Annotated in this window: 54 protein-coding genes and 2 pseudogenes (1 of these 56 only partly in view); 32 read left to right on the forward strand and 24 right to left on the reverse strand. The window is 70.3% G+C overall.

Annotated elements, in window-relative coordinates:
* On the forward strand, positions 1–305 hold the 3' portion of the coding sequence (locus tag DN069_RS06460; RefSeq protein WP_111499861.1) for a YbaK/EbsC family protein. Its footprint begins 259 nt before the window's first position; only the last 305 of its 564 coding nucleotides appear in the window; its start codon lies off the left edge, out of view; the stop codon is at positions 303–305.
* Between the two features lie 26 nt (positions 306–331).
* Here the strand turns inward: DN069_RS06460 and DN069_RS06465 are convergent, their stop codons facing one another.
* Positions 332–2,482 carry an alpha-galactosidase gene (locus DN069_RS06465; protein WP_243638956.1) on the reverse strand — a complete coding sequence of 717 codons (2,151 nt, stop codon included), beginning with the start codon at positions 2,480–2,482 and terminating at the stop codon, positions 332–334.
* A gap of 104 nt (positions 2,483–2,586) precedes the next feature.
* On the opposite strand from DN069_RS06465, the gene DN069_RS06470 reads away from it, so the two are divergent.
* The 5 genes from DN069_RS06470 (at position 2,587) to DN069_RS06490 (ending at position 9,501) form a co-directional block, all read left to right on the forward strand.
* Entirely contained in the window at positions 2,587–3,666 is a 1,080-nt protein-coding gene (locus DN069_RS06470; protein ID WP_111499863.1) for a LacI family DNA-binding transcriptional regulator, read from the forward strand.
* Between the two features lie 32 nt (positions 3,667–3,698).
* Positions 3,699–5,009: an ABC transporter substrate-binding protein gene (locus DN069_RS06475; protein ID WP_111499864.1), complete on the forward strand. Its 1,311-nt coding sequence runs from the start codon at positions 3,699–3,701 to the stop codon at positions 5,007–5,009.
* A 2-nt stretch (positions 5,010–5,011) separates the two neighbouring features.
* A complete protein-coding gene (locus tag DN069_RS06480; RefSeq protein WP_111499865.1) occupies positions 5,012–5,983 on the forward strand; it encodes a carbohydrate ABC transporter permease in 972 nt (323 codons plus the stop codon).
* Positions 5,980–6,810: a carbohydrate ABC transporter permease gene (locus tag DN069_RS06485; protein ID WP_111499866.1), complete on the forward strand. Its 831-nt coding sequence runs from the start codon at positions 5,980–5,982 to the stop codon at positions 6,808–6,810. Before DN069_RS06480 ends, DN069_RS06485 begins: the two co-directional genes overlap by 4 nt.
* A gap of 69 nt (positions 6,811–6,879) precedes the next feature.
* Positions 6,880–9,501: a carbohydrate-binding protein gene (locus DN069_RS06490; protein WP_111499867.1), complete on the forward strand. Its 2,622-nt coding sequence runs from the start codon at positions 6,880–6,882 to the stop codon at positions 9,499–9,501.
* Positions 9,502–9,621: 120 nt separating this feature from the next.
* Here DN069_RS06490 and DN069_RS06495 read toward each other — a convergent pair whose 3' ends face one another.
* A complete protein-coding gene (locus DN069_RS06495; protein ID WP_111499868.1) occupies positions 9,622–10,311 on the reverse strand; it encodes an HAD family hydrolase in 690 nt (229 codons plus the stop codon).
* Positions 10,312–10,639: 328 nt separating this feature from the next.
* On the opposite strand from DN069_RS06495, the gene DN069_RS06500 reads away from it, so the two are divergent.
* The 5 genes from DN069_RS06500 to DN069_RS06520 all read left to right on the forward strand — a co-directional run bounded on the left by DN069_RS06500 (position 10,640) and on the right by DN069_RS06520 (position 13,203).
* Complete coding sequence (locus DN069_RS06500) at positions 10,640–10,993, forward strand: hypothetical protein (RefSeq protein ID WP_111499869.1); 354 nt, start codon at positions 10,640–10,642, stop codon at positions 10,991–10,993.
* 403 nt (positions 10,994–11,396) lie between these two features.
* A complete protein-coding gene (locus tag DN069_RS39865) occupies positions 11,397–11,585 on the forward strand; it encodes a DUF6879 family protein (RefSeq protein WP_341538449.1) in 189 nt (62 codons plus the stop codon).
* A gap of 6 nt (positions 11,586–11,591) precedes the next feature.
* Positions 11,592–12,446: a helix-turn-helix domain-containing protein gene (locus tag DN069_RS06510; RefSeq protein ID WP_111499870.1), complete on the forward strand. Its 855-nt coding sequence runs from the start codon at positions 11,592–11,594 to the stop codon at positions 12,444–12,446.
* Positions 12,447–12,694: 248 nt separating this feature from the next.
* Positions 12,695–12,892, forward strand: a complete 198-nt coding sequence (locus DN069_RS06515; protein ID WP_133259835.1) for a hypothetical protein — start codon at positions 12,695–12,697, stop codon at positions 12,890–12,892.
* Complete coding sequence (locus DN069_RS06520) at positions 12,889–13,203, forward strand: hypothetical protein (protein WP_111499872.1); 315 nt, start codon at positions 12,889–12,891, stop codon at positions 13,201–13,203. The genes DN069_RS06515 and DN069_RS06520 overlap by 4 nt, the downstream gene beginning before the upstream one ends.
* 132 nt (positions 13,204–13,335) lie before the next feature.
* Here the strand turns inward: DN069_RS06520 and DN069_RS06525 are convergent, their stop codons facing one another.
* Positions 13,336–13,620, reverse strand: coding sequence for a hypothetical protein (locus DN069_RS06525; RefSeq protein ID WP_111499873.1), 285 nt, complete (start codon positions 13,618–13,620; stop codon positions 13,336–13,338).
* A gap of 845 nt (positions 13,621–14,465) precedes the next feature.
* Here DN069_RS06525 and DN069_RS06530 point away from each other — a divergent pair.
* Positions 14,466–14,696, forward strand: coding sequence for a hypothetical protein (locus tag DN069_RS06530; protein WP_111499874.1), 231 nt, complete (start codon positions 14,466–14,468; stop codon positions 14,694–14,696).
* Positions 14,697–14,812: 116 nt separating this feature from the next.
* Here DN069_RS06530 and DN069_RS39330 read toward each other — a convergent pair whose 3' ends face one another.
* Together DN069_RS39330 and DN069_RS42795 are read right to left on the reverse strand one after the other, a co-directional pair.
* The gene (locus tag DN069_RS39330; RefSeq protein WP_133259836.1) at positions 14,813–15,115 is read right to left on the reverse strand and encodes a hypothetical protein; all 303 of its coding nucleotides are present in this window, start codon (positions 15,113–15,115) and stop codon (positions 14,813–14,815) included.
* Positions 15,115–15,630, reverse strand: a complete 516-nt coding sequence (locus DN069_RS42795; protein ID WP_111499875.1) for an ATP-binding protein — start codon at positions 15,628–15,630, stop codon at positions 15,115–15,117. The genes DN069_RS39330 and DN069_RS42795 overlap by 1 nt, the downstream gene beginning before the upstream one ends.
* A gap of 420 nt (positions 15,631–16,050) precedes the next feature.
* Here DN069_RS42795 and DN069_RS06540 point away from each other — a divergent pair, with 420 nt between their 5' ends.
* Positions 16,051–17,679 (forward strand): ATP-binding protein, encoded by a 1,629-nt coding sequence (locus DN069_RS06540; protein WP_243638957.1) that lies wholly within the window; start codon positions 16,051–16,053, stop codon positions 17,677–17,679.
* Positions 17,676–18,362, forward strand: a complete 687-nt coding sequence (locus DN069_RS06545) for a response regulator (RefSeq protein ID WP_111499877.1) — start codon at positions 17,676–17,678, stop codon at positions 18,360–18,362. Before DN069_RS06540 ends, DN069_RS06545 begins: the two co-directional genes overlap by 4 nt.
* Before the next feature lie 93 nt (positions 18,363–18,455).
* Here the strand turns inward: DN069_RS06545 and DN069_RS06550 are convergent, their stop codons facing one another.
* From DN069_RS06550 to DN069_RS06575, 6 genes are all read right to left on the reverse strand, one after another.
* The gene (locus tag DN069_RS06550; RefSeq protein ID WP_111499878.1) at positions 18,456–18,887 is read right to left on the reverse strand and encodes an SRPBCC family protein; all 432 of its coding nucleotides are present in this window, start codon (positions 18,885–18,887) and stop codon (positions 18,456–18,458) included.
* Between the two features lie 97 nt (positions 18,888–18,984).
* A complete protein-coding gene (locus DN069_RS06555; protein WP_111499879.1) occupies positions 18,985–20,742 on the reverse strand; it encodes an RICIN domain-containing protein in 1,758 nt (585 codons plus the stop codon).
* Positions 20,743–20,818: 76 nt separating this feature from the next.
* Positions 20,819–21,580: a carbohydrate ABC transporter permease gene (locus DN069_RS06560; protein ID WP_111499916.1), complete on the reverse strand. Its 762-nt coding sequence runs from the start codon at positions 21,578–21,580 to the stop codon at positions 20,819–20,821.
* A gap of 59 nt (positions 21,581–21,639) precedes the next feature.
* Complete coding sequence (locus tag DN069_RS06565) at positions 21,640–22,614, reverse strand: carbohydrate ABC transporter permease (RefSeq protein WP_111499880.1); 975 nt, start codon at positions 22,612–22,614, stop codon at positions 21,640–21,642.
* A gap of 57 nt (positions 22,615–22,671) precedes the next feature.
* Entirely contained in the window at positions 22,672–23,928 is a 1,257-nt protein-coding gene (locus tag DN069_RS06570; protein ID WP_111499881.1) for a sugar ABC transporter substrate-binding protein, read from the reverse strand.
* Positions 23,929–24,022: 94 nt separating this feature from the next.
* Positions 24,023–25,987, reverse strand: coding sequence for a glycoside hydrolase family 127 protein (locus tag DN069_RS06575; RefSeq protein WP_111499882.1), 1,965 nt, complete (start codon positions 25,985–25,987; stop codon positions 24,023–24,025).
* 219 nt (positions 25,988–26,206) lie between these two features.
* On the opposite strand from DN069_RS06575, the gene DN069_RS06580 reads away from it, so the two are divergent.
* From DN069_RS06580 to DN069_RS39870, 5 genes and pseudogenes are all read left to right on the forward strand, one after another.
* Entirely contained in the window at positions 26,207–27,235 is a 1,029-nt protein-coding gene (locus DN069_RS06580; protein WP_243638958.1) for a LacI family DNA-binding transcriptional regulator, read from the forward strand.
* A gap of 121 nt (positions 27,236–27,356) precedes the next feature.
* Positions 27,357–27,626 carry a hypothetical protein gene (locus DN069_RS06585; protein ID WP_111499884.1) on the forward strand — a complete coding sequence of 90 codons (270 nt, stop codon included), beginning with the start codon at positions 27,357–27,359 and terminating at the stop codon, positions 27,624–27,626.
* Positions 27,627–27,702: 76 nt separating this feature from the next.
* Positions 27,703–27,912, forward strand: a pseudogene (locus tag DN069_RS42800) (hemerythrin domain-containing protein); the annotation flags it as partial.
* Positions 27,913–28,060: 148 nt separating this feature from the next.
* Positions 28,061–29,224: a baeRF2 domain-containing protein gene (locus tag DN069_RS06595; RefSeq protein WP_111499885.1), complete on the forward strand. Its 1,164-nt coding sequence runs from the start codon at positions 28,061–28,063 to the stop codon at positions 29,222–29,224.
* Positions 29,225–29,535: 311 nt separating this feature from the next.
* Positions 29,536–30,096 carry a TIGR03086 family metal-binding protein gene (locus DN069_RS39870; protein WP_165845386.1) on the forward strand — a complete coding sequence of 187 codons (561 nt, stop codon included), beginning with the start codon at positions 29,536–29,538 and terminating at the stop codon, positions 30,094–30,096.
* 21 nt (positions 30,097–30,117) lie between these two features.
* On the opposite strand, the gene DN069_RS06605 is transcribed toward DN069_RS39870, so the two are convergent.
* Positions 30,118–30,465: a helix-turn-helix transcriptional regulator gene (locus tag DN069_RS06605; protein ID WP_111499886.1), complete on the reverse strand. Its 348-nt coding sequence runs from the start codon at positions 30,463–30,465 to the stop codon at positions 30,118–30,120.
* 117 nt (positions 30,466–30,582) lie between these two features.
* Positions 30,583–31,173: a hemerythrin domain-containing protein gene (locus DN069_RS06610; RefSeq protein ID WP_111499887.1), complete on the reverse strand. Its 591-nt coding sequence runs from the start codon at positions 31,171–31,173 to the stop codon at positions 30,583–30,585.
* Between the two features lie 432 nt (positions 31,174–31,605).
* Between DN069_RS06610 and DN069_RS06615 the strand changes: the two genes are divergently transcribed.
* Positions 31,606–32,049 carry an ATP-binding protein gene (locus DN069_RS06615; protein ID WP_111499888.1) on the forward strand — a complete coding sequence of 148 codons (444 nt, stop codon included), beginning with the start codon at positions 31,606–31,608 and terminating at the stop codon, positions 32,047–32,049.
* A gap of 154 nt (positions 32,050–32,203) precedes the next feature.
* Here the strand turns inward: DN069_RS06615 and DN069_RS06620 are convergent, their stop codons facing one another.
* From DN069_RS06620 to DN069_RS06640, 5 genes are all read right to left on the reverse strand, one after another.
* Positions 32,204–32,494 carry a hypothetical protein gene (locus DN069_RS06620; RefSeq protein ID WP_111499889.1) on the reverse strand — a complete coding sequence of 97 codons (291 nt, stop codon included), beginning with the start codon at positions 32,492–32,494 and terminating at the stop codon, positions 32,204–32,206.
* Between the two features lie 312 nt (positions 32,495–32,806).
* Positions 32,807–33,334, reverse strand: a complete 528-nt coding sequence (locus DN069_RS06625) for a zinc ribbon domain-containing protein (protein ID WP_111499890.1) — start codon at positions 33,332–33,334, stop codon at positions 32,807–32,809.
* A gap of 136 nt (positions 33,335–33,470) precedes the next feature.
* Positions 33,471–34,316: an SDR family oxidoreductase gene (locus DN069_RS06630; protein WP_111499891.1), complete on the reverse strand. Its 846-nt coding sequence runs from the start codon at positions 34,314–34,316 to the stop codon at positions 33,471–33,473.
* Between the two features lie 93 nt (positions 34,317–34,409).
* Positions 34,410–35,174, reverse strand: a complete 765-nt coding sequence (locus tag DN069_RS06635; protein WP_111499892.1) for an SDR family NAD(P)-dependent oxidoreductase — start codon at positions 35,172–35,174, stop codon at positions 34,410–34,412.
* 441 nt (positions 35,175–35,615) lie between these two features.
* Positions 35,616–36,728: an NADH:flavin oxidoreductase/NADH oxidase gene (locus DN069_RS06640; protein WP_111499893.1), complete on the reverse strand. Its 1,113-nt coding sequence runs from the start codon at positions 36,726–36,728 to the stop codon at positions 35,616–35,618.
* 250 nt (positions 36,729–36,978) lie between these two features.
* Here DN069_RS06640 and DN069_RS06645 point away from each other — a divergent pair, with 250 nt between their 5' ends.
* The 4 genes from DN069_RS06645 (at position 36,979) to DN069_RS06655 (ending at position 39,805) form a co-directional block, all read left to right on the forward strand.
* Complete coding sequence (locus DN069_RS06645) at positions 36,979–37,863, forward strand: helix-turn-helix transcriptional regulator (protein WP_111499894.1); 885 nt, start codon at positions 36,979–36,981, stop codon at positions 37,861–37,863.
* A gap of 182 nt (positions 37,864–38,045) precedes the next feature.
* Positions 38,046–38,402 carry a PRC-barrel domain-containing protein gene (locus DN069_RS06650; protein ID WP_111499895.1) on the forward strand — a complete coding sequence of 119 codons (357 nt, stop codon included), beginning with the start codon at positions 38,046–38,048 and terminating at the stop codon, positions 38,400–38,402.
* Between the two features lie 27 nt (positions 38,403–38,429).
* Positions 38,430–38,597, forward strand: coding sequence for a hypothetical protein (locus DN069_RS39875; RefSeq protein ID WP_165845388.1), 168 nt, complete (start codon positions 38,430–38,432; stop codon positions 38,595–38,597).
* A 209-nt stretch (positions 38,598–38,806) separates the two neighbouring features.
* The gene (locus DN069_RS06655; RefSeq protein ID WP_111499896.1) at positions 38,807–39,805 is read left to right on the forward strand and encodes a hypothetical protein; all 999 of its coding nucleotides are present in this window, start codon (positions 38,807–38,809) and stop codon (positions 39,803–39,805) included.
* A 69-nt stretch (positions 39,806–39,874) separates the two neighbouring features.
* On the opposite strand, the pseudogene DN069_RS06660 reads toward DN069_RS06655, so the two are convergent.
* The 3 genes and pseudogenes from DN069_RS06660 to DN069_RS06670 all read right to left on the reverse strand — a co-directional run.
* A pseudogene (locus DN069_RS06660) lies at positions 39,875–40,524 on the reverse strand (phosphotransferase family protein); the annotation flags it as partial.
* Positions 40,525–40,637: 113 nt separating this feature from the next.
* A complete protein-coding gene (locus DN069_RS06665; protein ID WP_165845389.1) occupies positions 40,638–41,714 on the reverse strand; it encodes a phosphodiester glycosidase family protein in 1,077 nt (358 codons plus the stop codon).
* 361 nt (positions 41,715–42,075) lie between these two features.
* Complete coding sequence (locus DN069_RS06670; RefSeq protein WP_165845390.1) at positions 42,076–42,939, reverse strand: SDR family oxidoreductase; 864 nt, start codon at positions 42,937–42,939, stop codon at positions 42,076–42,078.
* Between the two features lie 152 nt (positions 42,940–43,091).
* On the opposite strand from DN069_RS06670, the gene DN069_RS06675 reads away from it, so the two are divergent.
* The 4 genes from DN069_RS06675 to DN069_RS06685 all read left to right on the forward strand — a co-directional run bounded on the left by DN069_RS06675 (position 43,092) and on the right by DN069_RS06685 (position 47,118).
* Positions 43,092–43,520, forward strand: coding sequence for a winged helix-turn-helix transcriptional regulator (locus DN069_RS06675; RefSeq protein ID WP_111499899.1), 429 nt, complete (start codon positions 43,092–43,094; stop codon positions 43,518–43,520).
* A gap of 241 nt (positions 43,521–43,761) precedes the next feature.
* Positions 43,762–44,043: a hypothetical protein gene (locus tag DN069_RS39880; protein WP_165845391.1), complete on the forward strand. Its 282-nt coding sequence runs from the start codon at positions 43,762–43,764 to the stop codon at positions 44,041–44,043.
* A 269-nt stretch (positions 44,044–44,312) separates the two neighbouring features.
* Positions 44,313–46,118: an esterase/lipase family protein gene (locus DN069_RS06680; protein WP_165845392.1), complete on the forward strand. Its 1,806-nt coding sequence runs from the start codon at positions 44,313–44,315 to the stop codon at positions 46,116–46,118.
* Between the two features lie 169 nt (positions 46,119–46,287).
* Positions 46,288–47,118, forward strand: a complete 831-nt coding sequence (locus DN069_RS06685) for a SigB/SigF/SigG family RNA polymerase sigma factor (RefSeq protein WP_111499901.1) — start codon at positions 46,288–46,290, stop codon at positions 47,116–47,118.
* 55 nt (positions 47,119–47,173) lie between these two features.
* Here DN069_RS06685 and DN069_RS06690 read toward each other — a convergent pair whose 3' ends face one another.
* Complete coding sequence (locus DN069_RS06690; RefSeq protein WP_111499902.1) at positions 47,174–47,410, reverse strand: hypothetical protein; 237 nt, start codon at positions 47,408–47,410, stop codon at positions 47,174–47,176.
* A 155-nt stretch (positions 47,411–47,565) separates the two neighbouring features.
* Between DN069_RS06690 and DN069_RS42330 the strand changes: the two genes are divergently transcribed.
* Complete coding sequence (locus tag DN069_RS42330; RefSeq protein WP_279387875.1) at positions 47,566–47,694, forward strand: hypothetical protein; 129 nt, start codon at positions 47,566–47,568, stop codon at positions 47,692–47,694.
* A 141-nt stretch (positions 47,695–47,835) separates the two neighbouring features.
* Here DN069_RS42330 and DN069_RS06695 read toward each other — a convergent pair whose 3' ends face one another.
* Complete coding sequence (locus DN069_RS06695) at positions 47,836–48,126, reverse strand: hypothetical protein (protein WP_111499903.1); 291 nt, start codon at positions 48,124–48,126, stop codon at positions 47,836–47,838.
* A 204-nt stretch (positions 48,127–48,330) separates the two neighbouring features.
* Between DN069_RS06695 and DN069_RS06700 the strand changes: the two genes are divergently transcribed.
* Positions 48,331–48,549 (forward strand): hypothetical protein, encoded by a 219-nt coding sequence (locus DN069_RS06700; RefSeq protein ID WP_111499904.1) that lies wholly within the window; start codon positions 48,331–48,333, stop codon positions 48,547–48,549.
* Positions 48,550–48,555: 6 nt separating this feature from the next.
* Here DN069_RS06700 and DN069_RS06705 read toward each other — a convergent pair whose 3' ends face one another.
* Entirely contained in the window at positions 48,556–49,482 is a 927-nt protein-coding gene (locus tag DN069_RS06705; protein WP_165845393.1) for a helix-turn-helix transcriptional regulator, read from the reverse strand.
* Positions 49,483–49,522: 40 nt separating this feature from the next.
* Here DN069_RS06705 and DN069_RS06710 point away from each other — a divergent pair, with 40 nt between their 5' ends.
* The gene (locus DN069_RS06710; RefSeq protein ID WP_111499906.1) at positions 49,523–50,395 is read left to right on the forward strand and encodes a sterol desaturase family protein; all 873 of its coding nucleotides are present in this window, start codon (positions 49,523–49,525) and stop codon (positions 50,393–50,395) included.
* Positions 50,396–50,498: 103 nt separating this feature from the next.
* Positions 50,499–52,306 (forward strand): SpoIIE family protein phosphatase (locus DN069_RS06715; RefSeq protein ID WP_116513674.1); only part of this gene is annotated, 1,808 nt, incomplete at its 3' end.

A 52,306-nucleotide genomic window follows, 5' to 3' on the forward strand; every position in this document is an offset into this window, starting at 1 on the left:
TCGCCGCCTGCCTCGCCCTCGCCCACACCCGCGTGGACGTGAACACCACCGTCCGCAAGCACCTGGGCGCCCGCCGGGCCTCCTTCGCCCCGATGGACACCGCCGTCGCCGAGACGGGCATGGAGTACGGCGGCATCACGCCTGTCGGCCTTCCGGCCTCCTGGCCGCTGTTGATCGACGAGGCCGTGGCGTCGGTCCCCTCCGTGCTGGTCGGCAGCGGACGCCGTCGCGGCAAGCTGATCGTCCCGGGCCGGGCCTTCGCCCGGCTTCCCGGCGCCGAGATCATTCCCGGCCTGGCCGGCTGATCCGCCCCGCCCCCCTGACGCGAAGCTCAGCTGTCACGCTCGAACACCAGCAGGCAGGCGCCGGGGGTCTCTTCCGCGAGCGACAGCCGAAGGCTGCCCTGGTCGGCGTTCCAGCCGAGACCGGTGGGCCGGTGCGTCGGGTACAGCACACGCGGGGAGGTCCGCGAACCGGCCAGATGTGGCACCGGCAGTACCTGCTCGCCGGCCCCGCCGCGCCGCCAGACCAGCAGATAGGTCCGGTCCGCGCCGCGCAGGCCGAGGCAGAGCCAGTGGTCCTCCCAGCCCGGCAGGCCCAGCGGCCAGAGCGGCGTGGATGCCGGGATGTCCGCGCGAAGGCGCTTGTAGACCGCGATGCCCTCGGCGACGAGGGCGTGCTGGTGCGGCGTCATCCGGTCCAGGTGACCGGACAGGTGCACGCGCCCGAGCAGCGCCCCGGCCACCGTGAAGGCGATCTCCTCGTCCGTGGACCCGGGCTGCGGGTAGGCCCAGACGGCCGCCTGTTCGGGGGCGATCGCGGCGGGCGCGGAGGCCGCGATCGGCGGGTAGCGCAGCGGGTCCTGCTGGTCGCTGGTCGACTGCAACTGCGCCTGAGCCAGCAGGGCGTAGTCGGCCCGCATGCCTCCCGAAGCGCAGTTCTCGATCGTCAGCCCCGGGTGGCGGTCGAGAACGTCCGACAGCCAGTCGGTGTAGGCGCGCTGGTGGCCCAGCAGACCCGCGCCTGGGCTGCGGGACGTGCCGGTGTCCGTTCCCGGGCCGGGGTTGATGTTGTAGTCGAGCTTGAAGTAACCCACTGCGTAGTCGGCGACCAGTCGGTCGACGACGGCGTCGAGGTGGGCGCGGGCGGCGGGGTGGCGCAGGTCCAGGTGGTAGCGGCCGTGCTCGACGACACGCTCGCCGTCGCGCTGGAAGAAGGCGTCCGAAGGGAGCTGTTCGGCGACGCGGCTGCGGACTCCGACGACCTCGGGTTCGAGCCAGAGTCCCGGCGTCATCCCGGCGGCGAGGATCGCCTGGCACACCTCGCCGAGACCGCCGGGGAAGCGTGCGGCGGACTCGCGCCACTCGCCGACGCTGTCCCACCAGCCCTCCGCGTCGTCGTCGTACCAGCCCGCGTCAATGACGAAGTACTCGGCGCCCGCACGGGAAGCGGCGTCGACCAGGGGCAGGAGTCGCTCGGTGGTCGGGTCGCCCATCAGGGTGTTCATGTAGTCGTTGAAGATCACGGGCAGGACGGTGTGGTCGCGGTGTGGGCGGCGCACGGCCCGCCGGTAGCGGGTCAGCGCGGCGAGCGCGGCGGTGAGGGCGTCATCGCCGTGGGCCGTGACGCCGACAGCGACGGCGGCGCGGACCGTGGTGAACTCCTCCCCCGGGCGCAGGACCTGCCGCCACTGGTGCTCGCGGTCGTGCGGACCGAGCAGCGCGAGATACACGTCGGCGTCGTGCTCGCCCACCTCCCAGCGCCAACCGCCGCTGCTCTCGATCTGCCAGGCCCACGCGTGGCCACCGCCGTGGACGAGGGCTCCTGTCGGCAGGTACCGGCCGCTGGACCAACTGCCCTGGCTGGAGCGGGCGAAGCAGCCTCGCGGGCCGTGCTCGTGAGCGAAGCGGCTGAGATCGGGCAGCAGTTCGCGCAACGGGCGGGACTGCCAGCGCCCCTCGGCGAGCCAGTCGCTGGCCGCCCAGTGCACGTCGATCCGCGCGAGGCGTTCGCGCCCGGTCGACCGGCCGAAGCCGGGCAGGACGAGCGAGGTGACGGCCTCGACCGTCAGGTCCGCGGCTCCCTCGTTGCGCAGTGTGGTCCAGGCCCGGACGACGGGGACGCCCGGCACCGCGCGGTAGTGGGCCTCGACGACGAGGCCGGTGACCGGGTCGGCCAGGTCGATCCGCAGGCTCGGCCGGGTGCCGTCGCCGTCGGCCTCATGGCCGCGGTAGAGCAGTCTGGCCCCGGCGGAGGTCTCGACACTGCGCTCGCCCGACCACTTGCGCCCGGAACCGGACAGCTGTATCTCGACCAGCGGCAGGCCTGGGCCCTCGGTGTGCGAAGCGGCCCCGACGGGACCGGCGCGGACGATCCGGACCGCGCCCTCACCGTCGATCCGAAACCGCAGAGGAAGGGCCTCAAGGCCCCAGTCGATCTCGCTGACCTGCGGGTTCGCTGTTAGGGCCGTTGCCTGGGGCACGATGACAGCTCCTCGTTGACCGATAGCTCGACTTGGCAACGGACCTGTGAAGGGCAGGTTTCCAAGCCTTGACATCCAGAAAAGTGACCGGTCACAATCCTGCCATGTCTGTGACCGGTCACACAAGCGCCGATACCCCCGCTGACCAGGCCGCCAAAGGCGGCAAGTCGGTGAGCATCCGGGACGTCGCGGCCGCCGCCGGCGTCTCCTACCAGACCGTCTCGCGTGTCATCAACGGAAACGCCAGCGTCAAGGAGGCGACCCGCGAGCGCGTCCAGGAAGCCATCCGGGCCCTCGGGTTCCGCCCCAACGCGGCCGCCCGGGCGCTGGCCAACCGGGACACCAGATCACTCACCGTCGTCACCTCCAACACCACCCTGTACGGATACGCGGCAACGCTGCAGGGCGTGGAAGAGGCGGCGCGAGCTGCGGGTTTCACCGTCGGCATCAGCGTCCTGGAGTCCGAGGCGGACGAACACGTCCGTGCCACGGTCAACCGAGCCGCCGACTCCAGCAGCGGCCTCGTCGTCATCGCCTACGACAGCGCGGGCGTGCGCGCCCTCGACTGCGTCCCGGACGGACACCCCGTCTCGGCCGCGGTCGAGGCTCCCGCGGGACCGCTGAGCAACTCCCTGCCCAGGGCCTGGATCGACGATGCCGAAGCCGCCGCCGAGGCCACCCGCTATCTGCTGGAGCTCGGCCACCCGACCGTCCACTACGTCGCCCTCCCGTCCACCACGCATGCCTCGCGTCGCACCGCGGGCTGGCGGGCCGCGCTGGAGGCGGCCGGAGCGCCGGTCCCGGAGCCGGTCGGGGCGGGCTGGGACGCGGTGGCCGGCTACGACGCCGGCCGGCGTCTCGCGCAGGACCCGGGCGTGACCGCCGTCCTGTGCGGCAACGACGACCTGGCCCTCGGCGTGCTGCGCGCCATGTACGAGGCCGGCCGGCCCGTCCCCGGTCAGGTCAGCGTCGTCGGCTTCGACAACGCGCCGCAATCCGCCTTCTACACCCCGGCCCTGACGACGGTGGAGATGGACTTCACCGACCTGGGTCGAGCCTGCTTCGCCCTGCTGCACGACGTGCTGGCAGGCACCTCCACCGCGGCCGCGCTCCCGCCGGTCCCGCGCCCCCGACTCGTCGTGCGCGAGAGCGCAGACGTGCACCACCCGGCACCCACCCCCTGAACCCACCCCACTCAGCGAGAGCAGTCCTCCTTATGAAGAAGACCCTCAGAGTCGCCGTCGGCCTCGCCATCGCTTTCTCGGTCGCCGCGTGTTCGAACCCGTCCGCCGCCCCGGTCACCACCTCGGGTGCCGCGCCCAGCAACCCGACCGCCTCGCTCAAGGGCGTCACACTGACCTTCCTGACCGCCCAGAACAGCGTCGGCGAGCCGAAGCAGGTCATCGCCGCGTTCGAGAAGGCGACCGGGGCCACCATCAACACCGTCGTCGTCCCGGACCCCTACGAGTCCAACGTCCCGACCAAGCTGGCCTCGGGCGAGAAGCCGGACCTGGCGTTCTGGCAGCCCACCCAGTCCACCCTGCCGATGGTCAACCCCGCGCAGAACCTGCTGCCGCTGGACAACGAACCGTGGGTGAAGCTGCTCGGCCCGACCGAGCAGAGCCTGGGCCAGGTCGACGGCCACCGCTACGCCGCCGTCGTGACCTCGCCCGCCGTATTGGGCGTCTACTACAACAAGGCGGACTTCGCGAAGGCCGGCATCACCACCATGCCGTCCAGTTACGACCAACTGATCGCCGACGCGAAGCAGATCAGGGCGAAGGACTCCGGGGTCGCACCCTTCTTCGAGGTGGGCGGGGACAAGTGGCCGCTGCAGTGGCAGGTCCAGGTGCAGATGACGGATCTGCCCGATTCCTTCTGGCAAAATGTTAACGCTAACAAGGCCAGCTGGACCGACCCGCGGATCGTCGCGGCGATCACCAAGTACAAGACCGAGATCCTCGACGGCGGCCTGGCCCAGTCCACCTACAAGACGGGCACCTTTGTCGACCAGGGCCAGGCCCTGATGAAGGGCGACGCCGCGATGGCCCTCAACGTCACCTCGCTACAGAGCGAGATCCAGGCGTCCAACACCACCCAGCAGATGGACAACGCCCTGGGCTGGTTCCCGATCGCCAACTCCGCCGCCCAGGCCGAGTACTCCCCCGACCAGACCAACGGCGTGGTCGCCTTCAACACCGGCGACGCCACCCGCGAGGCCGCCGCCCGCCAGTTCATCGACTTCTGGCTCACCACCGACTACAAGGACTACATCGCCGCCCAGAAGCTCGTCTCCGTCGAGCCCTCCGTGCCCAACCCGGACGGCCTGCCCCAGACGGCCCTGGCCCAGGCAGCCGCGCTCTCCAAGGCCACCGGCGTCTTCCAGGTCAAGGCCCTGACCGCGCCCGACATGCACCTGGCCCTCGCGGACATGATCTACGGCAGCAAGACCCCGCAGCAGGTCGCCCAGGCGGCCGAGGACCAGTTCGTCCAGGTCCTCAAGGCCCGAGGCGTGAGCGGGTTCTGACAATGACCCCGAACCTCCTGCAAGCCGAGCAGCGCAAGGTGTCGCAGCGCTCGGCCGGGCCGACCAACGGGTCGGCCCGGCCCGGGCGACGCGGTCGCCTGCGCAAGCCGGCCATCCAGCACCCGTGGTGGTTCGCCCTGCCCGCGCTGGCCGTCTTCGCGGTCTTCTTCCTGCTACCGAACGTCCTCAACTTCTTCTACCCGTTCACCAATTGGTCCGCCTTCCACAACTCGATCTCCTTCGCCGGCCTGTCGAACTTCCAGTCGATCCTGCACGACGGCTCCCTGCAGACCGCGCTGCGGACCACCATCGAGTACGCGGTCGGGGTGGCGATCTTCCAGAACGGCTTCGGGCTGGCCCTGGCGCTGCTGCTGGAGAAGGACACCCGCTTCAACCGCTTCTTCCGCGCCGTGTTCTTCCTGCCCGTGCTGCTCTCCGCCCTGGCGGTCGGCTACGTCTTCCAGGCGCTGCTGGCGCAGGACGGCGCGGTCAACGCGATCCTGTCCGACCTGACCGGCAGTCAGGTGGACATCCCCTGGCTGGGCTCGACCTCCTGGACGCTGGTGCTGCTCACCGTCATCCACGGCTGGAAGTGGATGGGCCTGGCCATGCTGGTCTACCTCGCGGGCCTGAAGTCCATCCCCGCGGACGTGACCGAGGCGGCGGCGCTGGACGGCGCGAGCGGCTGGCGCACCTTCTGGTCGATCCGCTTCCCGATGCTCGCCCCCGCCGTCACCTTCAACGTGACGACGGCGCTGATCGGGTCGATGAACACCTTCGACATCGTCCAGGCCACCACCCAGGGCGGCCCGGCCGACTCCACCCAGGTGTTCAACATCTACATGTTCCGCGTCTTCGGCGAGGGCCTGTACGCGCAGGCGTCCGCGATGAGCCTGATCCTCTTCCTCATCGTCGTGGTCCTCGCGATCCCCGTCATCCTCCTGCTGCGCCGCCGAGAGCAGGTCCTCCTTTGAACCTCCCCGCTGTGCGCCACCTGCTGCGGCCTGCCACCGTGCTCGTTCTCGCCCTGGTCACCATCGGCATCCCGCTCTGGCTGGTCCTGGTGACCTCCGCCAAGCCGCAGGGTGAGGCGATCAAGCCCAACCTGACGCTGCCGCACCACTGGCAGCCGGGCACCAACTACCGCACGGCCCTTGCCGAGGGGCAGATGTGGCGTGGCTTCCTCAACTCCGTGCTGGTCGTCGTCCCCTCAGTCGTGCTGGTGCTGCTGCTCGGCGCAGGCGCGGCCTGGATCTTCGCGAGGCGCAAGGGACGCCTGGTCGCCGCCGCGTACGCGCTGTCCATCTCCGGGCTGCTGCTCCCGCCGGCCGTCATCACCATCGTCATGGATCTGCGGCAGCTGGGCATCGCCAACACCCAGCCCGGCATGATCGCCGTCTACACCGGGATGTACCTGTCCACCGCGATCTTCTTCATGACCGGCTTCATCCGCACCCTGCCCTACGAGCTGGAGGAAGCCGCCCGGATCGACGGAGCGAGCTCCTGGACCGTCTTCTGGCGGATCATCCTGCCGCTGCTGCGGCCCGTGATCGCCACCGCCACCATCATGGTGATGCTCTTCGCCTGGTCGGACGTCTTCTACGCCTTCTTCGTCCTGGGCGGCGGCCCCGACGCCACCTTGCCGCTCAACCTCTACCAGGTCGCCAGCGCCGCGCTGTACCTGAACAACTGGCACCTGATCTTCGCCTACGTCGCCCTGATGTCCCTGCCGATGGTCGCCGTCTTCGTCGTCGCGCAGCGCCGCATCATCTCCGGAATCACCAACGGCGCCGTCAAGTAGGACCGCCCCACAGACGATCACCCCTGCAAGACCTGCCCAACTCCCCACCCCCGCCTTGAAGGGACACCCATGTTCCGCAGACCGCTCAAGGCCCTGGTCGCCGCGGCTCTGGCCGTGCCGACCGCGCTGCTCGCAGGCACCACCACCCCCGCCCACGCCGCCACCCAGCAGATCACCGTCAACCTCGGCTCCGACACCGGCGCCGTCCACGACGGCGCCGCCGGCGCCCTGTACGGCCTCGCGCAGAACGGGATCGCCGGCCCGTCTCTGCTCGCGCCGCTCCACATGCGCACCCTCGCCCAGAAGCCTCCCGGCGGCGCCCAGCACCCCGGCGGTGACGCCGACAAGGTCGCGGGAGAGTTCGTGAACGCGGGCGGATCGCAGATCCTGGTCTACGTCCAGGACTACTACGCGACCTGGCCGTACCCGAACCCCGGCATCTCCTCCTACGCCTCGACCGTCGACACCGTCGCAGCCTCGCTCAAGGCGAGCCCGTACCACAGCCACTACGTCTACGTGCCGTTCAACGAGCCCGACGGCAACTGGTACGACCTCAACCCGTCCAGCTCCGGCTACGCCACCGGCCTGGCGACCTTCGAGGCCGACTGGACCACCATCTACAACCGCATCCAGGCAGACGACCCCGGCGCACAGATCGCCGGCCCCAACACCGCCACGTACAACGCGAAGTTCTTCACCGACTTCCTCACGTACGCCAAGGCCCACAACGAACTCCCCACCACGCTGACCTGGCACGAACTCTCGACGACCTCGATCAACGGCGGCTTCCCCGCCGACCTCGCGAGCGTCAGGTCCCTCGAGTCCTCGCTCGGCATCTCCTCCATCCCCGTCAACATCGACGAGTACGCCGACCGGCGCGACCAATCGGTGCCCGGCCAGATGGTCCAGTGGCTGTCCATGTTCGAGAACGCCAAGGTCGACGCCGACCAGGCGTTCTGGGACATCGCCGACAACCTCGACGACAACTCCGTGGAGACCGCCAAGCCCGACGGCTCCTGGTGGCTGTACGACTGGTACGGACAGCTGACCGGCGACACCGTCGCCGTCACCCCGCCCAGCCCCAACACCGTCGACACCCTCCAGGGCATCGCCGCGCTCGACACCGGCAAGAAGCAGGCCCGGATCATCCTCGGCGGCACCTCCGCCGCCTCCAACCTCGTCCTGAACAACATCCCGTCCTCCGTGTTCGGCGGCAGCGTCCACGTCTCGGTCCAGTCGACGACCTGGTCCGGCTACGACGGCTCCGCGTACACGCCGAAGGACATCGCCGAGGGCGACTACACCGTCTCCGGCGGCTCCGTCACCGTCCCCGTCGCCACCACCGACCCGATGGCCGCCTACGAGGTGATCGTCACCCCGGCGACCGCCGCCTCCGGCACGGCCGCGAGCGACACCGCCTGGACGGGACGGTACGAGGCAGAGAACGCGGCGATCACCGACGCCACCGTCTACAGCCAGGGCTCCCTGTCCAACCCCTACGGCTACGCCGCCTCCGGCGGCAAGGACGTCGGCGCGATCAGCAACGCCGACAGCCGCGTCGTGTTCACCGTCAACGTGCCGACCACCGGCCGCTACCTGCTCAGCACCTTCTACGGCAACCAGACCGCCGCCGCCGCTCAGCAGATCTTCCGCATCGACAGCGGCTCCTGGTCATACCTCAACTATCCAGCGACCTTGAGTTGGCTGTTCCGCTCCCACCTCGACCAGTACGTCAACCTCACCGCCGGCACCCACACGCTCACCTACGGCGTCTCCGACTCCTCTTTCGGCACCGCCACCGGGCAGGTCACCCTCGACCGGATCGACCTGACCGCCGCCCCCTCGGCAATCCCAGGCGTCACCGGCTCCGCCACCGGCTACGAGGCCGAGAACGCCCAACTCGGCGGCGGCGCGAGCATCGCCTCGGCACAGAGCGGCTACACCGGCACCGGCTACGTCACCACCCCGTCCAACGCGACCACGACGTTCACCGTCGAAGCCGACCAGGACGGCTACTACACACTCGGCCTGCGCTACCGGACCGGAGCCGCAGCCAACGCCAACGGCTTCCAACTCGCGGCGGACGGCGCCACGGTGAAGAACACCGCCACGACGCCGACCAGCGGCAGCGGTTGGAACCAGAGTGCCGACCGCGTCTGGCTGCACGCCGGTGTCAACAACCTCACCTACACCGCCACGGGCGCGGCCCCGGCGAACATCGACCGGCTCGACGTCACCCCCGACACTACCGACTCGGGATCCGCCGTCACCTACCAGGCGGAGTCCTCCGCCAACACCCTCGGCGGCACCGCCGCCATCGAGACCGACGCGAACGCGGCCGGCGGCAAGTACGTCGGCTGGATCGGCAACGGCTCCGCCAACACCCTCACCTTCAACGTCAGCGCCCCGTCCGCCGCGTCCTACGTGCTGGCCGTCACCTACGCCAACGACGACAGTGCCAGCTCCAGCAACTACAACGAGAACCTCATCGACCGCGCCGCCACCATCACCACCTCCGGCGGCACCAACCAGACCGTCTCCTTCCGCAACACCTACTCCTGGCACCAGTACTGGACCGTCGACACCACCGTCCGTCTGAACGCCGGCGCCAACACCGTCACCTTTGCCAACCCCACCGCCTACGCCCCCAACATCGACCAGATCACCCTCGCCCCGGTCAGCCTCGGCTGACACCCCGTCGGGGGCGGCGCCTGGGCCGCCCCCGACCGCACAACCCGCCACGGCGGCCCGCACCCGACCCACGTCTGGAGTAGGTACGGTCGTGGCCGCGAGAGCGCGAAGCCCGCGTCGTCAAATCTTGTGGATGGGCGGTACCTGACGGAGGGGCGGCTGTCGCTCGGCGATGAGGGACGGCAGCTCGCGCATCTCGTAGAAGACCACGGTGTCGGGGCCTTCGAGGCGTTCGGCCGGGGTGAGTCCGCCGGCGTAGCCGAAGGCTCGCATGCCGGCGGCGCGGGCAGCGTGGACGCCAGGCCGGCTGTCCTCGACGACCACGCAGGCTTCGGGATCGACGCCCATCTGCTGAGCGGCATGCAGGAAGAGGTCGGGGGCGGGCTTGCCGCGAGAGACTTCGGTCGAACTGAAGATGCGGCCCGCGAAGCGTTCATAGAGCCCGGTACGGCCCAGGGTGTGCCGCATCTTGTCGTGGGAGCCGCTGGAGGCGACGCAGGTCGGCAGAGTGAGCGCGTCGAGGGCTTCCGGCAAGCCGTCGACCGGGGCAAGCTCGGCGTCCACGGCCTCCCGGTGGAGCTGCTCGAACCTCGCCGACCAGATCGCGGCCGTGTCCGGGCCGAGTTGATCGGCGACCTGCTCGTGAATGGCGGCGTGCGAGCGCCCGATGAACCGGTCCACGACCTCGTCCTCGGTCAGCGGCCAACCCAGCTCGCCTCCGAGGGCGACCTGGACGCGGGCGGCGATCCGCTCACTGTCGACCAGCACGCCGTCGCAGTCGAATATGACGAGTTCAATGGGCTTGATCATCCCCGCAGCATAGGCCCCTGCTGTTCACGCTACGGCGGCCTCCACGCGCTCGACCAGGACGCCGTTCTCGAACCCGGATCCGGCCCGGCCCCAGGGGCGGTGGGCTTCCGCGTTGGACGGTCTCAGAGGGCGTCAAGTCCACTTCTGGATGATCTGCTGTCGCCCGTTCGTGGGAAGCAGCCGACTTCACAGCTGGCGTCGTGCCGACGTGGGCGTCACCGGTTGCTCCCCGGGGGTGAATTCCCAGCCCACCCCCTGATGGGGGCGCCGTTTCGGGAACGGATGACGCAGCTCATCGCTGTGTCCCTGAAGCCCGGAGGAAACACCCATGCGTGTCTTTCGCCCCGCCCTGCTCGCTGCCGGCCTCGGTGCCCTCCTCCTGCCGACCCCGGCCCACGCGAGCGCCCAGGCACTGGGCTTCTCCCATCTCGTCACCGCGCCCATCCACGTGGACAAAGGCAGCTACTCCGCTGCAGCGACCGCGCGTTGCCGGCAAGGCGAGCAGGTCACCGGAGGCGGCGTCGAGACGGCCCCCTTCACCACCTACGTCGGGACTTCCGCCCCGGCGTTCCCGAACCTCGACGGTTGGACGGGACGCGTGGGAACCACCAACGCTCACGGTTTCACCGCGACCAGCATCGTGGGCACGGTCTACGCGATCTGTGCGCCGCTTGGTATCTGAGAGGGCGTCAAGTCCGCTCCAGGTGATCTGGTGTGGCCTGTTCGTGGCCCGCCCGGCCGAGCTCACCAGCGACCCGCAAGGTCATCGACGGCCTCACCCCGCCCGAACACGAACCGGCGCCTGCGAAGACCGCCACCGCCTACCAGCGCATCGTGAACGCCTTCAACGAGCCTCCCGGGCAGGTCTTCCGGGTTCGCGACCTCCACGAACTCCTCGGGCTGCCCACCGACGAGCCCTCGGTCAACGTCACCCGATCCCGCCTGGGACGACTCGTTCGCCAGGGCTCGATGCGAGAACGGTCTCGGAGCAGCAGCACCGGTCGGGCGTCGCCTGGTCGTCGGGTGGCCGTGACGCCCGTCGCTGAACTCAGGAATCGAGGACGGCAGCGACGGCCTCGGTCGACCTGGCGCTGCCTGGTTCCGATTTCTGGGTGTTCGACGACACCTTGGTCCGCTTCGGCCAGTTCTCCGGCGACGGCGTCCCCCAGGAGGCGCAGTACCGGGATGAGCCCGAGGTCATCAAGCTTTGCCTCGACGCCTTCGAGGGCGTCTGGGGGCGGGGTGTCCCGCACGAGGAGTACGAGATCCGCTAGCTCGACATGGTCCGATCCCCGTCTTCGTCAGCTCAGCAGGCGCGCGAGCGAGTAGCCGCGCGCCTGCACGAGATTCGGTCAGGTGCTGATCTGACCGTCCGCGTCCTGGCCGAGCGGATGGGTGTCTCTCCGGCGAAGGTGTCCCGGATCGAGAACGCCATCACGCCGCCCTCGGCGGCCGATATCGCCGCGTGGTGCCAGGCCTGCGACCAGCAGGGCGAAGCGGCGGACCTGGTTGCGATGGCGCAGCAGGCCGATGAGCTCTACGTCGAGTGGCGCCGTCGCCACCGGCCTGGCCTGCTTCACGCGCAGGAGCTGCAGCTCGGCATCGACCAGCGCGCGAAGCTCCAGCGGTCCTACAGCTCGGTGGCGATTCCGGGCCCGTTCCAGACCTACGAGTACGCCCTTGCGATGCTGCGCGCGTTCGCTCGCTTCCACGGCAACGAGCCGGGCGACCTTGAGGCTGCGGCGACGAAGCGCGTCGAGCGGTCCGCCCTGCTGCACGCCAACGGGCACCGCTTCGTGGTCCTGGTCGACGAGCACCTGCTACGCCAGAGGTTCGGCAGCACGGCGCTGCTGCGCGGCCAGCTGGAGCATCTCCTCGACCTGCAGCGGCTGCCAGCCGTGGCGTTCGGTGTGGTGCCCTTCAGCGCGGAGCGGCCGGCGATGTGGTGCCCGGAGTCGTTCCGGATCTACGACCGGGAGCTTGTGCAGTTGGAGACGCTCACGGCGGTGATCTCGGTGACGGCGCCGGCGGATGTCGCCTTGTACGAGCGGGCCTTCGTCGAGCTCGGCCGGATGGCTCTCTATTACGGCGAGGCGGCATCCGCGCGGATCCGGGCGGCGTTGCAGGAGCTGTGATTGCTGTGCAACACCGTGCAACAAAATTGAGACGGTGTCAGTGCAGGCAGCACCGTGGATTGCGTGGCCGCATCCTCCCCTGCTGCGGGCGCTCCACCAGCCCGCCCCGCTGCTGATCCTGACGTCGCCGTCGATCGTGCCCTGTGGGTGCGTCTGCGCTGTGCCGCTGAGCGCGGGCACCTTCTGCCTGAGGGCTTTGCTCTCGTCGACCAGCTCCACGACGCACACCCGAAGTGGCGGCGGGAGTGGTGACCGTCGTCGAGCAGGCCACCGGGCGCTGCACCGGCTGCGGCGGCTTCCCCGTCCGCGGGGAGCTGCTGAACGAGGTCGAGACGAGCTCCGCCCCGTTCTGGACGAACGTCCGCTGCGCCGGCTGCACCAGGCCGTCGATGCGACCGTCGACCGCGCCCACCGGCTTCCATGCGCGGCGGGGGTGTGACCGGTGAGTCCCTACTTCAAGATCCACGCGCCGTATCCGCCGGTGCCACGCTTCGAGTGGCCCGAGCCGGGGCAGCGAACGTGGACGGCGCCGGCCGAATCCTTCTTCGGCAGCTGCAACGGCACGTCAAGCTGCACGAGCGGCCCGGCGTGTCCGGTCGGTGTCGTCGTCACCCTCGACTCGCCCCCGCACGGCTGCGACTGTCCGTGTCACGACGCGGCGCGCGAGCAGGCAGCCGAACTGCGCGCCGAACCGCGGCCGGCCGAGCCGTGGTGGAACGCGATCCGGAACAGCAGCGAGTGGCGCCGCTGCAGCTGACCGGAGCTGCCCGCCTCGGGGGTTCTTCGTGCCGCTGCGCGCCCGGGGTGGGACGTCCGCGGGTCCCTGCGGAGGGGAGCGCCTGCTGACGCACCGAGGCCCCCGACTCACGTCGGGGGCCTCGCTGTGTTGTTACCGCCGCTCGAAGTGGTGGTGTACCTCGGTCACCTCGGGCGGGGCTTTCGGGTCGGCGAAGCCGAGCTCTTTCGTGACCGGCATCATCCGCCCCATGAACGCGTCGAGCTTCTCGCGCGACTCCCACAGGTCGACCACGTGCAGGCCCGCGCCGGTCACGATGGCGCTGTGGAACAGCAGCCCATCCGGGGCCTGGGCGGCGCGCGTCCCCGCCCGCTTGTCCGCCTGGTCGTACTGCTCTGCGGTCACGCCGGGGAAGTCGATCTCCATCAGAATTGCCATGACGGGCCTTTCTCTCGATCGGGTGCGCGCTCAGCTCAGCAGCGCTGCCAGGAGGCGGCGCGTTGTCGCGTCCAATCGGGTGGGTCACCCGCTGTCGCCGCTGCCTTCGCCTCAGATGCCGCCTGCGGCAGGCTGGGCAGCTTGGAGGGATGGCCGAGCCGTCGCCCTCCGGCGCGCATCATCACGCGCACTTCGTTGTGCACCATGTTGTCGACTCCGACCCGCCATACCGGCGCGTGGACCTCCTCGGCGAGACCGTCGGGAAGGCGCAAGGCCTCGGGACGTCGCGGAGTTCTGCCGCAGGGCCGGTGGACGAGCTCGACCTTCACTCGGAGGCGATGGTCGAATGGATCGGCGGCAGGCCCGAGGTGTGGGAGCAGCCTGCGCACGCTCGCCCGTCCGATGGATCGCTCGTCGCGGCCGATGTCCGGATCGTTGAAAGGGATGTGACCACTCAGGATCCGGCGCCGACGCCCTCACCCGGCGCGGCAGGGTTGGACGGACGCCGCTGTTCAGTGAGCTCGGGGCGGCGTGAGCTGCGTCCGGTCAGACAGTGCCGGGGCGCCCGGATCCGGAGTGGGACCATCTCGTCTTGGAAGGTACCGGACGCCGGCGTGGGAAGGTTCCTGTTGCGCAGCAGGAAGCAGCCTAGAAGGTGGCGGCCCCGCTGACGGGGAACTTCAGGGGGGCCTCGATGCTCTGGTGATCGGCGCCAGCCCGCAAGCGGCTGGTTGTGGGACATGATGGGGCTTCACCATTTCCCTGAAGGGGACTGGTGCGGTCGGCCCAGCCCGCCTGCCTCCACTGCGGGCGGCACGGCCCCATGGCTGGACCGAGGGGGGCGAATGCTGGAAGGCCTGGTCCTGGGCGCGACCTCACTGATGCTGATCGCGATGGGCTATGCGATGTTCGTGGACTTTCGCGGCCTGTCGACCAAGACGATCGAGGCGCACAACCGCTTCTGGCGTGGCTGGTCGCGTCAGACCATGGCCGCATACCGTCGGGGCGGGATCGCGTTCATGGCCTTCGGTGTACTGCTGGCCGTTTTGACGGTGTGGAGCGTGGCGAAGGGCTGATTCACTTCGCGTGCAGCAGAGCCGCGGAACGGGCCGGGTGAACAGCCGCGTCGGTCCAACTCGACGAGGGCCCGCGCGTGATGACGGTGACCGAAGGCGCCCGGTCCGCCTTCGATTCACCCGCCACTTTCGATTCCACCACCGAGGACGACGGAGAATTCTCCGGACCCAGTCCGGCTTCCGCCGCCTGAGCCGGGCAGCGGGCGGATTTCAGGCTGGGCGGCCTGCGGGGGACGTGGTCGGCGGTCGCGCCACCACGGCGTCGGCTCGCGGTCGGCAGGTCCGGGGCGCACCGGGCGACCGGAGAGTTGGATGCGAAGTTGCGCATTGTCCTGGCGCAGCAGGGCGATCTCGTCCTCGGCTTGCCGCAGCAGCCCGTACAGGCGGCGGACCTCGGCCAGGGCGGCGGTATCCGTCATCACGCACCTCCTCCGTCGACCGTTACGCGGCCTGGGAAGGCCCACGTGCTGAGCCTGACCGCAGCCCGCACATGGCAGTCACTCTCACCCAGCACGAAACAGACCCACTCGGCGAGGGCCTCGACGATCGCGAGGCCTCGGCCGTGCTCGTCAGGATCGGTCGATCGTGGGTTGCCGGGGCATCCCAGGTCCTGGCACCCGTCCTGCCGAGCGCGGCGGGATCCGTAGTCGACGACCGAGATGCACAGCAGCCGGGGATAAAGATCAAGAGAGAGCCTCATCCTGGAGCGACCGTGCTGCACTGCGTTGGCGAGTAGTTCCCCCGTGATGAGAACGGCGGCGTCGTGTTCGTGCTCGGACAGATGCCAACCGCTCAGCCGAGCAGCGGTGAAGCGGCGCAGGCTGCTCGCCTCGGACGCCAGTGACCGGGCCGTGGCTACCGCCCGGCGCGGCGCGGGGATGCTGGTCGCAGTCGACCTGGTCGGCGTGGGGCAGAGGGGACGGTTGGTGGACATCAGTACGGCAGCGTCTTCCCGGACGGTGTCCGCAGGTCCGGCTCAGGCGTGGATGGTCGGCCCGACGAGGATCGCTTGATCTGGATCTGACGCATCTCCTTGACCTTTCTGGAGGGAGATACGCCGAGGGTAGATCGGCAAACCGCAGGAATGGAATTCTTGATGACATTTCTCCCTTTTCCTGCATTCCTGAGGTTTTGCTTTTTCTGCTCATGAGCCCCCGAAGCTGGGCAAACCGGTCCTCACCAGCGATAATCACAACGAGGCCGGCCATCTGCGGCAAGGCCTGGGCGGAGCGGCGACGTGCTGGGAGTGAGCAGGGAGCGAGGGAGGGTCCAGAGCGGTGCCGAGAGGGTCAGGCACCCGCGCAGACGCCGGCTCTCAGGGCGGATTCTCGCGGCCCAGCTCGCGATCCTGATCGTGACGGGGGCAATCGGCTTCACCTTGCTGGGCCTGGCCCAGCGCGCGGAACTCGACCGCGCCTTCGAAGAGCGCGCCGTCGGCATCGCGAGCACCGCTGCCGCCGAGCCGCAGATCCGGCAGGCGATGGAGCAGGGCGCTCCCGCCGTGCCGGGTGGCGTCGTACAGACCGTCGCAGAGCGGGTCAGGGCAGCCTCGGGAGCCTCCTACGTGGTGGTCATCGATCTGAACCGAGTACGCCACTCGCACCCCGACCCCACCCTCGTCGGCCAACAGGTCGCCGAGCCGCTGGCCGTCCTCGACGGGCGGACCCACGCGGGAATCGACACCGGGTCGACCGGCCGGTCGGCCAACGGCAAGGCGCCCTTGTACGGGCCCAGCGGGAGGCTGGTCGGCGAGGTTTCGGCGGGCATCCCGGAGACCCAGGTCACCAGCGAGGTCTGGCGCGAGCTGCCGACCCTCGGCCTCTACGCCGGCCTGGCCCTGGCCGCCGGCCTGGCCACCTCGGTGCTGCTGGCCCGCAGGCTCAAAAGGATCACCTTCGGTCTGGAACTGGAGGAGATAGCCGGCCTCCTGCAGGACCGAGAGGCCATGCTGCACGGCATCCGTGAAGGTGTGATCGCCTTCGACCCACGGGAGCGCATCTCGGTGATCAACAAAGAGGCGGAGCGACTGCTCGGACTGACTGATCAGGAGGTGCGCGGCGCGCGCCTCGCCGACGTGCTTCCTGACGGCCGGCTGCGCCGTGTCCTCACCGGGACGATCACTGGAAACGACCTCACCGTCCTGACCGACGAACACTGTCTCGTCGTCAACCGGATGCCCGTCGCGCTGCACGGGCGCGAACTCGGTTGGGTGGTCACCGTCCGCGACCGGACTGAACTGGTCGGCATGATGCGCGAACTCGACTCGATGCGCGGCCTGACCGACGCGCTCCGCGCCCAGCAGCACGAGTTCAGCAACCGCATGCACACGCTCGCCGGACTGCTGGAACTGGGCGAGTACGACTCGGCCTTCGACTACGCGCTGGATGCCGCCGGCGCGGAACCCGCGTTGGCGGAGTCGGTGCGGGCACGGATCGGCCACGCGCTCATGGCGGGGCTCATCGTGGCCAAGGCCACGGTCGCCGGCGAGCGCGGCGTCCGCCTTGTCCTCGCCGAGGAGTCGCGGCTCAGCGAACAGCCGCCCCATCTGCGTCGGCTGCTCACCATCGTGGGCAATCTGCTGGACAACGCGATCGACGCAGCCGCCTCCGCCGACCCGGCGCCCGCCGGCGGCGCCGAGGTACGTCTCCTCGTCACCGAAGAGACGGACCAGGTACGAGTGCAGGTCGGCGACACCGGCCCCGGCGTCCCGCCCGAGGCGGTCAAGCACATCTTCGAGGACGGCTGGTCCACCCGCCCCGACCGTGGCACCGCCCGCCGCGGGCTCGGTCTGGCCCTGGTCCACAGGCTGGTCCAGCGTCACGGCGGGACCATCGACTTCAGCACCGGACCGGGGGCGGTCTTCACCGTCACGCTCCCCCTACCGGACACAGACCCGGCCCCCTTGGGCACGGTCAGCTCCACTGCCCCGCCGTTCCCGCCGGTCAGCGATGCCGAGTCGATCCGGGGCGGTGAACGCTGGTGATAGGAACACTCGTCGTCGACGACGACTTCCGCGTGTGCGGCATCCATGCCGCCTATGTCTCACGGGTCGACGGATTCGAGGTGCTACGTCAGGCCTCCTCCACGGCACAGGCCTTGGCGGCGGTACATGAACTCCACCCCGATCTGATCCTGCTCGACCTCTACCTGCCCGATGGCAACGGCCTCGACGTCCTACGCCGACTGACCGAGGAGGCCGGGTGGGCCCGCCCCGACGCAATCGTGATCACCGCGGCCCGGGACGTCGCATCTGTCCGGGCCGCGATGAAGCTCGGCGCGGTCGGCTACCTGGTCAAGCCGTTCGGCTTCCGCGAACTCGCGGAGCGCCTGAACGCCTACAAGTCACTGAGGCGGCGTATCGCGGCCGCCGGCCCAGAAGCCGACACCGACCAGGCCGGCGTGGACGCCCTCTTCAGCGCCGTCCACCCAACCGGCCTCCCACTCGTCCTGCCCAAGGGCCTCTCCTCGCCGACCTTGGCTCTGGTTCGCGCGGCCCTCGGCAAAACCGACCACGACGCGTCCGCGGCGGACATCGCCGAAGCCACCGGCGTCTCCCGGGCCACCGCCCAGCGCTACCTCACCTACCTGGTGCAGCAGGGAGCCGCCCGCCTGGAGCTCCGCTACGGCTCCACGGGCCGCCCAGAACACCGATACCGGACAGCGTGACGTCGTCTTCGGTGTCTGCGGCTGTTCCCGGATCGGCGCTGCAGGCCGAGGGTGCTCTTCGGCCTGCAGCGCCGTGAAGTGCGCTCGGCAGCCCTAGCGTGGCCCCTCGACCAGCGCCTTGAGCTTCCCCAGGTCAGCACGGACCGTGTTCTCGATCCTGTGGACCTGAGCCATGCCCTTCGGGCCGCCGAAGGTGTGGTGGATGGCCTCCGGCTCGTACTCCATCCGCACCTGTACCTGGCTGTGGGCAGCATCCACGGGGCGTACCGACAGGGTGCCGTTCAGGTCGGGAGCGCCCTCGGTCTGCCAGTCGATCTCCTGGCCGCTGCTGCGGTCGGAGAGCAAGGTGTCCATACCCCTCTGGGCGCCGTGGATCGTGACGTCGAGGTGTGCACCCTCGCCGTCCCTGGGGAAGGAGCGCCGAACCCCGTCCATGAACAACGGGTAGTCCTCGACACGGTGCAACTGGTCCCATACCTCGCGTGCGGGGGCGTCGATGGTGATCTGCTCTTCGAGTCTGCTCATGCTGGACCTCGCCTCCCGGCCCGGTGGCCCGAGCCTGTCGGTACTTCCAGCCTGCGCTGCGCTTGTGCCACCCGGCAACCAAGGCCCATGAGTGGCCTCAGCGGGCGGTGAGGGTCCAGAGGTGGTCGGCGGTGCCGTTGTCGTCCCATTGGAGGACCTGGGCGCCGGAGCTGGTGCTCATGTTGGTGACGCCGAGGAGCAGGCCGCTGTTGTAGTTGGCGATCTTGTAGTGGCCGCTGCCGTCCGGGATGAGTTGCCACAGGTGGTCGCCGGTGCCGTTGTCGCCCCAGATCAGCGCGGTGCCTCCGTCGCTGGTGCTCATGCCGTTGATCCCGAGGAGCAGGCCGCTCGCCTGGTTGACGATCTTGTAGAGGCCGTTGCCCGCCGCGACCAGCGTCCAGTTCTGGGTCGTGCCGCTGCTCGACGTGGCCTGGACGACCGCGGTGCCCTGGGCGGTGCCCGCACCCTGGGTGTCGAGGGCCAGGCCGCTGTTGAGGTCGGTGATCTGGTAGCGCCCGGCCAGCGAGGTCGTCGATCCGCTCGGGGTGACCACGAGGTGGTAGCCGTAGGCCGGGTTCATGGCGACCGGGACGGTGATGGAGCCGTTGGACACGCCGTAGCTGGTCTGCGAGATCGTGATCGGCCCGGAGACCGCCGCCGTGCGCCCGAGGGAGGGGGTGTACTCCAGCTTCACGTTCACGGTGCCCCCGAAGGCCGCGAGCGTGTTCAGCCCGTTGACGGTCACGGCCGTGGCACCGCTGCCGCCGCCGAAGACGACGCTGACCTGGTTGCGCGCGCCGTTGACGGACGCGGCGCCGTCGATGCCGGTCTGGGCCGGGGGCGTGGTGGCGACCATGCTGCCGGTCATGTCGCCGTACCACTTGTAGAGCCAGTAGGCGCCGTTGGGTGCGGCGCCGGTGTCGGTGAGGGTGTCGCCGAGGGTGCCGTAGTGGTTCCAGAACGCCATCTCGGCGTCGTGCACACCCGCCCGCTCGAACTTGGCGATGTAGCCGACCATCGCGCCCGGCACGCCGACCTCGCTGGTCGTCCCGTACTCCTCGATCGCGATCGGGCGCGGGCTGATGCCCAGGCCCGACTCCAGCGCGCGGTAGGCGGCGACGTCGGCGGCGATGTTCTGCTCGCCCCCGAGTTCGTGCCAGCTGACGACGTCGGGCAAGGTGCCGCTGTTCTTGGCGTCGGTGAGGAAGGTGCTCATCCGGCTCTGGTTCCAGTTGGAGTAGCTGGGGCCCTGGATCGGCGTGGTGGCGTCCTTCGACCGCACCTCCTGGTAGGTGCGGGCCCAACCGGTGTCGAAGGCGCCCGCGTTGGTGGTGTCCCAGGTCCAGTCCGGCTCGTTCCACAGCTCGTAGGCGGCGATGTTCGTCGCGCCGGAGGACTTCACGGAGGCGATCTGGGTGTCGACGGCGGTGAGCCAGTTGCTCCAGCTGATCCACTTGTAGGGGAAGTTCGGGTACCAGTCAGGCATCCGGACGACGACCTTGGCGCCGGCCCTCGCCGCCTCGGGGGCGACGACGAGGGCGTCGCCGCCGGGCGCGCTCTCGCCGTTGGGCAGCTGCGAGCCGCCGGGCGCCATCTGGACGAAGGTGTTGGGCTTGAGCGCCTCGACGAGGCCGTCCGCGGGAACGGTCGCGGTGTCCAGCCCGTAGAGGCTGCCCGAGGCGACGTGGGTGACGGCGCGCAGGGTCTGGTTGGCGTTGACGACCAGGGTGGTCGAGGCAGTGGGCGCGGCCTGGGCCGGGGCGGCGGCGAGCGGCGGCGCCACGGCGGCCAGGGTGAAGGCGGCGAGCAGGGCGGCGGCTCGCCGCCCCGCCCGGTTGCCTGGGGTGGTGTTCACGTTGCTCTCCTGACAGGGGTGGGAGGTGGGTGGGACAGCAGAGCGGTGCGTGTGAGGGCGTACGGGGCGAGCGGGCTCAGTCCTTGACAGCGCCCGCGGTGACGCCGGCGGCGACGTAGCGCTGCGCGAGGACGAGCAGCAGCGCCGCCGGCAGGGAGGCCACCACGGCGGTGGCCATGATGGCGTTCCACTCCTGGTTGTTGTTGCCGATGTAGCGGTAGATGCCGAGCGTGATCGGACGCCAGTCGCCGCCGCTGTCGAGGGTGTTGGCGAAGACGAAGTCGGACCACGCCCACAGGAAGGCGAAGAGGGAGACGGTCACCACCGCGTTGCGGCTGACCGGCAGGACCACGGACCAGAAAGTGCGGAAGGCGCCCGCGCCGTCCATCTTGGCGGCAGCGGTGAGTTCGTCGGGAACGCCCGACATGAAGGCGACGAAGATCATCACGCCGAACGGGACGGCGATGGTGGAGTCGGCCACGATCAGGCCCCACCAGGTGTTCATCAGGCCCAGGTCCACGAAGATCCCGTAGAAGCCCATGGCCATGACGATGCCGGGGACCATCTGCGCGACGAGCAACGCGATCGAAACCGCTCCCCCACCGCGCGGGCGCAGCCTGGCGAGCGCGTAGCCGGCGGGGGCGGAGATCAGCAGAGTGAGGGCGACGGTGCCGAGGCCGATGAGCAGACTGGTGAGCAGGTACGGCAGTTGGTCGCGCAGGACGGCCTGGTAGCCGGAGAAGGTGGGGTGCAGTGGGAACAGGTCCGGCGGGCTCTTGCGCATGTCCTGCTGCGGGGTCAGCGACACGTTGAGCATCCAGTAGACGGGGAAGAGCATCAGCGCGGTCAGCACCAGGCCGATCGCCGTGGTTCCCCTGCTGCGGCGCACGGGCGTGATCACGCTTCCTGCCTCCTCTGGACGCGGATGTAGAGCAGCCCGAAGACCAGGGCGATCAGGATGAGGATGTTGCCGACGGCTGCCCCGGGGCCGAACTGCGGCAGCAGCGAGCCGAAGCCGAGGCGGTAGGACCAGGTGGCGAGTGTGGTCGAGGAGTCGCCGGGCCCGCCCTTGGTCATGATCCAGATCAGGTCGAAGACCTTGAGCGTGTAGACGAAGCCCAGCAGCAGCACGATCGCCGAGACCGGGCGCAGCAGCGGGAAGGTGATCCGGCGGAACTGCTGCCAGGCGTTCGCGCCGTCGAGCGAGGCCGCCTCGTAGAGGTCGGCGGGGATGTTCTGCAGGCCGGAGTGGAGGATCACCAGGTTGAACGGGATGCCGATCCAGATGTTGGCGAGGATGACGGAGTTCAGCGCCCAGGCCGGCGATGTCAGCCAGTCGACCGGGGCGACGCCGACCAGGTGCAGGCCGAAGTTCACCAGGCCCGACTCGCTGTTGAGCAGCCACGCCCAGGTCGACGAGGAGACGATCAGCGGCAGCAGCCACGGGATCAGGAACAGCGCCCGCAGCAGTCCGGAGAGCCGGAAACGGCGGTTGAAGAACACTGCGAGGGCCAATCCGGCGCCGTACTGCAGCGCGATCGAGACGAGGGTGAACACCATCGTGTTGCGCAGCGCCGGCCAGAACGTCGGGTCGCCCAGCACCTGCCGGAAGTTGTCGAGGCCGGAGAAGGGCGCGTCGCCGTCAACGAAGGAGCGCACCGTGTAGTGGTGCAGGCTCAGGTCGACGTTGCGGTAGAGCGGGTAGAGGTAGAAGGCCGCCAGGTAGAGGACGAGCGGCGCGACGAAGGCCCAGGTGGTGAGCCGGCCACGCAGGCGGCGCCTCCGGGCGTCGCGGGCGTCGGCGGTGGCGGTCGCGGTCGCCCTGGACGCGGCCGGTGACCGCTGCGGGCGGTCGGCGCGGGCGAGGGTCATACGGGCTCCTTGCTGCGGGTGGAGGCGTCCAGGGACGACGGGAGCGGGTTGCTGGGCTCAGCCCTGGTGGTTGGCGACGGCCTGCTGGGCGGCGTCGAGCGCCGCCTGCGGGTTCTGGCTGCCCGACAGGGCGGACTGGACGGCGGTCCACAACTGCTGGGAGATCACCGGGTACTTGGTGCCGAGTCCGTCGCTGGTGCGGCCGCGCGCGGCGGCGACGGCGTCCACCCAGGGCTTGAGCGCCGGGTTCGCCTGGACCTGCTGTGTCTGCACCTCGGCGGTCGGGGCGACGTAGGAGAGGGTGGTGTCGGTGGCCAGCAGGTTCTGGGCGCTGATCAGGCAGTCGACGATCTTCTTGTCCGTCGCGTAGCGGGAGTTGTCCTTCTGCACCGGGACGGTGACGAACTCGCCGCCGGTCGGCGCGGGCGCGGAGCCGCCGTTCTGGCCGGGGATGCTGATGACGCCGTAGGGGAAGCCGGCCTTGGCGGCGTTTCCGAGCTGCCAGGTGCCGTTCTCGCCGAAGGCGTAGCTCCCGGTGGCGAACTCCTGCCAGCTGGTGGTCTGGGTGTTCTGCAGCACGTCGTTGGGGGCCAGGCCCTGGGAGACCCAGCTCTTCCACAGACTCAGGGCGGCGACACCATGGGCGTTGTTCAGCTTGGTCAGGTCGCCGCTCGCGCCCCAGAACCAGGGCAGGAACTGGAAGCTGCCCTCCTCGGTGCCGATGGCGGAGAAGGTGATGCCCTTCTTACCGGCGGCCTTGACCTTCTGCAGGGCGGCGGTGAGCGAGGCCCAGTCCTTGACCGACGCCGGGTCGACGCCCGCGGCCTTGAGGACGTTCTTGTTGTAGTACAGGGCCAGGGTGTTGGCGCCGATCGGGACGCCGTAGGCGGCTCCGTCGACGGTGCCCGCGCCGATGATGTTCTTCTGGATCGCCGACGTGTCCAGGCCCAGGTCGGTGGTCTTGTTGAGGATCCCGGCCGAGACGAGGGTGGAGACGACGGGGTTGTCGACGAGCATGACGTCGGGGGCGTTGCCCTGCTGCGCGGCCAGCAGGGCCTTGTTGCCGAGGTCGGTGGTGTCCATGCCGGTGCGCTTGATCGTGACGCCGGCCGTGGTGCCGCAGGCGGCGACGGTCTTGCCCCAGTTCGAGGAGGCGTCGAACTGCGGGTAGGGGTCCCAGAAGGTGTAGGTGGAGCCGCCCGAGCCGGAGCCCGCGGTCGAGGCGGAACCGGATCCGGAGGAGCAGGCCGCGACGGCGGCGAGCGCGGCGCCGGCCAGGGCGGCGGCGAGCAGGGTACGGGGCAGGTGTCTCATGGTGGGTGGCCTCGATCTGACGGTTCGGGTGGGGTGGGACGCGGGGTCGCGCGGCGGTGGTGCTCAGCGGTGCTCGGTGGTGCTCGGCGCGGGGTCAGCCGGTGGGCAGCCAGACGCGCATGGAGCCGGTGCCGCGGTTGGCCCAGGCGTAGTACGGGACGGCGGTCAGTTCCATCGCCCTCCCCGGAGCCCGGGAATCGGCCGTGGCGGTGGTGTCGGTGGCGGGCGCGTAGGGCCACCATCCGGCGTCGGGGAGGGTGTGGCGCTGTCCGCCGGCGACCACGGTGACGACCCCGCCGAGCAGGTCGGGGCGCTCCTTGACGGCGAGCGGAACGGCAGGGTCGATGGTGACGGCGTCCAGGCCGCCGCCGGGCTGGTCCTGCTGTTCCAGACAGTGGACCAGCGGACCCCGTTCGATCGCGACGCAGCCGCGCACCGCGTCGACGCGCGGGTCGGCGACGACCAGACGCGGGCGCATCTCCAGCTCCAGCACCACCTGCTGCCCGGGCGCCCAGGCGCGTCCGACGCGCAGCCAGCCGTCGTCCAGGACCACGCCGTCGACGGGTTCGCCGCCGTCGGCGTGGACGAGGGTGTACTCGGTGCACCACTGCGGGATGCGCAGGGACAGCGTCCACGGCTGGACCGGGGTCTCCTCGACGGTGATCTCGATGCGGCCCTGCCAGGGATAATCCGTGTTAGCGCTAACAATTATGGGCAGCCCATGGGCCTCCCCCTCGAAGCGCCCGGAGGCGTACTGGTGCAGCTGGACCCCGCGCCCGTCGGTGGTGGCGAGGTAGTGCTCCAGACTCCCGAGCAGCCGCATCACGTTGGGCGGGCAGCAGGCGCAGCGGAACCAGCGGGTGCGCCGCGAGGAGTGGTCGCCCCCCGCGTCCACGTAGCCGTCGCGGACCTGGAGCGGGTTGACGTACAGCCAGCTCTCGCCGTCCAGCGACATACCGGCGAGGAACCCGTTGAACAGGGTGCGCTCGATCAGGTCGCTGTAGCGGGCGTGCCCGGTGAGCAGGGCCATCCGCCAGCTGAACTGGATGGACGCGACGGCGGCGCAGGTCTCGCAGTAGGCGCGCTCGTTGGGCAGTTCGTAGGGGTCGCCGAAGTCCTCCTTGTCGTGGTGGGCGCCGACACCGCCGGTCAGGTGGGTCTTGGTCGCGACCATGGCGTGCCACAGCCGGGCACAGGCCTCGGCCAGCGCGGGCTCGCCGGTCTCGGCCGCGAGGTCGGCGGCGGCGGCGAGCAGGTAGAGCTGGCGCACCGCGTGGCCCTCGACGGTGTCGGCCTCCCGTAGCGGCACCCGGTCCTGGCAGTAGGGCTCGTGCCCGTGGGCGCCGTGGCCGTGGCGGTCGACGAAGTAGGCGGCCAGCTCGAGGTAGCGCGGTTCTCCGGTCTCCCGGTGGAGCTCGACGAGCGCGGTCTCCACCTCGGGGTGGGCGTCGAAGGTGTCCAGCGGCTTGCCGCTGCCCTCGGGTCCGAAGGTCGCGTCAATCTGGTCGGCGAATCGCCGGGCCACCTCCAGCAGCTCCGCGCGCCCGGTGGCGCGGTGGTGGGCGACGGCGGCCTGGATCAGATGGCCCGCGCAGTACAGCTCGTGGCCCCACCGCAGGTCGGAGTAGCGCCCTTCGCCCTTGCCGGACTGGAACCAGGTGTTGAGGTAGCCGTCCTCCTGCTGGGCGGCGGCGACCAGCGCGGCGATGCGGTCCACCTCTGCCGCGAGCGCCGAGGTCCCCCGGCCTGCGGCGGCGTCCTGGGCCAACTGCCAGGAGGCGGCCTCCAGCCACTTGTAGACGTCGGTGTCCTGGAACGGGTAGTCCCCGACGAAGGAACCCTCCGCGTCCCCCGCGACCAGGCGCAGGTTGTGCAGATTGCCCGCGGCCTCGAGCAGGGCCGGACCCTGCGGGATGCCGACCTGGGCGTTGACGCGCCGGCGGTCGTGCCAGAAGCCCGAGGTCACCGCGGCCGCCACGCTGGGACGCAGGGCGGCGTGCGCCTGGGGCCCGAGACGGATCGGACCGGTCGATGAACGGGTCGGGGGCGTGCGGGACATGGGACTCCCCAGCTCGGGGCCGTGAGCGGCGCTGACGAAGGGCGTGCTGCGCAAGAGTGTGGGCAACTGCGCAAACCTTTTCCGAGCCCGAAACGTATGGCGCCTCCGAAAGAGCGTCAAGACGCTGGACAGGATGAGTTTTCGTTCGCTGTCGACTGTTCAAGCGGTGGGCGCGGTGGCACCATGGGGCGCGACAACTGGTTGAGAAAAGGATTGCGCGTGTCGAAGCCGAGCCACCCCGCCAACGCCCCGAAGGCCAGAGCCACCCTCACCGACGTCGCCGCTCACGCCGGCGTGAGCGTGGGCACCGCCTCGAAGGCGCTCAGCGGCACCGGCCGGATGCGCCCCGAGACCCGCCAACGGGTCCTCGACGCCGTGCGGGACCTCGACTTCCGCCCCAACCAGCAGGCGCAGAGCCTGCACACGGGCCGCAGCTGGACCGTCGGGTTGATGACCACCGACGGCATCGGCCGCTTCAGCACCCCGGTCCTGCTCGGCGCCGAGGACGCACTGGGCGCCGGAAAGATCTCCGTGCTGCTCTGCGACACCCGCGGCGACGCCATCCGCGAGCAGCACCACCTGCGCAACCTGATGGACCGCCGGGTGGACGGCATCATCGTCACCGGCCGTCGCACCGACCCCCGGCCACCGCTGTCGGGCATCCACGACGGGGTACCGGTCGTCTACGCTCTCTCCCCCTCCACGGACCCGGCCGACATCTCGGTCGTCTCCGACGAGGCCCAGGGCTGCCGCCTCGCCGTCGAGCACCTGCTGGCCGCCGGGCGCACCCGGATCGCCCACGTCACCGGCCCGGCCCACCACGCGGCCGCCGCGGACCGTGCCCGTTTCACCCGGCACCTGCTGGACGAGGCCTCACTCGAACTCTCCACCGGCCGCGTCCACTTCGGCGACTGGAGCGAGGCCTGGGGCCGCCGCGCGGCGGAGGCGGTGCTGCGCTCCGCGCCGGACACCGACGCGTTCTTCTGCGGCAACGACCAGATCGCCCGCGGGGTGACCGACACCCTGCGCGAGCGCGCCGTCCGGGTGCCGGAGGAGGTCGCCGTGGTCGGCTACGACAACTGGGACACCATGGCCCTCGCGGCCCGGCCCCCGCTGACGACCATCGACGTCGACCTCACGGAGATCGGACGGATCGCGGCGCTGCGCCTGCTGGAGGCCATCGACGACCGTCCGCAGCCGGGGGTGTACCGGGTGCCCTGCCGCCTGGCGGTACGCGAGTCGGCCTGACGTGACACTCACGTACACGGGCAAGGACTACCCGGACTTCAACCCTCTGGCTCCGCACAGCGGACCGTCCGACCGGCACGCGGGGTGGCGCTGGAGCCCGACAACGGGGAGTATCTGGTCCATGACACGCAGCGACGGTCCGCTGAGCAACGACGCCCACTACCTGCAGAGCACGGCCCACCTGTTCAGCTGGGAGGTGGAGTGGGAGCCCGACGGCAGCGTCCGGATGTCCCGCGGCGACCAGACGGTCCGTGCGTTCTTCGGCCACGACGGCGCGTTCTGGTTCGGACGGACCAACGGCCCCGACACCACCGACCGGGAACTCGCCCTGTCGGAGACCGTTGCCGCACTCGAGCTCCGCGGCGATCCCTCGATGCCCCCGGCCGCGTGATCACGTGACCAGGGTGTGCCCGTCACCGACGGGCGTGTCGGCGTGCAGAGCTCGCCGTTCGCGCTGAAGCACCACCATGTCGGTCCGCCTCCTCGAGGCCCATTGCGGCGACGTCATCAGGGAACTGACGGCGGATCACCGCAGGCTGGAGCAGCTGTTCGACCAGTTCACCCTGCTCCCTGCCGGCGATCCGCGCAGGCGGGAGATCGCTGACGCCTTCACGATCGAGCTGGCGCGACACTGGGCCGCCGAGGAGGCGCACCTCTTCCCGGTGGTACGGACGCGGGTCGAAAACGGTACGCGGCTTGCTGGCAAGAAGATCGCCGGATTCGCCTCCGCACACCAGATGCCCGCAGGTCGCTGCCGGGACAGCGCGTGGAGCCGCGCAAGCGGGGCAGGCGCCCGACCGGTGAACCACAGGAAGCGAGGCAGCCATGGAACTGACCTTCCTCCATCCCCTGCTCGACCGCCCGGGCCCCTGGGCGAGCGTGATCATCGACACCTCCCGCAGCACCGAGGACGCCGCCAAGCAGACCGAACTGCGCCGCCGCGCGGCCGCCCGGGAACTCACCAGGCTGGGTGCCGACCGGCGCTCCGTCGACGCGCTCGTCAGCACGCTGCAGCACGAGCCGACGTCCGGCTCCCCGGCCGGGCGAGCCCTCTACGCGACCGAGGGCCGGGTCGTCCTCGACCTGGAGCTGACGTACGCGCCGGCCGGTGTGACGACGGCCTGGTCCGCCCTGCCCCGGCTGGCGCCGCTGCTGTCCCTGCGGGCCGAGGAACCCGAGGTCCTGCTCGCGCTCATCGACCGGACCGGGGCCGACCTCCAGGTGGGCAACGGGCACGGCCGTCGCCCGCTCGCCGGCGCGCAGGGCCAGCAGTGGCGCGGTCGGGGCCACCGGTCCATCCCGGCGGACCGCTACGAGTGGCACTACCAGCACCGGGTCGAGGACTCCTGGGACAGGACCGCGCAGGTGATCGCGGACGAGGTCACGCGGCAGCAGGCCGGCTGCCCGGAGTGCGTCCTCGTGTTGGCAGGCGACGCGCGCGAGCGGCACGAGGTCGCCCGCCGCCTTCCCGCTCCGCTGCGATCCGCGGTCGTGCAGCTGCGGACCGGCGGGCGCGCGCCGGGCGGCGCCGACCACGCGCTGGACCATGAGTTGGAATGCCTGTGCGCGTACATCGTCGCCGAACATGTGGAGCGGGCCTTCGCCGACCTGGCCGCCGGGCGGTCACGGGATCCGGGCACGGGGCGCGAACGAGCGCCCGGTGCGGAGCGGCGGACCGCGGAGGGCGTGCCGCAGGCGATCCACGCGGCGCGCGACCGCAGCCTGGCGACGCTGCTGCTGGATCCGTCCGCCCCGGACGCGACCCGAACCGTCTGGACCGGCACCGAACCGCTGCTGCTGGCCGTCGAACGCGCCGAGGTCCAGCGACTCGGCGCGCGCTACCCCCACCCGGCGCGCACGGACGACGTCCTGCTGCGCGCGGCGGCCGCCCTGGACGCGCAGGCGCTGGCCATCCCCCCGGGCGGCCCCGGCCCCGTCGGCGGCGTCGGCGCCCTCCTGCGCTGGCCTCAGGCAGCCTCCGCCGCCTGAGGGCCAGAGGCCCGCGGCTGGGCCTATGCGGCTGGCCGTCGGCCAGCCGGACGAGGCAGGCGCTCAGGTGCGGCGAAGGGCTCCAGGGCGGTGGCGCTGAAGGGGGCGCATGCATCGTCGTCGACCTGGGCGGCGTCGACTTCTGCGACTCGACGGCGGGGCGTAGCGGACTCGCCCGAGTGCCGGCACACCCCGCCGCGCGGCGGCGGCTCGACGGTTTGGGCCAGCCTGCCTCGGGCAGGCGCGCAGCGACCGATGCGACGCGATCGGAGGGCCGCACGAACCTCCGGACTGACGAGGGGAGCAAGCACGTGAACCGGGACGCCGTCGAACGGCTCAGCAGGGTGCTGGCCCAGACCGCGGACCTCGTCGAACGGGTCCGCCCGGAGCAGGCACCGTTGCCAACGCCATGCCGGTCTTGGGACGTCGGGCGGCTGGTCAACCACCTGCTGCACGAGTTGGAACAGTCCCGGGTCCGAGCCGAGGGCGGGATCCCCGACCTTGCGGGGGACGGTCCGGAGGTCGCACCTGAACGGTGGAGCCCCTTGTTCGAACAAGGGGCGAAGGAGTTGCTCGCCGCCTGGAGAGAGTCCAGGGCGACCGACCAGGACCAGGCCCGGTTCACCCTGGCGCAGCAGACCGCGGAGTTCGCCGTCCACGGCTGGGACCTCGCGCGGGCCACCGGGCAGCCGACGAACGCGCTCGACGCCGACGCCGCCGAGGCGTCTCTCGCCTGGGCGCGCGAGGCCCTGCAGCCCCAGTACCGCGGCGCCGAGGAGGAGGGGCACGCCTTCGGGCCGGAGGTACGGGCTTCCGAGGCTCTCCATCTGCCCGACCGGTTGGCCGCCTTCTTCGGCCGCGATCCGGCGTGACGATGCGGCGTGACGCCGCCTTCAGCGCTTGAGGTCGGGATCCAAACCGGGGTGACCGTCGGAGTCACCGACCGCAGGGTGGCTGAGCAGCGCGAGAAGGTCGGCCACGGACGGCCCGGCGTCGGCGGGGTGCCGAAGCGGACTCCCGGCGGTGACCTGGTACCTGTTGGTGCGTCCGACCCGCGTGTGCGTCAGGTAGCCGCCCTGCTCGAGGTCGGTGATGATGCGTTGCACGGCACGTTCCGTCAGAAGACAGTGCGCGGCGATGTCGCGCACCCGGACCCCGGGGTCGCGCGAGATCTGCACCAGCACCCGTGCGTGATTGGTCAGGAAGGTCCATGTCACGCGTGCGCCCGGGGCTTGCTCCATCTCCCCATCGTACGACCGCTCTTTCACGCTTTGCGAAAGTCGACAAGCTTTTCGTGTCTCACCGCCTCTGCAGGCGCGACGCGGCCCCGGAGTTCTTCGGTCCCGAGGCCGACCGCCTCACCCCCTGACGCCGGGCGGCACACCCGCGCGACCGCGTCCGCGCCCGCTGATGGCGTCTCGGGCGCGGTCCACCAGGCCGATGACCGGCGCGATCCTGCGGTTCGCGGGAGGGTGGTGCGGCGCGGCCGGGTGCGGTCGGGTCGGTGCGTGATCCCTCGTGTCGCGGATCTCCTCCCCGAGGCGCGCCAGTTCCTCGGGCGTGCAGACGTCGGCCAGCGCGGGGAAGAGCAACCGCTCCTGAGTGGCGATGTGGGTGCGCACATCCCGGATCACCTGCGCCACCAGCCGGTTGAACTCCATGGTGGGGACGTCGAGCCGTTCCAGACGCTTCAGGGCACGTTCGATGTACGTGTGCTGCAGGACCTCCCCGTGGGCGGCGTCCTCACCACCCCGGACAGCCGCGCGCACCACCGGGTACAGGAACATCTCCTCCGCCACCTCGTGGCGCACCCAGGCGATGGTGATCCTGTCCGCGGCGTCCTTGCGCATCGGATCCCCCGGAGGCAGCGCCTGAATCCGGGCGAACAGCCGCTCGATGTCCCGGTGGTCCGCCGTGAGCTCGGCGATGACGTTGCCCCGGTGTTCCATGACTCGCCGCCTCCTCGGTCACTGGCGTGCGTTACGTCGCCGCACGCCGACCAGGGGCGTCTGCCCAGGTGGCGGGAGTCGACACCTGGGCTACTGCGGCGCCGCTCCGGAGCCCGGACCCGAAGGCCTCTCCACGCAGCCCCACGCAGGAGAGCCACGCCACGTCGTCGCCCGGGCGACCCGAGTGCCGCGCTGATTGGTCGCCCCGGCGCCGGGTAGGCGCGGGTGGCTCCCCCAGATCCCACGAGCGCCGCGGCACCAGGAGAGAGGACTTCGAATGCCTGACACGAAGCGTCTTCGGCGCCCTGGCACCACCGGTCTCCCTGTGAACGGCGGCCGATCTTCGAACGGATCGCCGGTGGTGCGTCGGCGATCCTCCCAAGAGATCCGTGAGCTGACAGCACGCCGGGCGGAGCCGTGGGAGGGGGCGCCATGAGCTCGAGCGCCGCGACCGCGCCGTCGTTCGGACCGCGTCACCTCGACTTCCTGCTCCACGACGACGTGGACCGGGTCGCCGCCGGGGTCGAGTTCGTGCGTGCGGCACTGGCCGACTGGCACCTCGGGGCGGGCCCGCCGCCGGGGGATGACGAGCGCGCCGTCGACGTGGTGCTCGTCACCGCGGAGTTGGTGGGCAACGCGGAGCGGCACGGGGGCGGAACCCGCTCGCTGGACGTCGAACGCCGCGACGGGCGGCTTCGCCTCACCATCCACGACCGCAGCGGTCTTCCGCCCCTCCCGGTGCGCCCGCACCGGGCGGGGCATGCGAGCGGACACGGCCTCTACATCGTGGACCGCCTCTGCACGGCTTGGGGCTGGGAACGGGACAGCGGGGGCAAGGCCGTCTGGGCCGAGCTGCCGGCGCCCCTCGCACCGTAGACCGGCCGACGGCAGACGAGGCTGCGGCCAACTCCCGACCCGCCGCCGGCGGCCGGGGCACGAGACCGGGCCGGCTTTGCCCAGCGACGCGTCGGGTAGCCGCGCCGGAGCTGCCGGTCCTGGCCCTGGTCTTCGCCGTTGAGTCCGCGCTCGATCAGTCGACCCGACCGCGCAGGCCCAGCCAGGTGAGAGCCGCGACGACGGCCGCCGCACCGAGCCCTATCAGCGTTTTCGTGCGGGTGGTCGTCCCGGTCGCGGTGGCTCCCTTCACCGACTTGGCGGTGTCCGCCGCTCGGTGCTGGGCCCGGCCGATCAGCGTCGCGGTCTCGTCGGCGGCTCGTCGCGCCATCCGGGCGGCCTGGTGGCGCACCACGGCCGCGCCGTCGGAGACCGAGTGGGCCGCGGTCGTGGTCTTCTCCTTCGCCTGCGTGAACGTGCTGCCCATGAGGCAACCCTCCCTGACGGTGACGTTGCGTACTACTGGCGTCTACCCGCGAAGTCAGCGGTAACCGGGGCAGTTTGGCGGCAGGCGCCATTTCAGCTCCCAGCGTCGTGACAGAAAGTGAGCGGACCGGCAGCGTTGCGGGCTGCTGTGTTGGTTGCGCGCCGATCGGAACGTGAAGCCGTGTGGAAGCTGACCGAGCCTGCAGATCCGGACCCGCCCACCGGCCACCGACGACGCCGGCACCGACAGGCGACGGCCCAGGACGCAGCGCCGGCGCGTAGCCGACTGCCGCGCGCACTCCCGCCAGGCGGCTCACGCTGGGAGGAGGAAGCAGGCAGACCACGGAGGCTGTGGTGCGCATGGGTCAACTTGACCCGGCCATGAATGACCGGGTTTGTGGGTGGGGCGCGACTGGCTGTCGCGTGGCCTCCCACGTCTGAGCACCTGTACGGGTGCTGGGACGCGTGACTGACGCCCCGTTGTCCACACGGTCTCGCCCTTGCGGGCGATGTTGTAGGACGCATTGCTGTCCGCGTTCAGGGTCACGCCGCAGGCGCGGCACACGAACGTTGCTTGATCGACGCGGTTGCCCCGCTCGAGGTGACCGCACTGTGAGCATCGCTGGCTGGCCTGCGCCCCTCGGAAATCCCCCGGCTGACACTCGACGACCTCGATCTGGCCAAGGCGACCCTGCGGGTCCGGCGGCCCGGCTACCGGCACACGGTGTACCTCGACGCTCTGACCATCGAGCTGGTCAACGCCTGGCTGGCCGAGCGGTACCGGCGCTGGCCCAGGTCGCCCAACCCGCACCTGTTCATCAGCAACCAGTCCTCCTGGCATCCGGGCCGCCCGCCGATGGACGGGCGCACCCGCATACCGCCGTCAAGTACGTCAGCGTCGCTCACCCCGACAGGGCGCTTCCCCGGATCCGCTGACGTCCCTGAACAGAGGCTGGACAGAACCAAGCAGCCGTGGGTCAGGCGTTGGTGTCGTCGAGGGCCAGCTTTCCGCCCAGTTCGCGCGAAGCTTCCGCCTGGGCGAGGAGTTCCTTGGCCTTGGCCTCGACACCCTCGATGGCGTCGGCGCCGGCGACGAAGCGCAGCGGGGGCTGGTCCTGGTCGGCGATGGTCAGCAGGGCCTGGGCGAGCTTGACAGGGTCGCCGGTCTGCTGGCCGTTCATGCTCTTCCAGGCCGCGATCGTCGCGGTGGTGCGCTCGGCGTAGTCGTCGATGGTCGGCTCGGGCCAGGTGGTGGAGGCGTCCACCAGCAGCTCGGTGCGGAAGAAACCGGGTTCCACGACCGTGGTGCGGATGCCGAACGGCTCCACGTCGTAGCGCAGGGACTCCATCCAGCCCTCGACGCCGAACTTGGAGGCGGCGTAGGCGACGCAGAACTCCTGGCCGATCAGTCCGGCGGAGGAGGAGAGGGTGATGATGTGGCCGTCGCGCTGCTTGCGCAGGATCGGCAGGATGGCGCGGGTGACGTTCATCGGGCCGAAGAGGTTCGTCTCGAACTGCTGGCGCATCTGCTCGGGCGTGATCTCCTCGAAGTAGCCGGCGAAGAAGTTTCCGGCGTTGTTGACCAGGACGTCGATGCGGCCGAAGCGGTGGAGGGCTGCTTGCGCGGCGGCCTGGGCGTCGTCCTGGCTGGTGATGTCCAGCTTGGTGACCAGCAGGTTGTCCTGAGGGCCGCCCAGAGTCTGCTCGACCTCCTCGGGTCGGCGGCCGGTCGCGACGACCTGGTGTCCCGCCTTCAGTGCCTGGAGGGCGATGTCCGTGCCCAGACCGCGTCCGGCGCCGGTGATGAAAATGACCTTGCTCATGAGGGGTTGCCTTTCAGATCGGGCTCGGCGCCCGGTGTTGGTGAGGATGTGCGGTGTCGCCGCGGGCGTTGTTCGCCACGGCGGAGTTGGTGGTCAGGCCTGGTCGGTCGGCATGATCCACAGCTCGCCGACGGAGGCGTGGCGGGGGCGGGTGACCATGTAGGCGACGCCATCGGCGATGTCCTGGGGGGCCAGGACCTCGGTCGACTCGTAGAAGGGGTCGATCATCGCGTCGCGGACCTCGGCCTTGTTGTGCGAGCCCAGTTCCGTGGCCACGCCGCCCGGCTCCAGGACGCCGACGCGCACGTGCCGCCTGGTGACCTCCTGGCGCAGGGACTCGGTGAAGCCGTTGACTCCGAACTTGGTGAGGTTGTAGACGCCGTAGCCGCTCCACGCGACGCGACCGGCGATGGAGCTGATGTTGACGATGTCGGCGACCTGGCGCGGGCCCTGTTCGGCGGCCTGCAGCAGGTGCGGCAGGGCGGCATGGGTGGTGTGGAGCAGGCCTTGGACGTTGACGGCGATCATGCGGTCCCATTCCTCGGTATCCGCGCCGACAACGGGGCCCAGCAGCATCAGGCCGGCGTTGTTGACCAGGGTGTCAAGGCGTCCGAAGCGCTCGACGGCCTGCTGGACGGCCGCTTCGGCCTGAAGGCGGTCGGTGATGTCCGCCTCCACCGCCAGCGCGGTGCCGCCCGCGTTCTCGATCTCGGCGGCGAGGTCCTCCAGGCGGTCCTTTCGGCGGGCCACGAGCACCACGGCGGCGCCGTCCTCGGCGAGCCGGCGCGCGGTGGCAGCGCCGATACCGCTGCTCGCACCGGTGATGAGCGCGACCGTGCCGGTCAATTTCAATGCCATGGGGAGGGTTCTCCGATTTCTTCGACTGCGGTGGCTGGCGGAGGGCGTCACACCAGGTGAAGGGGGGTCGGCCTGCCGGTGCCACGCTCTGTGCGGTGCGGCAGGTCCGCTATCCAGGCAACCACCCACCGACCCCGCGTGGGGCCCCGTACGGGGCCCCGCTCCACCGGGGGTCTGCCAGTGCCCCCTTCTGTGTTGGTGGCCCGTTCCTGGTGGCCGCTGTCAATTCCGGGAGCTGACGCATCGCGATCCGCCGTGCGTCGGGTCTGCGGGGGCGCGGCAGCGCGGGGATGCGGGCGGCCGTACTCGCCCGGGGATGGGCGTGACGTCCCGGCCGGAGATTCGCGCCGCGCTGGCGCATCTGCGGGCGTGACACCGGCTTCCGATGGCCTTCGGCGGGACCGTCGGCGATGGGGCGAGGCCCTGCGGACAGCGGCTACCTCAGCGCTTGCCGCCTCGTCGGACGGCGTAGTCGTACTGGTCGGGCCAGCGCGGCTCGGCACCGAGTTCGAGTGCGGCGTGCTGGGGCCAGTAGGGGTTGCGGAGCATTTCACGGCCGAGCAGAACGGCGTCTGCCTGTCCGGAGGCGACGATGTCCTGGGCTTGGGTGGGTTCCAGGATGAGGCCGACGGCGCCGGTGGGGATGCCGGTCGCGTGGCGGACCTGGGCGGCGAAGGGGACCTGGTAGCCGGGCTCGATGGGGATCGCGGCGTCGGGGACCATGCCGCCGGTGGACACGTCCAGCAGGTCGACGCCGTGCTCGCGCAGTTCCTTGGCGAGGCGGACCGTGTCGTCACCGGTCCAGCCCTCGCGGTCGTCCCCGGGGTTCTCGGTCAGCCAGTCGGTGGCCGAGGTGCGGAAGAAGAGAGGCAGATGGTCGGGCCACACCTCGCGGACGGCGTCGACGACCTGGAGAGGGAACCGCAGGCGGTTCTCGAAGCTGCCGCCATAGGCGTCGGTGCGGTGGTTGGAGGCCGGTGAGAGGAAGGAGTGGATCAGGAAGCCGTGGGCGCCGTGCAACTCGACCACCTGGAATCCGGCGGCCAGGGCGCGCTCGGCCGACGCGGCGAAGTCGCGTACCAATTGCTGAATCTCTCCTACCGCGAGCTCGTGCGGCACGGATCGCCCGGCAAACGGCTCCGGACTGGGCGCAACCGCCCGCCAGCCGCCCTCGGCCCCCGTCAGGTACCGGCCGGTGAGCCAGGGCTTGTCGACGGATGCCTTGCGGCCAGCGTGGCTGAGCTGGATGGCCGGGACAGACCCGTGGGAGCGGAGCGCCTGGGTGACGCGGGCGAACGCGTGCTGCTGGCGGTCGTTCCACAGCCCCAGGTCCCATGGGGTGATGCGCCCGTCCGGTCGAATCGCAGTGGCCTCCACCATGACCAGACCGGCACCGCCGACGGCCCGGCTGGCCAGGTGGGTGAGGTGGAAGTCGGTCGGCGCACCGATCTCCGGCCCTTCCGCGGCGGCGGAGTACATGCACATCGGGGATGTCCAGATCCGGTTGGGGATCTCAAGCGACCGCAGGGTCAGCGGGGCGAACAGGGTGCTCACGGGGGCTCCTCATAATCGGGAGGCACTGGCCTCGGGCAACCAGCGCCTGTGGCCGTACGGGCGTTCGATGTCTCCCCGACGGGCGCGAGCAAGACGGGGTCAGGGTGCTGCGGGCCTTGCAGCGTCCGCTTTCCAGGCAACCAGCCATCGCCCCTCGTCCGGGCCCTGTAGAGGGCATGGCTCATCCGGGGGTCTGGCAGTACCCCTTTGTGGCACCCTGACGCGTCCGGGTTCGCCCTACCGTGGATCCATGGACCGCAGCACCGAGATCCGCGAATTCCTGCGCACGCGCCGGGCCCGGATCACGCCCGAACAAGCTGGCCTGGCCCCGCACCCGGGCGCCCGCCGGGTGCCGGGGCTGCGCCGCGAGGAAGTCGCCCAACTCGCCGGGGTCAGCGTCGACTACTACGTCCGCCTGGAACGGGGCCGCACCCAAGGCGTCTCCGAAACCGTCCTGGACGCCGTCGCCCGCGCCCTGCACCTGGACGACACCGAACGGGCCCACCTGTTCGACCTCGCCCAGCCCACCACCACCCGGACCCGCCCCAGGCGGCCGCTCAGCCCGCAGCGGGTCCGCCCGGCCATGTATCGGGCCCTGGACTCCCTCAGCGCCCCCGCGCTCATCCAGGGGCGACGCATGGACATCCTGGCTGCCAACCGACTCGGCTACGCCCTCTTCGCCGACTTCGAGGCCCGCCCCCGCTCCGAGCGCAACTTCGCCCGCTACGTCTTCCTCGACGAGGCCGCCCGCAGTCTGTACGCCGACTGGGAGAAGGCCGCCGCCGACTGCGTCGCCACGTTGCATCTGTACGCCGGCCGCCACCCCGACGACCCACAACTCACCGAACTGATCGGCGAATTGTCTGTGCACAGCGACACCTTCCGCCGTTTGTGGGCCGACCACGACGTCCTCGCCCACGCCACCGGCACCAAACGCCTGCACCACCCGGTCGTCGGCGAGATGACACTCGACTACGTGGTCCTTGCCGTCGAAAGCGACCCCGACCAGAGCCTCGTCATCCTGACCCCCGAACCCGCATCCCCGTCCGCCGAGGCCCTCGACATCCTTGCCAGCTGGACCAGCCCATCCACCACCGAACCACACGCCCCCGAAAAGACGCGCCGAGCCGACTGATCGGCCAGCTCCCCACTCCAGGGCGAACCCCCGGCGCAGCAGTGCGGCAATGCTGTTGCTTTTGTCCTTGGTGAGTTGCCTTGCTCGGCCAGGCGGGCGCCCGGTTGGTAGCGCACCGTGGATTGGTGGCACACGCTGGAAGTACACAGGTCGCAGTGGCTGGAGCAGAGAGGCGGTGGGTTGTGATCGAGGCAGCGGACATCCGGGAATGGCGCACGCATGATGTCGTCGACCCCGACGGGAAGAAGATCGGGGTGCTGGAGGCCGTGTATGTGGACACCACCACCGACGAGCCGGCCATGGCCACTGTCCAGGTCGGCCTGCCTACCCGACACCGCCTGGTCTTCGTGCCGCTGGATCACGCGATTGTCGGCCCCGGCTACGTCAAGGTCGATTACGCCAGGTCCCTCGTGAAGGACTGCCCGGCCATCGGCACCGACGATGTCTTGCCGGCCACGGACGAAGAAGCGATCTTCCAGCACTACGGCCTGGCCTACCAACCCGGCGCCGGCGGCGAGCGGCAGCTCGCCCGCCGCTGACCGGCCGCAGCGAGAGGAGCTGCCGCCATGGTCCTGTTCCTGATCGTAATCATCATCGCGATCGTCCTGGGCATCATCGGCTTCGTCGCCCACGGACTGCTCTACCTGCTCATCATCGGCGCGGTACTCCTCGTCATCGACCTGCTGTTCCTCGGCTGGCGTTGGCGCCGGTCAGGACGGACCGCGCAACGCTAGGCCCCGCGGAGATGCCGTCGTTGCCCGGCGGAGGCTTCTTGGGAACATGCCAGCGTCCGATGGCGGCCCTGGCCATCCCGGATCTGCTCCGCTGACGGAGCCAACCGCTCACGCAACGAACCGGGACAGCTCGCCGACCTGACCTGCAGCGATGACACTGGTCAGCGGAAGCGAGAACGAAGGTCAGCTCCCTTTGGAGCGTGTCAGGCATGACTCAGCGGTCCGGTAACCCCAGGGGGCCTGCTCCTCGCCCAAACCGACGAACCCGCACACAGAACGCCCCTCAGGCGGAAAGCGCGGACGAGTTCGCAGCGTCAGAGCTCCAGGAATCCGGGAACCCGTTCGTTTCAGCGTTCAGCGAAGTCGCCGACGCGCTCTACGCGCTACCGCCCAGCGAGTTCACCGAGGCCCGGAACGAGGCGGCCCAGCAGGCCAAACGCGCCGGGGACCGCGAGCTGGTCGAGCGGCTCAGGACGCTGCGCCGCCCGACCGCGGCGGCGCACGCGCTGAACCTGCTGGTGCGCGCCCATCCGGACCAGGTGGAGCAGCTGCGGGAACTCGGGCCGGGCCTGCGCAACGCCCAGGAGCGACTGCAGGGTCTCCGGCTGCGGGAACTCTCCGCCCGGCGCAGTGCACTCGTCCAGGCCGTCGCGGCGCAGGCGCGGCGCGAAGCCGCTCAGGCCGGGCAGCCGGTCACCGACCAGGCCGCCGACGAGCTCGACCAGACGCTGCGCGCCGTTCTCGCCGACGAGACCGCCGCCGAGGAGTTCGCCGCGGGCCGGCTCACACACGCCCTCACCCCCGGCAACACCCTCCGGGGCCTGCCCACCGACGCCCCCACGCACCCAGCGGCCCGCCCGTCCGCACCCGGCGAAGCCGAACGGGACCGCGCGGCGGAGAATAAGCGGCGCCTGACCGAGGCCGAGCAGGAGCTACGCCAACTGGAGGCCGAGCAGCGCTCCGTCGGAACAACCCTCGATCGCGTCCGCGCCCAGGCCGAGCGTGCCGACGACCAGGCCCGCAGGAGCCGGGAACGCGTGCAGCACGCGGAACGGGCCCTCGTCCAGGCCCGCGACGCTCTCGACGCGGCGGAGCAGACGGCGGCGGCGTCCCAAACCGAGGTGGCCGCGGCCGAGAGTCGAGCCGAGCAGCTCCAGGCCAGGCTGGAAGCCCAGCAGGCCGCGGTCGACCGCCTGCAGCACGGGTGAACGGGCGGGCCGCAAACGATGGACTCCAGGGCCGCGGCGCTGTCCTCACGTGGTCGGGCCGGGGCGGCCGATCCGGGCACCGGCTACACCGGCCGGGTCCTCGGGCGGCGGGCCGAACAGCACGTTGCCGGGCTGGAAGTCCCGGTGGAGGAACCGCCCTTCGTAGCGCAGCGGGGGCGTGCGGATCACGTCGATCGCTGCAGTCCAGACCGCGGTGTCCGCGCCCTCGGGGGTCACCACCGTGCCGGCGGTCGTCAGCGCCACGTACTCCCGGGGCCGGACGGCCGGCCGCACCGCGTGGACCGCCACGAGTTGACGGGCCAGCAGGGGCAGGCGCGTCTCCGGCCCCTCGTCGTCGAGGAGCATCCGGCCCGGCAGGTGGGTCATGAGGAGCGAGGGGTACTCGCAGTGCGCGGCGGTCGGATCGACGGCGACAAGTCCGGGAGCCCGCACGCCGGTGTCGGTGAGCGTGGTCAGGGCGTCGGCCTCCCTGTGCAGGAGGTCCTCGGCCGGCCCCTGCCGGGTCTCGTCGACGAAGGAGCGCAGCACCAGGTGCCGGGTGCCTCCGTCCCGGGTGCCATGGTCAGTCTCCGCATGTCGGCGGTGGCGCCGCCCCGCAGCGTCTCGGCTCGGACGAACCGTTCGCCGGACTCCAGATGCCGGAGCACCCAGGCCAGTGTCAACGGTCGGACAGTGGCCGCCTCATGATGATGGGTCACGGTGCCACCTCATCATCCGGGCGGCGGCACGCGCGAACCCTTGAAGGCTTCCGCAGGATGCCGAAGGCGAAGGCCAGCGACCCGCCGAGGGGACGGGCCTCGCTGACGTCTCCTCAGCTGTGACTGCGGGTGTAGACAGCCACGAAGTCGCGGCTCGATTCCTGGTAGTAGCGATCGGCCGGACGGACGAAGTTGACGAGGTTGTGCGGAGTGGGATCGGCCGTGTCGTGGGAGCCGTCGTAGGAGATGAAGGACGGCCAGCTCAGGTTGATGTCGAGCATCATTGCCGTGACGGCTCCGGCGCGTTGGAGCAGGACCGCGAGGGTCTGCACGGAGAGAACCCGGCCGCCGACATAGATGATGTTCCCGTTCTTGTCGACGCCCACGCCGGAGCGGGCCACGAACGGGGCACCCTGGTCGGTGAAGCCCCACGTCGCCGTGCCACCGTCGTAGACCTGCTGGGTGACCTGCCCGTGCGCAACCAGCGGCACCAGGCACTGGCGGACTCCGACCACGTCCGGCGTCATGCGGACGTCCTGCCCCCACACGCCGATCCGCAGCGACCCGTTCTTGTAGAAGACCTCGGTGGCGGCGCCGTCCCGCAGCGTTCCCACCGTGCGGCCGTCCAGGTAGAACCCTCCGTGGGAATCGCCGTTGGACACCTTGAAGCCGCCGTTGTACGTGGCGACCAGGCCGAGCCGCTGCCCGGACGGGACCGTGTCGGGAACACCCCAGTTGCCGCCCGGCTCCTGGAAGCCGGGGTGCAGTGCGAAGGACAGGGCGCTCTGCTTCATCCACACGACACCGACCGGGAAGGAGGTGTACTGGGTGTCCGGGCGCATCGTGGCGCTCTGGACGACCGGCTGCCCGTGCTCCTCGATCAGCGGGCTGAAATCCCCCTCGCCCGGAAGCGCCGGGCTGACCAACGGCTTCACCGGCGCGTGCAGCGTGATGGCGGCCTTGCGCGCGAGGTCCTGCTGCCGCTGTGCGGCCTGCATCCGGGCCAGCGCGTCCGGCGGGACGGCGCCCCCGGCCTTCGGCGGCGTGTAGGTCTGCACTTCGAGCCAGTTGACCGCCCAGTTCAGACCATGGTCCCGGCCCCACTCGGCCAATCGGGCCGCCGTGCTGTCCGTTCCCGGTGCCGACAGAGCTCCGTAGACCGAGTAGCCGAGCCACAGAGAGAAGGCCACCGTCAAGGCGAGCGCGCAGCGCCATATCCGCCGCCAGATCCACCGCCGGTGGGTGATCGGACCCGCCGGGCGCGGACGGCGGCGCAGCAGACCGCGGCGTATTCGACGAGCCCGCGCTGAAGGTCGGGGCATCGTCGGTTCGGTCTCGGCAGCCTGGTCCAGCTCGGAGGTGCCTTCCTGCTCCCGCATACCTCGGCCTCTCGCGCTCGAACGGCATCCCGCGGACGCGCCGGCGCGGATGCTGCCGGGCCGACGCCCTCTGTCGCACCCATGCAACCCGGGCCGATGCCGCGCCGCCACTTGAGGACTGCCGCCGCGTTCTCTGCACTACCGGCAGGAGGCACGCCAAGGCTTGCTCCTGCTATAGGGGCTGCAGCGCCGCGAGTGCCTCGGTCAGGGTCACGGGCGGGCGGCCGATCAGGCGCCGCAAGTCGCCGGAATCGGTGTACATCTCGCCGCGGCTCAGGCCTAGGTCGGCGTCGGCGAGGACCTCCGCCAGCTCGGTGGGTAGGCCTACGGCGGCCAGCGCCTGGGCGAACTCGGTCACCGGGAGGTCGGCGTAGGCAATCTTCTTCCCGGCCGCAGCGCCGATCGTGGCGGCGAGCTCAGCCAGGGTGAAGGATTCGTCGCCGCCGAGCTCGTACACGGCGCCGGAGTGGCCCTCGGTGGTGAGGACGACCGCCGCGGCCTCGGCCAGGTCGGCGCGGGACGCCGCGCTGATCCGCCCCTCACCCGCGGCGCCCACGACGGCGCCGTTCTGCAGGATCTGCGGCAGTTGGCTGGTGTAGTTCTCCAGGTACCAGCCGTTGCGCAACAGCACGCTGGGGATGTGGCGGTCCCGCAGGTACTTCTCGGTCTCGCCGTGCGTGGCGCCGATGATGGTGGTGGCCGTGTCCGCGTGCGTCGTGCTCGTGTACGCCACCAGCGACACACCCGCGGCCACCGCGGCGTCCATCACGCGGCGGTGGTTGGCGACCCGCTCTCCCACGGGGACCGAGGCCGAGATCAGCAGCAGCCTGTCCGCCCCTGCGAAGGCCTCGGTCAGGCTGTCGGCGTCCGCGAAGTCGGCGCGGCGTGCCGTGACGCCCCGGTCGCCCAGGTCCTTGATCCCGGCGATGTCCCGGCCGGTCGCGATGATGTCCGCGGCCGGGATCCCGCGCCGCAGCAGCGCCTCGACGGTGAGCCTGCCCAGTTGGCCAGTGGCTCCGGTGACGACGATCGACATGGTGGTCACTCCTTCATTTCGTGCGCGCCTCGCGCGCCCGTCGCAGTTCGTCCGCGCGGGATGGAAATCAGGGTGACCTGCACACTCTCTGTTGGGAAGTAGCCACTTCTTGGTAGGGTACTTACCCGAGCGAAAGCATTGAGGTGGGCGGTATGGAGGCTGTCGAAAAGGCGACCGGACCGGTGGCGTCATTCGATCCGTACGAGCGCGGCTGCCCGTCACGGGACCTGCTCGACCAGATCGGCAGCAAGTGGGCGGTCCTCGTGCTGGGTGAGCTCGGCCGGAACGGGACCGCCCGGTTCAGCCGGCTCCGGCAGGCGCTGGCGGGCGTGAGCGAGAAGATGCTCACCCAGACACTGCGCACCCTCGAACGCGACGGGCTGATCAGCCGGACCGTCTACCCGGAGGTGCCGCCGCGCGTGGAGTACGAACTGACCGCGCTCGGCCAGACACTGCGGGAACCGCTGAAGGCGCTCACGGAGTGGTCGGTGCTACACATCGAGGACGTCATCACCGCCCGCGGGGAGTACGACGACCGATACGACGACCGCACCGAGCGCACTCACATCACAGATCTGTAACCAGCCGACTATTCTGCGTAACCATTCGTATCATCGCCTCAGGTCCGCTTCGTCCTCCGGGGGCTGTTCGATGCGATCGCGTGGCAGATGGGCGTGGGCGGTCATCCTTCTTGCTTCCCTGGCCGCAGCCGCGAGCTGGTTCGTTCTTCGGGGCACGCAAGACACCGCCCACCACCGAACATCAGGCGCGCCATCAGCAACTCGGCAGCAGGCACAGCAAGTTGCGCAGGCCCTGACGCGCTTGTCCACCGACCCCGCCGCCCTTGTGGCCACCAGCGCGCGCTCGGAGGTGGGCAACCAGGCGCGCCAAGCCGTGCCGCCGGGAACCACGGTGACTCCGCAGGTCGACTCGTGGCTGCCCGACGGGGTCGGCGGGGGGATCATGACGGTGACCATCGCGGCGCCCGGCACGCCGGCGGCGGACTACGCAGCAGTGATGGTGCAGGAGCGGGGTGCTTGGAAAGTCATGGCGACCCTGCTGCTGCCCGGTCCGGCCAACTCGTCAACGGCGGGCGCGCGATGAAACACCGCTACACCGGACGCGTCGTCACTGCCCTGGCCGCCCTTGTGCTTCTCGCGGGAACGCAGGCCGTCGCGCCACGAGCGGCGGCTTCCGCTCCGGCGCTTCCCAGCGTCCTGATCAACTGGAGCGACCAGTGTCAGTCGGACCGGCTCGGCCTGGACCAGGACACCGTCCAGCTCGCTCCGACGCTGGCCGGCGACACCACACCGCAGGGAAAGCCCGTCGCCTACGCACCGGACTCCCGCCGGAGGTACACACCGGTCATCATCGTGCACGGCTGGACCGGCAGTGACACCCACACCAGCGACCGCACAGGTGATTTCTCCAGCATCATCGATCTGACAGCCAACGCCCTCGGCACAGTGGACACCACCCGGTCGCTCATCGGACAGTTCCAGAACGTGCCGGGCGCCGCGGTGTTCACCTTCGACTACCACCCCTATTCGGCTCGCTGGGTGGACGATTCGCATCTCGGCCCGGCTCTCGGCAAGGTCATCGACTGCCTGTATCAGGCCAGTGGGCAAAAGGTGATCGTCGTCGCGCACTCCATGGGCGGCCTTGTCACCCGCTACGCAGCGACCCACCCGGGCCCGGGCGCAGCGGACCGGTCCCGCGAGATCAGCACCGTCGTGACCTTCGGGACCCCGGAAACCGGCTCGGTCGCCGCGCTTCTGGGCGAGACCCTGCTCGACCAGGGGGCCGTCACCAACCAGACGCTGGCGCTGATCCGGACGATTCTCGCCGTGTGCGGAAGCTATACCAGCAACGAGATCGAGACAGGAACGCTGTGCGATCGACTGTACGCCCCGGCCCGGGCCCTCGAATCAACCGCCGGACAAGCCCTGCGCTACGGATCGCCCCAACTGGCCGCCCTGAAACCCTGGCCGGCCGGCATCACAGTCGACGCCCTCGCCGGCCAGACCACCTTCCAGGTTCCCGACCTGGGCTGGTTCGCGCTGCCTTGGGACACCGTCCCGGTCAATGTGGGGGACATCATCGTGACGGCCGACTCCGCCCAGCACGGGGCGACGCTGACCAAGACCGTGTCCTGCGATTACCAACTCAACCCGGCCCGAGGCGCCGGTGACTTCCTCGACCTCAGGCTCAGGCTGGCCAGCAAGGCGGACATTGCGCAGGAGCCCCTCAAGGCCTTCACCGGTGCCTGCTTCCACGTCGATCTCATGCGTGGCATCGAGTTGACCAACGAGGCTCTCGGCGCCGTGGCCGACGACCTGAGCTCCCGTCAACCTGTCACCGCAGCCGACCTGTTGTCCGCGCCCGTGCCGGCCGCCTGCGAACACGACGCAGGCACCCTCACCGGCGGCAGGCTCGCCGGAATCCCCGCCAACCACGGCAGCATGGAGCTCGCCTGGCTCGACGGCGGCCAGCGGTCCGACCTGCTCGCCCTGGGCGACCTCAACGGTGACGGCTACGGTGACGCGGCCGCCACGCTCGCCTGCAACGCCGGCGGCGTGGCCTGGCCCGAGCTGGTCGCCTTCTACACCCCCGGGCCGCACCTACTGGGATACGTCAGCCTCGGCGACATCAACGCACCCGGGCGCCAGCCTGGCGAGCACGCGGACGTCTACCAACTGCGCTACGACAACGGTGCGGTGGTCGCCGAATGGTCCACGCCGGAGGACGGCGACCCCGGTGCCATGTCGAGCCTGGACTACACCGCGACGCTGCGGTGGAACGGCCACGGAATCACCGCCGCCAACCTGTCGGCCACCACCGAACTGGCCACCGCAGCGCAGTTCGTCACCGACATCCGCCATGGCGACGCCCAGGCGGCGCAGTCCTTGTCAGCCGCCGGCGTCGCCGCGGAGGCCGCCAACCAGCTCCGCTCGTATCCGGACGCGTTCCAGGCCACCCCCAGCTGCTACGGCGAGAACTCCCTCGACATTCCCGCCCCCGCTGCCGGTCTCACCGCAGCCGGAGGCCCGCAATGGATCCAGAACGCGCAGCGCATCTGCCTCCTGCCCGCCACCGCCACCGGTGCGCACTATGTCGCACTCGCGATGAACAAGCAGGGCTTCCAGCGCTGGCAGGTCACCTCACTCGCCATCGTCTGATCGTCTTCCGAGGCTCTGCTGGGTGCCTGTCCCCGGCTGGCGCATTCCGGAAACCTTCTTCGCATGTCCGGGCCCGGAACGGGTAGGCGCTCTCTCAGGACGCCCCGAAGCGGGACGGCCCGCGCAGTCGACGACAGCACGGGCACATACCACCTGAGGAGCCCTTTTCATGTTGCCTACGCCGCTGGTCGGCGCCGAACCGGCAGCCCCCGGTCGGCTTCCCTCGCCCCACGCCGTGGACACCGAGGACGCGCGTGCGCTCTCGTATCTGCTGTTCACACGCCTGGCCGAGCTCGAGGAAGGCACCGCCGACTACTCCTACGTGCGCAACACCCTGGTCGAAAGCAATCTCGCCCTGGTCCGCTACGCGGTCGCGCAGTTCCGGCACCGAACCGAACCCACCGAGGACCTGCTGCAAGTCGGGATCGTGGGTCTGATCAAGGCCATCAACCGCTTCGACCCGGACCGCCATGTCGAGTTCTCGACCTTCGCGCTGCCGACCATCACCGGCGAGCTCAAGCGCTTCTTCCGGGACACCAGCTGGTCCGTGCGCGTCCCGCGGCGCCTCCAGGAGCTGCGGCTGCGCCTGGCCAAGGCTCGCGACGAGCTCTCCCAGGAACTGGAGCGCGACCCCACCGACGCCGAGCTGGCCGCACACCTGCAGGTGAGCGAGGCGGACATCGCCGAGGGTCAGGCCGTGAGCAACGCGTACACCGCCGGCACCCTCGAGGGACCGGAACGCGAGGACGCCGACGGGCCGCAGGCCCGCCGGATGGGATACCTCGACCGCGGCATCGAGGGCGTGGAGAACCTGGAAAGCCTCAAGCCCCTCATAGCCGCCCTCCCCGAGCGGGAGCGGACCGTGCTGGCACTGCGCTTCACCGGCGAACTCACCCAGTCGGAGATCGGCGCCCACCTGGGCATCTCGCAGATGCACGTCTCCCGCATACTCTCCAAGGTCCTCGCGAACCTGCGCGAGGCGCTGCTCGCCGAGGAGTAAGCCCCGGGCGTCGTCATGACGGAGACTCCCGGTGTGGGGTGGTTCAACTGGCCGGTCACTCCCACACGTCCGAGCCCCCGCCCATCCAGTCGACCATGCCGTCGGCGTCCAAGTCGAGCTCTTCCAGTCCGGCGCGGCGGCAGAACTCGGCCACGTCGGCGAGCTCATGCGCCTTGCCGATCTGCTCGCCGAGAATGTCCACGCGCCGGTAGGGGCCCGTCATCGCGTCCGCCTGGACGGGGTGGACGACGACGTGTGCGTGATGATGCTCAGGGGACGGCTGATCGCTCATTCCTCCAAGCTGCCCCAGCTGGAAGCAGCCCGCCTGCGGGGCACCTGGGGCGGCGACGGTCGGTGACCCACCCGATCGGACGCGACGACGCGCACCCTCCGTAAGTCTTTGCTGAGCTGGGCGCTCATCCACTCAACGAGCTGAGGAGGAGCGCCATGCAGGAGATGATCCCGCGAGACCGGGACCACGACGACGACCTCGAACGATTCTACGGACCGGAGGAACCGGACAGCTCCGACGACGACTTCCTCGACGACCTGAACATCGTCTTGGCAGACGAATAGAAGCGGGCCTCCACGCGAGCGCGAGAGAGCCCCCGATGCCGCAACCGCGGCACCGGGGGCTTCGGCGATCTGCGGCCAGCCGTGTGCAAAGCGCCGCCGCGCCGCGGCCCTCCACGCAAGCTGACGGCGCCAACGGCTACATCACCCGACCTTGCCCAAGCCCGACTGCACGTCGTTGAAGTCCATCACGGGGATGAACTCGATCTTGGCATCGAGCTCCATGAAGAAAGGCTCAGCGACCTTGGGAATGTCGGACACGTCCTTCAGGTCGAAGACGATGAACGCCGTACGGCAGCCGTCCTTGGCCCCGAAGTACGCGGCTTCAGGCTGGAGCGATCCCAGCGCCGTCTTCATGATCTCCGCCAGCCTCTTGTCCTTGATCGCTTGATTGCCCTTGGCCGTGTCCATCTGGGCGGTGAGCAGGACTCGCATGTCGCACCCTCTCGGTCGGTGTGACGGCACGACGTGTGCCGTCACATGCCAGGCTCTGCGGGATGCGCTGGGGCTGCCTTCCGGGCGGGTCCATTGGTGTGCAACGGGCCGGACTGCTCATGCCACCCGGGGTGCGTGCTGTCCGCGCACCCGGCACCCTGGCGGAGGACGCGGTTTCCCCGCAGCAGCCCTGAAGAGGTTCCCATGCCAGACGACGCACTCACCCGCTTCCTCGCCGTGCTCAGCCCTGCCGGCCGCGCGAAGGTCCGTTCCCAGACCCCCGAGCAGCAAAGGCAGCTCGCCGAAGCCTGGGAGGCGGAACTGACCGACGACACCGATCTCGACACGCTCGACGAGATCTCTCCGGCAGCCGCGGAGGACGAGGCCGCAGAACGAGTGATCCGGGCGTTCTTCGAACAGTGAGGCTGCTCAGGGCGCGTCGGGCTGCTGCCGGTACCGGGAGGGCGACATGCCGGTCCAGCGCCGGAACGCTCGGGTGAACGCAGACGGCGTTGCGAACCCGAGCCGGGCCGCGATCACCGTCACCGGCAGATCAGGCATGGCGATCATGCCCAGGGCCCGCTCGCGCCGGACGGAATCGGCCAGGGCCGCGAACGACGTGCCTTCGGCTTCCAACCGCGACTGCAGCGTCCGGGTGCTGACCGCAAGCGCCCGCGCCACATCGGTGAGCTCTGCGCCCCCGTCGGCGAGCAGTTTCCCCACGGCAGCCGCCCACGACACCTCCCGGTGAGTGGCCCGCCGTTCGGCGTACGGCCACAGCATCGACCGCACGACGGGGTCGGCCTGAACAATCGGAGCGCTCAGCGCGGTTTCGCCGAAGAAACAAACGTCGCCGGGTGCGGCGAAGACCACGCGTCCGAACAGCGCGTCATAGACGCCCGCATCGCCAGGAGTCGGCCGCCGGAACCTGACCTCCGAAGGAGCGGCTTGATGCCCGGCCAGGCGTCGGACCGTCCGGCACAGCAGGGCGAAGACCGCGTCCACCGTGTCCGGGTGTGAAGGCCCGCCCTCTGCGGACAGCACCGAGACCGACACGCCCGTGGGCCTTCGCGCCACGACGATCCGGTCCCGGTCGAACATCGGATGGAACCGGCACAGGTCCTCGACCAGGGTCCGGACGTCCGGGCTGTTCACGATGACCGGCCCGAGCAGCCCGCCGAAGGCCATCGTGTCCGTCCACGCGGCGAACTCGAGACCGGGATGGGGTACACCCGTACGCTCCAGCAACTCCCACGTCTGGTCGGGCGACACGGCGTCGACACCATGGGCGGCACCGAATGCCAGGACCTGCGCAGCGATCGGATCCGCGTCCGAGGGCAAGTGGTTCGCGCTCACGGGGCAGCGGATTCCCTCGTAGGAGTCAGAGCATCGTGACATGGAATTGGACAAGCCGGCGAAGCCGGTTCTCACCTACGGAACATATCCCACACTCGTTCTCATCACCGGCGCGGGGATCTGGGCAGCCCTGCGCGGGATTCTCAGCCCCGGTGCAGCGATAGGCCTGCTCACGGGCATCACCATCGTGGTCGTCTTCGCAGTCGAGCGGATCAACCCGCTGCTGGACCGCTGGTCGATGACGAAGCACAGCCTGGTCGAGCGCGATCTGCCGTTCATCGGACTGGCCGTCGTGGTAGAGCAGATCGCCACAGTGGGCGTCTCACTTGTCGCCTCGGCGGCCGTGCCCAAGGACGGGTTCGGCCTGCTGGGACGCGCGCCGCTCGTCGTACAGGCCGTCTTCGCGCTCCTGGCGCTGGACCTGCTCTGGTATGCGTATCACCGCGCCGCGCACACCTTCTCCCGGCTGTGGCGCGTCCACGGCCTGCACCACTCGCCCTCGCAGCTCTACGTCCTGATGCACCAGGTCTTCCACCCGCTGGACCTGCTGGTGTCGCGGTTCGTCATCTCCCTGGTCGTCTTCAAACTCACCGGCATCGGCCCGGCGGCGGCCTTCATCGCCATCGCCGTGCTCGGCCTCCAGCAGACGGTCAGCCACGTCAACAGCGACCTGCGAACCGGATGGTTGAACTACGTCCTCATCGGAACCGAAACCCATCGCTACCACCACGCCGCCGAGAAGGGCGGCAACTTCGGATCGGTCGTCCCGGTCTGGGACATCCTCTTCCGGACCTTCGTCTACGAGCCCCGCCGCATCCCGGACCGGATGGGTCTCATCGACCCCGCCTCGTACCCGGATCCGCGACGCTTCCACGCCGCGCTGTCCTGGCCGTTCCGACGCGCCACGGCCTGAACCGGGCCATCCCACCAGGGGACACCCGTGCGGCGCGGGTACCGGCCGGGCGGGCTTCGCGGGAGACTGGAGGGATACGCTCCGGGAGAGGAATTCGCACCGCATGGCCGAATCACCGTTGCTGTCCCTGCGGGGCGTCTCCAAGCGCTTCGGCGCGGTGCGCGCCCTCGTGGACGTCGACCTCGACGTGAAGGCCGGACAGGTGGTCGCCGTCGTCGGTGAGAGCGGTGCCGGCAAGTCCACGCTGATCCGGCTGATGGCCGGAGTCCAGGCGCCGGACACCGGCACCGCCCTGTGGGACGGACGGCCGGTGGACCTGCGCAGGCCGCGGGAGGTCCGACGGCTCGGTGTGGCCGCGGTGCACCAGGACCCCGAGCTGTGCCTGAACCTCGATGTGATCTCCCAGCTCTTCCTCGGGCGGGAGTTGCGCCGCTTCGGGCTTCTGAACGAGGTCGCCATGGAGCAGAAGGCGCGGGGACTGCTGGACAGCCTGAACGTCCGCATCCCCAACCTACGGGCACCGCTGGCGGCGCTGACCGCCGCGGAGCGCCAATCGGTCGCCATCGCCATGGCACTGATCGACGATCCGGCTCTGCTGCTGTTGGACGAGCCGACGGCCGGGCTGGACCCCGAGCAGAGCTCCCTCGTGCTCGACCTGGTGGGCCGGCTGCGCCGCAACGGGCGGGGGATCGTCCTGGTCAGTCACAACATCGACGACGTGCTGGAGGTCGCCGACCGCGTCGCGGTCCTGCGCTTGGGACGCAATGCGGGAGTGTTCGAGACGCGTTACGCCAGCCAGGAGCAGATCGTGTCGGCCGTCACCGGCAACCAGATCCTGGCTGCCGCGCTGCAACGCAGCCTCCTGCCGCGGGACCTGCCGAAGCTCGAAACGCTCGAGACCGCCTTCCGCTATCTCCCGGCACAGGCCGGGGCGGGCGGGGACTGGTTCGACGTCATCCCCCTGTCCGGTGCCCGGATCGCACTGGTCGTGGGAGACGTGGTCGGCCACGGCCTGAGCGCCGCCGCGACCATGGGACGGCTGCGCACCGCCGTCCATAACGTCTCCTATCTCAACCTCCCTCCCGGCGAGTTGTTGGCCCACCTCGACGATCTGGTCAGCCGCCTCGACGAGGAACGCGGCACCGCAGGCAGCGGCAGCCAGAACGACATCATCGGTGCCTCGTGCATCTACGCCGTCTACGACCCGGTGGCCCGGCAGCTCGCGGTGGCACGCGCGGGCCACGTGCCGCCCGTGGTGGTCCATCCGGACGGCCGGGCCGAATTCGCCGACGTTCCGGCCGGCCCCCCGCTCGGCCTCGGCGGAATGCCGTTCGAGACGGTCGAGCTGCCGCTGCCCGACGGCGCCGGCTTCCTGCTCTACACCGACGGTCTGGTCGAGCGACGTGATCGCGACATCGACACCGGACTGGACCGGCTGCTGCTGGCGGTCCGCCAGGACCACAACGCCTCCCCCGACCGCCTGTGCGACGCCGTGATCTCCGCCCTGCTCCCGGGGGACGCGGCCGGTGAACCACCCGAGGACGACGTCGCGTTGCTCGTAGCGCGCGCCAACGGGCTTCCCGACGACCAGGTGGCATGCTTCGACGTCCCCGCCGACCCTGCGGCGGTCGCCGAGATCCGCGCCGCGGCGACACGCCGGCTGCACCACTGGATGCTCGACGACCTGTCGTTCACCACCGAGCTGATCCTCAGTGAGCTGATCACCAACGCCATCCGCTATGCCGACGGCCCGATCACGGTCCGGCTCCTCCGCGCTCGTTCCCTGGTCTGCGAGGTCGCCGACGCCAGCAGCACCTCACCGCACGTACGGTACGCGGCGACCACGGACGAGGGCGGGCGCGGCCTCTTCCTGGTGGCTCACTTGTCGGAGCGCTGGGGCACCCGCTACAC

The sequence above is a fragment of the Streptacidiphilus pinicola genome (assembly GCF_003258295.1).
GTDB lineage: Bacteria > Actinomycetota > Actinomycetes > Streptomycetales > Streptomycetaceae > Streptacidiphilus > Streptacidiphilus pinicola.

Excerpts from the sequence above, each read along its gene's own strand:
- DN069_RS06470 (WP_111499863.1), top strand. The coding sequence starts at position 2,587 with ATGTCTGTGACCGGTCACACAAGCGCCGATACCCCCGCTGACCAGGCC.
- DN069_RS06475 (WP_111499864.1), top strand. The coding sequence starts at position 3,699 with ATGAAGAAGACCCTCAGAGTCGCCGTCGGCCTCGCCATCGCTTTCTCG.
- DN069_RS06480 (WP_111499865.1), top strand. The coding sequence starts at position 5,012 with ATGACCCCGAACCTCCTGCAAGCCGAGCAGCGCAAGGTGTCGCAGCGC.
- DN069_RS06490 (WP_111499867.1), top strand. The coding sequence starts at position 6,880 with ATGTTCCGCAGACCGCTCAAGGCCCTGGTCGCCGCGGCTCTGGCCGTG.
- DN069_RS06495 (WP_111499868.1), bottom strand. The coding sequence starts at position 10,311 with ATGATCAAGCCCATTGAACTCGTCATATTCGACTGCGACGGCGTGCTG.
- DN069_RS06500 (WP_111499869.1), top strand. The coding sequence starts at position 10,640 with ATGCGTGTCTTTCGCCCCGCCCTGCTCGCTGCCGGCCTCGGTGCCCTC.
- DN069_RS06510 (WP_111499870.1), top strand. The coding sequence starts at position 11,592 with ATGGTCCGATCCCCGTCTTCGTCAGCTCAGCAGGCGCGCGAGCGAGTA.
- DN069_RS06525 (WP_111499873.1), bottom strand. The coding sequence starts at position 13,620 with ATGGCAATTCTGATGGAGATCGACTTCCCCGGCGTGACCGCAGAGCAG.
- DN069_RS06530 (WP_111499874.1), top strand. The coding sequence starts at position 14,466 with ATGCTGGAAGGCCTGGTCCTGGGCGCGACCTCACTGATGCTGATCGCG.
- DN069_RS39330 (WP_133259836.1), bottom strand. The coding sequence starts at position 15,115 with ATGACGGATACCGCCGCCCTGGCCGAGGTCCGCCGCCTGTACGGGCTG.
- DN069_RS42795 (WP_111499875.1), bottom strand. The coding sequence starts at position 15,630 with ATGTCCACCAACCGTCCCCTCTGCCCCACGCCGACCAGGTCGACTGCG.
- DN069_RS06550 (WP_111499878.1), bottom strand. The coding sequence starts at position 18,887 with ATGAGCAGACTCGAAGAGCAGATCACCATCGACGCCCCCGCACGCGAG.
- DN069_RS06560 (WP_111499916.1), bottom strand. The coding sequence starts at position 21,580 with ATGCTCTTCCCCGTCTACTGGATGCTCAACGTGTCGCTGACCCCGCAG.
- DN069_RS06565 (WP_111499880.1), bottom strand. The coding sequence starts at position 22,614 with ATGACCCTCGCCCGCGCCGACCGCCCGCAGCGGTCACCGGCCGCGTCC.
- DN069_RS06570 (WP_111499881.1), bottom strand. The coding sequence starts at position 23,928 with ATGAGACACCTGCCCCGTACCCTGCTCGCCGCCGCCCTGGCCGGCGCC.
- DN069_RS06575 (WP_111499882.1), bottom strand. The coding sequence starts at position 25,987 with ATGTCCCGCACGCCCCCGACCCGTTCATCGACCGGTCCGATCCGTCTC.
- DN069_RS06585 (WP_111499884.1), top strand. The coding sequence starts at position 27,357 with ATGACACGCAGCGACGGTCCGCTGAGCAACGACGCCCACTACCTGCAG.
- DN069_RS06595 (WP_111499885.1), top strand. The coding sequence starts at position 28,061 with ATGGAACTGACCTTCCTCCATCCCCTGCTCGACCGCCCGGGCCCCTGG.
- DN069_RS06605 (WP_111499886.1), bottom strand. The coding sequence starts at position 30,465 with ATGGAGCAAGCCCCGGGCGCACGCGTGACATGGACCTTCCTGACCAAT.
- DN069_RS06610 (WP_111499887.1), bottom strand. The coding sequence starts at position 31,173 with ATGGAACACCGGGGCAACGTCATCGCCGAGCTCACGGCGGACCACCGG.
- DN069_RS06615 (WP_111499888.1), top strand. The coding sequence starts at position 31,606 with ATGAGCTCGAGCGCCGCGACCGCGCCGTCGTTCGGACCGCGTCACCTC.
- DN069_RS06620 (WP_111499889.1), bottom strand. The coding sequence starts at position 32,494 with ATGGGCAGCACGTTCACGCAGGCGAAGGAGAAGACCACGACCGCGGCC.
- DN069_RS06625 (WP_111499890.1), bottom strand. The coding sequence starts at position 33,334 with ATGCCAGGAGGACTGGTTGCTGATGAACAGGTGCGGGTTGGGCGACCT.
- DN069_RS06630 (WP_111499891.1), bottom strand. The coding sequence starts at position 34,316 with ATGAGCAAGGTCATTTTCATCACCGGCGCCGGACGCGGTCTGGGCACG.
- DN069_RS06635 (WP_111499892.1), bottom strand. The coding sequence starts at position 35,174 with ATGGCATTGAAATTGACCGGCACGGTCGCGCTCATCACCGGTGCGAGC.
- DN069_RS06645 (WP_111499894.1), top strand. The coding sequence starts at position 36,979 with ATGGACCGCAGCACCGAGATCCGCGAATTCCTGCGCACGCGCCGGGCC.
- DN069_RS39875 (WP_165845388.1), top strand. The coding sequence starts at position 38,430 with ATGGTCCTGTTCCTGATCGTAATCATCATCGCGATCGTCCTGGGCATC.
- DN069_RS06655 (WP_111499896.1), top strand. The coding sequence starts at position 38,807 with ATGACTCAGCGGTCCGGTAACCCCAGGGGGCCTGCTCCTCGCCCAAAC.
- DN069_RS06670 (WP_165845390.1), bottom strand. The coding sequence starts at position 42,939 with ATGTCGATCGTCGTCACCGGAGCCACTGGCCAACTGGGCAGGCTCACC.
- DN069_RS06675 (WP_111499899.1), top strand. The coding sequence starts at position 43,092 with ATGGAGGCTGTCGAAAAGGCGACCGGACCGGTGGCGTCATTCGATCCG.
- DN069_RS06685 (WP_111499901.1), top strand. The coding sequence starts at position 46,288 with ATGTTGCCTACGCCGCTGGTCGGCGCCGAACCGGCAGCCCCCGGTCGG.
- DN069_RS06690 (WP_111499902.1), bottom strand. The coding sequence starts at position 47,410 with ATGAGCGATCAGCCGTCCCCTGAGCATCATCACGCACACGTCGTCGTC.
- DN069_RS42330 (WP_279387875.1), top strand. The coding sequence starts at position 47,566 with ATGCAGGAGATGATCCCGCGAGACCGGGACCACGACGACGACCTCGAA.
- DN069_RS06695 (WP_111499903.1), bottom strand. The coding sequence starts at position 48,126 with ATGCGAGTCCTGCTCACCGCCCAGATGGACACGGCCAAGGGCAATCAA.
- DN069_RS06700 (WP_111499904.1), top strand. The coding sequence starts at position 48,331 with ATGCCAGACGACGCACTCACCCGCTTCCTCGCCGTGCTCAGCCCTGCC.
- DN069_RS06710 (WP_111499906.1), top strand. The coding sequence starts at position 49,523 with ATGGAATTGGACAAGCCGGCGAAGCCGGTTCTCACCTACGGAACATAT.